This window comes from Burkholderia sp. ABCPW 111 (genome assembly GCF_000773065.1).
In the GTDB taxonomy this organism is placed as follows: Bacteria; Pseudomonadota; Gammaproteobacteria; order Burkholderiales; family Burkholderiaceae; genus Burkholderia; species Burkholderia savannae.
In genome coordinates, this window is the sequence record NZ_JPWT01000055.1 from 57,672 (window position 1) to 115,342 (window position 57,671).

Genomic DNA, 57,671 nt, shown 5'->3' on the forward strand with positions numbered 1-57,671 from the left:
GCGGCGTGCGCGTTCGAAGTGGCGTGCGATGTCGACAATCCGCTCGTCGGGCCGAACGGCGCATCCGCGGTGTTCGGCCCGCAAAAGGGCGCGACGCCCGAGATGATCGCGCATCTCGATCGCAACCTCGCGCATTTCGCGGCGATCGTCGCGCGCGACGTCGGCCCGGACGTCGCGCGGCTGCCGGGCGGCGGCGCGGCGGGCGGCCTCGGCGCGGCGATGTCCGCGTTCCTGAACGCGACGCTGCGCCCGGGCGTCGAGATCGTGTCCGACGCGCTGCGGCTGCGCGACGCGATTCGCGGCGCGAGCCTCGTCGTGACGGGCGAAGGCTGCATCGACGGCCAGACGCTGCGCGGCAAGGCGCCCATCGGCGTCGCGCGGATCGCGGCGGAATGCGGGGTGCCGGTCGTCGCGATCGGCGGCGCGGTGACGGGCCAGGCCGACGCGCTGTACCGGCACGGCTTCGACGCGCTCTTCGCGTCCGTCAGGCGCGCGTGTACGATCGACGAGGCCTTTCGCGACGCGGCGACGAACGTGCGCTTCGCCGCGCGCAACGTCGCGGCGGCGATTCGCGTCGGCTGGCAGCTCGGCCGGCGCGCGCCGGCGCGGCACGCCGCGTAGCGCACCCGCATCGGCCGCCCGTTCGCCGGCCGGCCGCATGCATCCGATCCACTTCTCAGCTCTGCACACGGATATGCGAAACGAAAGCCACACCGACCGCGAGCGCCACCGTTCGACGAAGATTGTCGCGACGCTCGGCCCGTCGAGCTCCACGGAGCCCACGATCGAAGCGCTCGCGCGCGCGGGCGCCGACGTCTTCCGCCTGAATTTCAGCCACGGCACGCATGCCGATCACGCGTCGCGCCACGCGGCCGTGCGCGCGATCGAGGCGCGCATCGGGCATCCGATCGGCATCCTGCTCGATCTGCAGGGCCCGAAGCTGCGCGTCGGGCAGTTCGCGGGCGCTCGCGCGCGGATCGCGAAGGGCCAGCCGTTCGTGTTCGACCTGAACCCCGCGCCCGGCGACGCGCAGCGCGTGTCGCTGCCGCACCCCGAGATTTTCGACGCGGCCCGGCCGGGCCATCTGCTTCTCGTCGACGACGGCAAGCTGCGGTTTCGCGTGGAGGCGGTGTCGGCGGGACGCATCGAGGCGGTCGCGCTGCTCGACGGGATCGTGTCCGATCGCAAGGGCGTCAGCGTGCCCGACGCGACACTCGCGATCCCGGCGCTGTCCGCGAAGGATCGCGACGATCTCGAATTCGGGCTGTCGCTCGGCGTCGACTGGGTCGCACTGTCGTTCGTGCAGACCGCGCAGGACGTGCACGACGCGCGCGCGCTGATCGGCTCGCGCGCCGCGATCGTCGCGAAGATCGAGAAGCCGCAGGCGGTGACGAACATCGTCGACATCGTCGAGGCCGCCGATGCGGTGATGGTCGCGCGCGGCGATCTCGGCGTGGAGATGTCGCTCGAGGACGTGCCGAGCGTGCAGAAGCGGATCATCCGGCTCGCGCGCGCGGCGGGCAAGCCGGTGATCGTCGCGACGCAGATGCTCGAATCGATGACGCTCGCGCCGACGCCGACGCGCGCGGAGGCGTCCGACGTCGCCGCGGCCGTCTACGACGGCGCGGACGCGGTGATGCTGTCGGCCGAATCGGCGTCGGGCGAGTATCCGGTCGAGGCGGTGGACTTCATGCGCAAGATCATCGCGACGACCGAGGCGGACCCGATCCAGCCGCAGTTGATGAAGGCGATCGTCACCGCGCACGCGCCGAACGCCACCGACGCGATCGGCGCGGCGATCGAGGTGGTATCGGATACACTGCGGCTCGGCGCCGCCGTCACGTACACGGCGTCGGGCGCCACCGCGATACGCCTGTCCCGCCTGCGGCCGAGCACCGCGATCCTGAGCCTCACGCCGCGCGCCGACGTCGCGCGGCGGCTCACGCTCGCGTGGGGCGTGCGCTCGCGCGTCGCGGTCGAGGCGACGGGCATCGAGAACATCGTCGAGATCGCGATCGAGGCCGCGCACGCGGAAGGATTCCCGACGGACGAATGCCCGATCGTCGTCGCCGCGGGCGTGCCGTTCGGGCATCCCGGCTCGACGAACCTGATGCGCATCGTCTGGCCGACCGAAATGACGCGACAATAGGCGTCGGGCCGGGCGCCGGCCCGCGGCCCGCCTGGCCGCCGGCTTTGCCGCCGTTCCCGCAACCCGACCTGACCGCCATGATGATCGATGCCCGGCTCGCGACTGAAATCGTCGCACGCACCGTCGAAGTGATGCCGTTCGACGTGAACGTGATGGACGCGCACGGCCTGATCCTGGCGAGCAGCGACGCGGCGCGCGTGGGCGAGATCCACGCGGGCGCGCAGCTCGCGCTGGCCCGCGCGCGCGCAGTCGAGATCGACGACGCGATGGCCGCGAACCTGAGCGGCGTGCGGCCCGGCATCAATCTGCCGCTCAGCGTGCGCGGCAAGGTGTGCGGCGTGATCGGCGTCACCGGCGAGCCGGACGCGGTGCGCGGCTTCGGCGAGCTGCTGCGCGTCACGGCGGAATTGATCCTCGAGCGCGAGCAGTTGACGGTCGAATTGCGCCGCAACGCGCGCCATCGGGAAGAGTTCGTTCTCCAGCTTCTGAGGCGCACGGCCGCGTCCGCCGAGCTCGAAGCATGGGCCGACCGGCTCGGCATCGACGTGCGCGTCGCGCATGCGGCGATCGTGTGCCGCCTGAGCGGCGTCGATGCGGACCCGGAGGCGGGCGTCGGCCAGATCGAGGCGATGCAGTCGCAGCTCGCGCACGAGTGGCCGCAGTTGCTGACCGCGAAGACGTCGTATCTGGAGCTCGTGATGTTCGATGCGATCGATGCGCGCGCGGCCCGCGACGGCGCGCTGGCGAAGCATGCCGGCAAGCGGCTCGCCGCGCTGGAGGGCACGCTGCGCAAGGTCGCGACGCAGCCGTTCTCGCTCGCGCTCGGCATCGCGCTCGACGGGATCGACGGCTTCGAGCGTTCGTATCAGTGCGCGCTCGCGACGCTGCGCGTCGGCGCGGCCCGCGCGCCGCGGGAGAACACGTACTCGTACTACGAATTCGTGCTGCCCGTCTTGCTGTCGGCGCTGTCGCAAGGCTGGCAGGCGCAGCAGTTGCGCTTGCCGCTCACGCGCCTGCTTGCGCGCGAGCGGCGCTCCGGCGCGCTGCTCGACACGCTGAAGGCCTGGTACGCGAACGACGGCCACCCGAGCGCCACGGCCGAGGCGCTCGGCATTCATCGCAACACGCTCGATTACCGGCTGCAGCAGATCCGCGACGCGACGGGCCTCGATCTCGGCGCGATGGACGATCGGCTCTGGCTGTACATCGCGCTGCAGACGACGGTGAGCCGCCGCGACGGCGATGAGGGCGGCGCAGGCGACGGACGTTCGGCGAGCTGATCGGCGGCAAGCCGCACGGCATCGATCGATCCGGGGCGCACGCGGCGCGCACGTGGCCGCACCTTCGCATGCGCGTTCCGTGCGCTCACCGCGCTTCCTGCACGCTGTCGAACGGCGCGCGCAACCCCGTTGTCGTCCCATTGTCACCTAATTTCCCGCCGCGTCCGCCTTGCCCGCGTTTCCGGGCGTCTCGCGCTTACCGAACCACCCGTTGCTCGATTTTCTGAAATATCCGTAAATGATACGGATATTTTTTTGAAATTTTCCGATTATAAATATCGTGCGCGCATGTCGTGTTTGGGAGATATATGTCGCCGAATTGAGCGGAATGATTTCGTGCAAATGAACGGATCGACCGATTGGTTTGGAGTCTTATGAATTTCGCGAGAAACTTCGATTTTTAACAAATACTTTCGTGCGAATCGCATTCAAACATCGCACGATTTATCGTAGACTTCGTTCCGTTCCAATCGTCAAGATTAATACGGGAACGTCGTCGCTGCAGCTCCCGGTGTTTCATCGAGACGACGAATGTTCCCTGTTTCGCTTCAATGTTGCTCGCTTGAACCGGCGCCGGCGCATCGACGGCGCCGGAGCACCGATGATCGGCCGATTGCCCGCAGCGTCTCGCCGGTCGTCGAGCTGTAAATCGTTCTCGCGCGGCCAATGAATGGCGTCGATCATTGGCGCGCGGAAAACAATCGATTCGTTCCGTATCTTTCATCAAAGCAATCCAGGGATTATTCCGGGAATCCGGTTCATTGGCGCGCCTGATTTGAAATGAGTCGAGCATTTCGGATCGCGGCGGCGGCCATTGTCGGAAATCGCCCGAACAATCCCGCCTTTGCCGGGAGATCGGCCGATTCGTCTCATGCAGTCGAGTGTCAATCGGCCGCCGATCCTTTCTTCGGAAAGCCGGCGGCCAGTCAGGTAGGGATTCACCCTGCAATCGTCAATCGACGCGTCCGCGCGGACACGCACGGGCGGTCGTTCATCAATTGCGCCACAAGCATGGAGTGCCTGCACCATGACGACATCCACCCTCGATTCGCCGCGCCTTTCCGAACACGAATCGCGCGTTCCTTCGCCGCAAAACGCCGCCGACCTGCTGTTGCGCGCCGCGCGGCTGCATCCGCACACGGGCGTTCGCTTCGTTGCCGCGGAGTCCGAAGAAAACGGCACGTTCCTGACGTATCCCGAGCTGCTGGACGAGGCGCGCCGCATTCTGGGCGGCCTGCGGGCGCGCGGCTATCGCTCCGGGATGAAGGTCGCGCTGCTGCTCGAGCACGCAAACGATTTCATCCCGGCGTTCTGGGCCTGCACGCTGGGCGGATTCGTGCCGTGCCCGCTCGTGCCGATCCGCAACGATCCCGAGCGCTGGGCGAAGCACCTCGCGCACGTCGACGCGCTGCTCGACCATCCGCTTCTCGTCACCACCGAGGCGCTGAAGAACGATTTGCCGAGCGGCGCGTTCGCGGTCAACCTGAACGCGCTGCGCGCGGGGACACCCGACGAGTCGGTTCATGTCGCGCAGCCTGCGGACCCCGCCGTCTTCGTGCTCACGTCCGGCTCCACGGGCAATTCGAAGGCGGTCGTGCTCACGCACGGCAACCTGCTCGCGTCGATGGCGGGCAAGAACGATCGCCAGCAGCTCACCCGCGCGGACGTCACGTTCAACTGGATTTCGTTCGATCACGTCGCCGCGCTGCTGGAAGCCCATCTGTTGCCGCTCTACGTCGGCGCGGTGCAGCTTCACGTCGAATCCGCGGCGATCCTGACCGATCCGCTCAGGTTCCTGCATCTCATCAGCCGCTATCGCGTCACGATGACGTTCTCGCCGAACTTTCTGTTCGGGCAACTGAACGCCGCGCTCGAATCGATGGGCGACGAAGCGTTCAACGCGTTGCGCCGCAAGCTGGATCTGTCGTCGCTGCGGCATGTCGTCTCGGGCGGCGAAGCGATCGTGGTCGCGACCGGGCAGCGCTTCCTCGATCTCCTCGCGCCGTGCGGGCTCGCTCGCGATGCGCTGTGGCCGGCCTTCGGCATGACCGAGACGTGCGCCGGCTCCGTGTATTCGCGTGAGTTTCCGCAAGGCGACGCCGGCCGCGAATTCGCGTCGCTCGGCCTGCCGGTTCTCGGGCTGCAGATGCGCATCGCGGACGACCGCAACAACGTGCTGCCGGACGGCGAGACGGGCGAGTTCCAGTTGCGCGGCCCGATGATCTTCCATCGCTATCACAACAACGCCGAAGCGACGCGCACGGCGTTCACCGACGACGGCTGGTTCCGCACCGGCGATCTCGGGCGCATCGAGCGCGGCCGGCTCTCGCTCGTCGGCCGCAGCAAGGACAGCATCATCGTCAACGGCGTCAACTACTTCAGCCACGAGCTGGAAACGACGCTCGAAGAGCTGGACGGCATCAAGCGCTCGTTCGTCGCGGCATTCCCGACGCGCGGCGCGGGCGACGAATCCGAGCAGCTCGTCGTGACGTTCACGCCGTCCTTTCCGCTCGACGACGAAGACGAGCTGTATCGGCTGATCATCGCGATCCGCAACAGCACGATCCTGCTGTGGGGCTTCCGGCCCGCACTGATCCTGCCGCTGCCGGAAGACGAATTTCCGAAGACGAGCCTCGGCAAGACCCAGCGCACCATCATGCGCAAGCGTCTCGAAGCGGGCGGCTACGACGGCTACAAGGCGTGCGCCGCGGATCTCGCGAACCGGCAGATGGGCGGCTACGTCGCGCCCGAGGGCGAGACCGAGGCGGCGGTCGCCGCGATCTTCGCGCAGATGTTCCAGGTCGAGCCCGACGCGATCAGCGCGACCGCGAGCTTCTTCGATCTCGGCGGCACCTCGCTCGACATCCTCAAGCTGAAGCGGCACGTGGAGCAGCGGCTCGCCGTTGTCGATCTGCCGATCGTGACGATTCTCCAGAATCCGACCGTGCGCGCGCTGGCCGCGCGTCTCGCGCCGGGCAAGCGCGTGACGGCGGGCGAATACGACCCGGTCGTGCCGCTCCAGCTCACGGGCGCCAAGACGCCGCTCTTCTGCGTGCATCCCGGCGTCGGCGAGGTGCTCGTGTTCGTCAATCTCGCGAAATACTTCGTCAACGAGCGCCCGTTCTACGCGCTGCGCGCGCGCGGCTTCAACGAAGGCGAGACGTACTTCTCCCGCTTCGACGAGATGGTGAACGTGTACGTCGATGCGATCCGCCGGCGGCAGCCGCACGGGCCATACGCGGTGGCCGGCTATTCGTACGGCGGCGCGGTCGCGTTCGAAATCGCGAAGGTGCTCGAATCGCAGGGCGAGCGCGTGGATTTCGTCGGCAGCTTCAACCTGCCGCCGCACATCAAGTACCGGATGGACGAGCTCGACGAAGTGGAGGGCGCGGTCAACCTCGCGTTCTTCCTGTCGCTGATCGACAAGCAGCAGTCGCTCACGTTGCCGTCGCAATTGCGCGCCGCGATGCCCGAGCAGGACCCGCTCGCGTACCTGATCGACAACGCGCCGCCCGGCCGGCTCGCCGAGCTCGACCTGGATCTGCCGAAGTTCCGCGCCTGGGCGGGGCTCGCGCAATCGCTGCTGACGCTGGGGCGTTCGTACGCGCCGTCCGGCGACGTGGCGTCGATGTCGATCTTCTATGCGATTCCGCTGCGCGGCACCAAGGAAGACTGGCTGAACAAGGAGCTGCGCCGGTGGGACGAGTTCACGCGTGCGCCGAATCGCTACATCGACGTGGCGGGCGAGCACTACACGCTGATGGGGCCGGCGCACGTCGCGACGTTCCAGGCGGTGCTGCGGGCCGAGCTCGACCGCGCGCTCGGCGGCAAATGACCGGCGTCTCATGTCACGGATGACCAAGGGGAGAGGCTCATGACTGTGTCAGGCAACGACAAGCGTGGCGACGCGAAGCAGACGCGAGCGAAGCGGAAGATCTTGATCACGGGCGCGACTGGCCAGGTCGCGCGGCCCGTCGCCGAAGCGCTGGCGGCGGAGGACGAAGTATGGGCGATCGGCCGCTTCGGCGACGCGAGCGTCGAGGACGCGTTGCGCGCGAAGGGCGTCAACACGCGGCGGTGGGACATGGAGCGCGACACGCTCGACGGCCTGCCCGACGACTTCACGCACGTGCTGCACGCCGCGGTCAGGCGCGGCGAGGACGGCGATTTCGAGAAGGCGATCGAAATCAACACGGTCGCCACCGGCCGCCTGATGACGCATTGCCGCCACGCCGAATCGTTCATCTACGTGTCGAGCGGCAGCCTGTACGCGCGGCAGGCGCTCGACCATCCGTATGCGGAGACGGACCCGCTGAACGGCGTCGCGCACTGGCTGCCCGCGTACCCGATCGTCAAGATCTCGTGCGAAGGCGTCGTACGCGCGTTCTCGGCCGTGCTCGGCCTGCCGGCCGTGATCGCGCGTCTGAACGTCGCGTACGGCCCGTACGGGCACGGCGGCGTGCCGGTGCTGCTGTACCGGCAACTGCTCGCCGGCAAGCCGATTCCGGTTCCGCGCGAAGGCCAGAACTGGGCGTCGCTGATCCACACCGACGATCTCGTCCGGCAGGTGCCGCTGCTGTGGGATGCGGCGAGCTCGCCCGCACTCGTGCTGAACTGGGGCGGCGACGATGCCGTCGGCATTCAGGACTGCATGCAGTACGTCGCGGACATCACGGGCGTCGACGCGCGTTTCGAGCGCGGCGACGTGACGCGCGAAACCTATGCGTTCGACAACACGAAGCGGCGCGCGCTGATCGGCGACTGCGGCGTGCACTGGAAGGAGGGCGTGCGCCGGACGATCGAAACGCACTTCCCCGGAGCGGTGAAGACGCACCCGGCCGTGCAGCCCTGACGCGCGACACAGGAGAAATAACCGATGTCGACCAACATGCAGACCGTGCGGGCCTCGTACGAGGCTTTCCATCGCCGCGACCTGCCCGGCGTGCTCGCGGCGCTCGCGCCGGACGTGCTGTGGACCCACCCGGACGGCATGGGCCCGTACGGGCTCGGCGGAACGAAGCGGGGCCACGACGAAGTGATCGCCTTCATCAGGCACGTGCCGACGCACATCGCCGAGATGCGGCTTGCGCCGGAGGAGTTCATCGAATCCGGCGACCGGATCGTCGTGCTCGGCACGCGCGGCGTCACCGCCGTCAACGGGCGCAGCGCGACGCTGAAGTTCGTGCACGTGTGGAAGTTCGTGAACGGCAAGGCGGTCACGTTCGAAGATCATTTCGACACGGCGGAAATGATCAAGCTGATCACGGCTTGATCGTCCCGGCTCGCGCGGGCGGCGGCGCGTGCCGTCGGCCCGCGTCGGTTCGCCGCGCGGCCGCGCGAGACCAGGGCGACGAGCACATTCCCATTTCGAAACAAGGAGAAGCTTCATGGCGAAAGTGGATGCGAGCCCGGCGCCGCACACCGCGATATTGCAGATGATCATCGGCAAATGGCACGCGCAGGCGCTGTACGTCGCGGCCGAGCTGGGCATTGCCGATCTGCTGGCGGAGAAGGAACGGACGGCGGCCGAGCTGGCCGCCGCGACGGACACTCATCCGGAAGCGCTATATCGCGTGCTGCGCGCACTCGGCGATCTGGGCGTTTTCGTCGAAGGGGACGGGCGGCGTTTCAGCAACAGCCCGCTCGGCGAAACGCTGCGGTGCGACGTGCCGGGCTCGATGCGCGGGTTCGCGCGCATGGCGGGCATGGACGTGGGCTGGAAGGCGTGGGGCGGGCTGCTCTACAGCGTGAAGACCGGCCGAAGCGCGTTCGAGCACGTCGTGGGCGGGCCGGGCTTCGAATACATCGATTCGCACCCGGAGGTCGCGCAGATCGTCAACGACGCGATGACGAGCGTCAGCGAACTCGAATCGCCGCCGGTGGCGCGCGCGTACGATTTCTCCGGAGCCCGAACGATCGTCGACGTCGGCGGCGGTCACGGCCTGCTGCTGGCGACGCTGCTCGCCGCGAATCCGCAGGCAAGAGGCGTGCTCTTCGAGCTGCCGCATGCTTGCGACGGCGCGCGGCGGCTGTTCGCGAAGCACGGGCTGACCGACAGGGTCGAGGTGGTCGCGGGCGACGCGAGCAAGTCGGTCGACGCGCAGGGCGACGTCTACGTGATGAAGCACGTCATCTGCGATTGGGACGACGAACAGGCGATCCGGATCATGACGAACTGCGCGGAAGCGATGCCGTCGGGAGGCAAGCTTCTGCTCGTGGAGGCCGTGCTCACGCCGCCCGGCGAGCCGCATTTCGCGAAGCTCCACGATCTGGAAATGCTCATCATGAGCTCGGGCGGGCATGCGCGCACGGCCGGCGACTACCGGCGGCTCTATGAGGCGGCCGGATTGTCGATGACGGCCGTTCATCCGACCGAAGGCATGCATAGCGTCATCGAGGGCGTCAAACGGTGACGTGGGCGGCAGGGCACGCCGATCGGCGGCGCGCCCTGCCTTGCCGCGCCGCGCCTTGCCTCGTCGCCGTGACGTCCGCCGACGAGGATTCGCGCCCGACGGCCGATGGCATGTTCACGCGCGCGCATCCGGCGCGCGGCGATCGACCGGATCGGGGCGGCGCCGCGCGCAGGCTCGGCGGCGAACGGCGATCGCCGGGCCCGACGCCGCGGACACAGCGTTCATGTCGCGCCGATTGGCCGCCGCGCGCACGGAAAGGAACGGGCGGCAACGATCGATGCGCGCGCGGCGCACGTTCGCCTTCGCGCGCGGCGCGTCGCGCGATGCATCGAAGCCGCCCGCCGCGCCGCGCGAGTTGCGCGAGTCGCGCCAATCCCGTCAAGTCACCTTGCCGCGCAGATAAGCCGACAGGTGTTCGGCTCCCGTCACGAGAAAGAACGTGATGATCAGCAGCAGCGACACGGTCTGATACTGGAACAGATTCATCGCGGTCAGCAGATGAAAGCCGATGCCGCCCGCGCCGACGAAGCCGAGCACGAGCGACGAACGCAGGTTCTCGTCGAAGCGGTACAGCGCGATGCCGAGCAGCGACGGCAGCACGCCCGGCACGACGGCATGCGTGAAGACCTGCAGGCGGCTCGCGCCCGTGAGCGTCAGCGCTTCGACAGGGCCCATGTCCATGTCCTCGATGACTTCCGAGAAAAGCCGCCCGAGCATGCCGACCGAATGCACGGCCAGCGCGAGCGCGCCCGGGAACGGGCCGAGGCCGACCGCCGTCACGAACAGCAACGCCCACACGAGATCCGGCACGACCCGCGTGACGCCGATCAGCGAGCGCGCGGCAAGGTACAGCGGCCGCGCCGGCGTGACGTTGGCGGCGGCGAGAATCGCGAGCGGAAACGCGAAGACGACGCCGCAGACGGTGCCGAACATCGCGACGTCCACCGTCTCGATCACCGCCCACAGGCTCGATTCGAGCTTGCCGAAGTCGGGCGGCATCGATCGCGACAGGATGTCGAGCATGCCGTGCACGCCGGTGACGAGATCCTGGGGGCGCGCCTCGACGACATAACAGGCCTGCGCGAACAGCGCGACGCCGAGCAGCGCCGCGACGAACAGGGCGGCGGGCCGCGCCTCGCGCGCGCCCGGCCGCGGCGCGCAGCGCACGCTGTGGTTCATCGTATGGCTCATTGCGGCTCCGATGCGTAGAGGCGGGCCACCCTCGCGGGATCGACGGACGCGGCGGCATCGTCGAACACGACCTCGCCCTGGCGCAGGCCGATCAATCGGTCCGCATAGCGTTGCGCGAGCGCCGGCTGATGCAGCACGCAGACGATAGCGATGCCGTCTTCGGACGTGAGCCGGCGCAGCAGCCGCATGACTTCCTCGGCCGCCTCGGGGTCGAGGCTCGCGAGCGGCTCGTCGGCGAGCAGCACCTGCGGCCGCTGCGCGAGCGCGCGGGCCACGGCGACGCGCTGCGCCTGACCGCCCGACAGCGTGCTCGCGCGCTGCCGGGCGAGATGCAGCAGGCCGACTTCGTCGAGGAAAGCGCGCGACGGCTCGACCTCGGCGCGCGGTACACGGCCGAACGCGGTTTCCCACGTGCGGTAGCGGCCGAGCGCGCCGGTGCACACGTTGGCGAGCACGCTGCGGCGCTTCACGAGGTTCGCATGCTGCGAGATCAGCGCGATCGGCAGTCTCGCCACGCGCAGCGTCTCGCCGGACAGGCCGGCGAGATTGCGGCCGGCGATTTCGATCGTGCCGCTCGTCGGCCGGTTGAGGCCCGCGACGCATTTCAGGAACGTCGACTTGCCGCAGCCGTTGCTGCCGAGGATCACGGCGAACTCGCCCGCGCGGACGGATAGATCCAGCTCGCGCAGCGCGAGATGCCCGTTCGGATAGCGCATCGACAAGCCGCGCACCGCGAGCTTCGTCTCTGCGCCGGACACGGCGCGCGGCGGCATCGCGGAAATGGGAGCGAACGACATGGGCGCGTGTCCGAGCGCATCGATGGAGGGCGTTCCGACAGGCAGGTTCATAGCTTGCTCAAGTCGATGTTCAGCATCGAAACGAGGCTGCGAATCACGTCATACGCAGCGTCCGTCTGCGGCGCGGTACGCAGCGCCGGCCCCAGCGCCGCGGCGATGAACTTCTGCGTGCCCGGCGACAGCTCGTGGAAATCCAGATTGCTCAGTACCTCGGTCAGTCTGGCCTTGACGTTCGCCGGCAGATCGCCGCGGATCGCGATCGGATCGATCGGAATCGGTTCGGACTGCCACAGTGTCACGAACGCTGCCGGGTCGTACTGATTGCTGAGCTTCGCGCTCGCGATTTGCGAGCTGTTCAGCTCGCCTGCCTTCACCTTGCGATTGCGCAGCGCCTCGTACGACGCGGTGTGACTGCCGGCGTAGAGCGCGCGCACGTCGGCGTGCGGATCGATGCCGGCTTTCTTCAGGCCGAATGCCGGGAACAGGTGCCCGGACGTGGACGCCGGGTCCGAATACGCGAACGATTGCCCCTTGACGTCCGCGAGCGTCTTGATGCCGGAGCCGGGCCACGTGACGATCGACGCGGTGTAGGTCGCGGCCCGGCCGTCCTTGCCGGCGAACGTCGCAACCGCTTCGGCGCGCGCGATCTTGTTGGCGAGCACGTAGCCGAGCGGACCGAATTCGGCGATGTCGAGCTTGCCCGCGCGCATCGCCTCGATCTCGGCGTTGTAGTTCGTCGCGATCGACAACTGCACCGGGCAACCGGTTTTCCTGGCGATCAGGTCCGCGATCTCCTTGTACGCGGGCTGCAGCAGCGCGGTGGCTTCGTAGGGAACGACGCCGAAGCGGATCGTGCCGCCGCTCGGGCACACGGGTTCGGCATGTGTCGCGCCGACCGAGACGCAGAGCGATGCGGCGGCCGCCGCGAGGATTGTCGAGAGTTTCAATTTGCGCTCCAAAGGATGCGGTGATCAGGGGCGAGCAATCGATGAAAGTTAGGGTGACTATCGATCCGGATTGGTTTGCCGTTCAGGATGACGAACCGACGAACCGACGAACCGACGAACCGACGAACCGACAAACCGACAAACCGACAAACCGACAAACCGACAAACCGACCGACGGCCGCGTTACTGCGCCGTAGTCGCTTCGCCGGACCGCAGCGCGCTCGTCAATCCGCCTGCGGCGGCGCGCTGCGGATACCGCGTGGAAAATACATGGCGGCCTGCGCTCCAGGTGTTCGTCACCACCGGCCAGCGCTCTTCGAACGACACCGACACGAGATCCGCCCGCGCGCCGAGCGCGATGCGGCCGCGATCGGCGAGGCCGCAGGCGTCTGCGGGATTGCGCGTGACGAGCGCGATCGCCGACGGCAGGTCGAGCTGCGCTTGATCGGCGGCGATGAACGCGGCCACGACGAGCGCCGACGGCTGATAGTCCGAACACAGACAGACGGATTTGCACGCGCGGATCGCGTCGATCGCGCGCATCGAGCCGCTCTGGCTCTTGCCCCGCAGCACGTTCGGCGCGCCGAAGAGCGCCGGCAGCCCGAGCTCGGCGGCCGCGCGGGCGGTTGCTTCGTTGGTCGGGAATTCGGTCATCCGCACGCCCAGGCGCTTCATCGCGGCGACGCGCGCGGCCGAATCGTCGTCGTGGCTCGCCGTCGGCACGCCGGTGCGCTGCGCGTGCGCGAGCAACGCCGACATCCGTTCGTTCGCGCCTGCCTGCGACGCGAGCTTCTCGGCCGCGATCGCATGCGCCGCGCCGCGCTCGATCCGGTGATTGCCCGTCAGATAATCGATGTACGCATCGAGCGTGCGGAACTGGCCCTGGCCCGGAGAGTGGTCCATCACCGACAGCAGGTCCACGACGCCTTCGTCGAGCAGCCGATGCAGCAACGGCGCGGCGGCCGCGTCGGTCACTTCGTAGCGGCAATGAATGCGGTTGTCGACGAGCCCGCTGCGTCGGAACGCGGCGACCGCGTGCACCAGCGCCTGCGCGGTGTCGTTGTCCCGCACGCCGGCGTCGGCGCTCGCGAACGAGATCGCGTGAAAAGGCGTGGTGATGCCCGCCGCCGCGTTGCGGCGATCGATTTGCGAGGCCGCGAAGTCGAGCGGGAACAGCACGCGCGCACGCGGCTCGGCTTCCTTTTCGATTGCGTCGCAGTGCAGATCGACGAGCCCCGGGATCAGCGTGTGCCCCGTTAGGTCCGCGTGCGCGGCGCCGCTTGCGCCGTCCGGCTCGATCGCGACAATGCGGCCATGCTCGACGAGGATCGCGCTGTCGTCGAGCACCGCGTCGGGCAGCACGACGCGCGCGCCCGTCAGATAAGTCCTGTTCGTCATGATCGGCTCCGGTGATCAGCCAGGTTGCGCGGCGTCGGCCGCGTTGCGTTGCGGCGGCTGCGACGGGGCTCGCGCGCCGGGCGAATGCGGTTGCGTTGCGGTGTCCGGCGCGTTCATGGCGAGCGTTCGCGTGCCGACTGCTTCGCGCACCGCGCGATCGTGAAAGATGCCGATCAGGCAGCGGCCGGCCGCGCACGCGTCGCGCATCAGCTCGATCACGATCGCGGCGTTCTCGACGTCGAGCGATGCGGTCGGTTCGTCGAGCAGCAGGATCGGCTGCTCGCCGATGAAGCCTCGCGCGATGTTCACGCGTTGCTGCTCGCCGCCTGAGAACGTCGCGGGCGGCAGATGCCACAGTCGGCCGGGTAGCCGCAACCGCTCGAGCAGCGCTGCGGCGCGCGCCTCGGCCTCCGGGCGGCTCGCGCCGCGCTGAAGCAGCGGCTCGGCGACGACGTGCAGCGCGCCGATGCGCGGAATCGCGCGCAGGAACTGGCTGACGTAGCCGATCGCGATTTGCCGCGCGTGCAGTACCGCCTGCTCCGACGCGCCGACGAGCTCGAGCCACGGCGCGTTCGCCGGGGCCGTCGCGCTCGCGGGCATGCGGATGCGGATGCTGCCTTCGGTCGGCAGATAGTTGCCGTACAGGCAGCGCAGCAGCGTGCTCTTGCCGGCCCCCGAGGGCCCGGACAGGATCAGGCAGTCGCCCGCGGCCGCGTCGAGATCGACGGAATCGAGCACGGGCAGGCGCACGCCGCCCTGGTTGTGCAGCGTGAACGTCTTGCCGAGCCCGCGCACGCTGATCATCGTGGTGGTGTCTGTCATGGTCAGTTTTGCAGCATCGAGGAGACGAGCAATTGCGTGTACGGGTGTTGCGGATCGTCGAGCACCTGATCGGTGAGCCCGCTCTCGACCACCTCGCCGCCCTGCATCACGAGCGTGCGGTGCGCGAGCAGCCGCGCGACCGCCAGATCGTGCGTGACGACGATCGCGGCGAGCCCCATTTCGTTGACGAGCTGGCGCAGCAGATCGAGCAGGCGGGCCTGCACGGAGACGTCGAGCGACGCCGTCGGCTCGTCCATGAAAACGAGGCGCGGGCGCGTGACCAGATTGCGCGCGATCTGCAGCCGCTGTTGCATGCCGCCCGAGAAGGTCGTCGGCGCGTCGTCGAGGCGGCCGACGTCGATCTCCATCTTGTCGAGCCATTGCGTGGCCGTCGCGCGCAGCTCGCCGTAATGGCGCTGCCCGATCGACATCAGGCGCTCCGCGATGTTGCCGCCCGCGCTGACCTGCATGCGCAGGCCGTCCCGCGCGTGCTGCCGGACGAAGCCCCAGTCGGTGCGCGCGAGCAGCCGCATGCGCGCGCCGGCGAGCGCCGCGAGATCGACGAGCCCCTGGCCCGGCAGATCGTAGTGAACGGAGCCGGACTGCGGCGCGATTTGCGCGGACAGCGCGTCGAGCAGCGTGGTCTTGCCCGAGCCGGATTCGCCGACGATGCAGAGCACTTCGCCCGGATGGAGCTCGAAGCTCACGTCGCGAAAGCCGTGAACGCCGTCCCAGGTCTTGGTCAGGCCGCGCACGGACAACAACGGGCGGGCGTTCATGCGGCGTCCTCCTTGGCTTGCTTCGCTTGCTGCGACGCGGTTCGCTCCGCGCAATATTCGCTGTCCGAACAAACGAACTCGCGCGTGCCCTGATCGTCGACGATGATCTCGTCGAGGTAGCTCTTGTCCGAGCCGCAGATCGCGCAGCGCTGTTCCCATTTCTCGACCGTGAACGGATGGTCATCGAAGTCGAGGCTCTTGACCGGCGTGTACGGCGGCACCGCGTACACGCGCTTCTCGCGCCCGGCGCCGAACAGCATCAGCGCCGGATTGCGGTCGAGTTTCGGGTTGTCGAACTTCGGGATCGGCGACGGACGCATCATGTAGCGTCCGTTGACGACCACCGGGTAGTCGTATGTCGTCGCGATGTGGCCGTATCGCGCGATGTCCTCGTAGAGCTGAACGTGCATCGCGCCGTATTCGGCGAGCGCGTGCATCGTCCGGGTTTCCTTCTCGCTCGATTCGAGCCAGCGCAGCGGCTCCGGAATCGGCACCTGGAACACGAGGATCTGGCCTTCGGCGAGCGGCGTTTCCGGCACGCGGTGGCGCGTCTGGACGATGGTGGCGTCGCGCGTGCGCTCGGTCGTCGCGACGCCGGCGACCCGGCCGAAGAAGCGGCGGATGTTGACCGCGTTGGTCGTGTCGTCGGAGCCCTGGTCGATCACCTTGAGCACGTCGTCTTCGCCGATGATCGATGCGCTCACCTGAATGCCGCCCGTGCCCCAGCCGTAGGGCAACGGCATCTCCCGGCTGCCGAACGGCACCTGATAGCCGGGGATCGCGACCGCCTTCAGCAGCGCGCGGCGCAGCATGCGCTTCGTCGCTTCGTCGAGGTAGCCGAAGTTGTAGTGCGGATCGCGTTCGACTTGCGTGTCTGTCGTCATGCCGATACTCCGTGAGGCGTCATCGCATCGGCGTCGGCGTTCGCGCTTGCGTTCGCGTCTTGCGCCTCGCGTGTTTTGCTCACGTCGCTCACGTCGCGCACTTCGCGTATCTCGTCGGCGCGCGGCGCGCACTCGGCCGAGCCGCCCGCGGCCGCGGCCGCGGCGTCTTCGTGCGCGCGTTGCGCGTTCAGCCGCCGCAGCAATTCGAGCTGCGCCTGGAAGTCGACGTGATGCGGCAGCTTCAGATGCTGCACGAAGCCCGACGCTTCGACGTTGTCGCTGTGGTAAAGAACGAATTCCTCGTCGTTAGCGGGCGACTCCGCGCTTTCGCCGAGCTCGACGGCGCGCATCGCGCGATCGACGAGCGCCATCGCCATCGCCTTGCGCTCGCTGTAGCCGAACGCGAGCCCGTATCCGCGCGTGAAGCATGGCGCGTGCGCAGCGTTGCCGCCGAAGTCGTTCACCATCTGGCACTCGGTGATGTCGATCTCGCCGACGGTGATCGTGAAGCCGAGCTCCGGCAGCTCTATTTCGACTTCGACGCTGCCGAAGCGGATCTCCGCGACGAACGGGTGCGTATTGCCGTAGCCGCGCTGGGTCGAATAGCCCATCGACAGCAGGAAGCCTTCGTCGGCGCGCGCGAGGTTCTGCAGGCGGGCCGCGCGATCGGCCGGGAGCTGCATCGCCTCGCGCGTCAGATCGACGGGAGCGGGGTCGCCCGGCGCGGGCGCGTCGCGTTCGATCAGGCCGTCGCGTTCGAGCAGCGCCGCGATGCCGGGCATGTTTCCGCACATCTGCGCGGGCATCGACGCGCGCTCCGCGCATGCTTCGCCATCCGAAGCGATGCAGCCGGGATGCGTGGCGGCCGGATCGCGCGCGGCTTCGAGCGAGAAGTCCAGAAGCCGCTGCGTGTAGTCGTAGGTCGGCCCGAGCAGTTGGCCGCCCGGCACGTCCTTGAACGTCGACGAGATCCGACGCGAAACCGCCATGCGGCCCGTGTCGATGGGCTCCGCGTACGCGAAGCGCGGCAGCGTGGTCCGGTACGCGCGCAGCAGGAAGATCGCCTCGATCAGATCGCCCGCCGCCTGCTTGATCGCGAGCGCGGCGAGACGGCGATCGTAGAGCGACCCTTCCGCCATCACGCGCGACACCGCGAGCGGCATCTGCGCGACGATCTGCCCGATCGTCAGCTCCGGAATCGACGGATCGCCGCGCCGGTATTCTTCGAGCATCCGGTACGACTGCAAGATGGCTTTTTCGCCGCCCTTGACCGCTACGTACATGTCAGTTCTCCACGACGATGGTGCGCGGCAGGCCGCAAAGCGCGTTGCCGCAGACGAGGAAGACGTCGACGCCGAGCGGAAACCGCTCGTGGTTGACGCGCCATTGCGCCCAGAAGCCGTCGGGCAGCCCCGCGACGGCCAGCGCCTGCTCGTCGAGGATGCCGGGGCCGCGCAGCGTCACCGCGTCGCCTTCGCCGAGCGCGGTCACTTCGATCAACAGCGTCGTCGAGCGGTCCGGGTAGGCCGGGTCGCCTTGCGCGCAATCCGCGAGCTTCGGCATCGCGCATGCGGCCGGCACCGCGGCGAACGTCGCGTGCGCGGGCGCCTTTGCAAACGTGCATGCGTTGTGAAAGCGCAGGAAGCGGCGAATCTCGTCGTCGGCCTCGGCGGGCAGCCACAGCGGCGCGTCCGCGTCGGCGAGCGTGAGCAACAGCGCCGTCATCGCGGGCGAGAGCCCTTCGGGGACGCCGCATGCGTGCTCGGCGCCGAGTGAACGGATGCGCCCCGGATGGGCGAGCGCGGCGAGCGCGGCGCGGAACGTCGATTGCGCGCCGCGCACCGGATCGGCGAATGCGGGCAGCAGGCCCGGCGATGCGGGGCGCGGCATCACGGCGGCGACGGCGGCGGTGTCGGTATCGAGCGTCATGTCATTCGTCTCCGCGCGACAGCGTGAAGAAATCGACGCGCGTGCGGCTCACGTCCGCCGCATGCCGGGCGCGCCGCGCGGCGCGCGATGCGGCGAGCGGCGCGACCACGCTTTCCCGGACGCGCGCATGCCACGCCGGCGACTGCATCAGCGCGTCGACGAGCGCCGCCTGCTCGGCGTGCCGCGCGCTGCGCCCTTGCACGTAGGCGATGCCGACCACGCCCTCCGGGAGAGACAGCGCGCACCGCGTGACCGTCATTTCGCCGAGATTGAAGCGCGCGCCGGTGCCGCCGGCGCGCCCCTGAACCATCGTCATGCCGATTTCCGGCGACCGAACCCAGCGATAGGCCGGCAGCTCGGCGCTGTCCGCGAGCGCGCGCATCGCGCGATCCAGCTCGTCCGATTCGGCGAGCGCGAGCACGCGCAGCCAGTCGGCGCGCAGCTGCTCGTCGGGTTTCGGGGCGGGGCGAATGTCGGGAGCGTTTCGCATTGCTTTCGGATTCTCCATGGTGCGTCGAGGTGTTCCCATGTTTGCCCGCAGCGCGCGGCCGCCGCCGTGACGGCTCGCCGGCGGATCGCCGCGCATCGGCATGCGACACCCGGCCGAAATCGTAGAAAATGTCTATACCAACTGGTTTAGACAAGTTGATTGGCGACCATTGCAGCAAAGTGCGGTGAAGGTTTCGTGACGGCCGCCGATGTGATCGAAAATGTTCGCCGTGTCGGGGAGGCGAGGCTTGCTCGCGTGGAATTGCATAGAATCGTCCGATCCGATATCGTCCCGAAGAACTTCCGACTCAAGAGTGCTCATGGAACGCCGTTCAGGTATCGCAGTATGGCGACAGATAGGTGAATCGCTGGCAGAGGAAATCCGGACCAATCGCTACATGCCGGGCACGTTACTGCCGTCCGTGTCGGATCTGGCCGCGCGTTACGACGTGAACCGCCACACGATCATGCGCGCGATCGCGGAACTCCAGCAGCACGGGCTCGTGCGCGTGGAGCGCGGCCGCGGCACTTTCGTCGAGTCGAGCATGCTTCAGTATCCGATCGGCAAACGCACGCGCTTCACCGAAACGCTGCGCCGGCAGGGCGTGCTGGGGTACGTGACGCTCGTCCAGTCCGACGTGATCAAGGACGCGGACATCGCGCGCCATCTGAAGCTGCCCCGCACGGCGAAGCTTTTGCACATTCGCGTGCTCGGCAAGGCCGAGAAAACGACGATCAGCCTTTCCGACAACTACTTCGAACAGAAGCGCTTCCCGGATTTCGCGGATATCCTGCGCGAGACGCATTCGATCTCCGCGGCGTACGCGCGCTACGGGATTGACGACTACGTCCGGCAATGGTCGAAGGTCACGGCGCATCTGCCGGAGCCGGACGTCGCGCGGCTGCTGGAGCAGTCGCGGCTGCGGCCGATTCTGCAAGTCGAGGCGCTGAATACGGACCTGAAGGGCGCGCCGCTGCAGTACACGCTGGGAAGCTTCGTCGGCGACGGCGTGGAGCTGCTGATCGGCGAGGAATGAGCGGCGAGCGCGCGAACGGATATGGCGTGCTCGTGCGTGGCGGATGGGTATCGAGTTCGGTGATTCGATAGGTTGTCTAGACTGGCCTATCTAGACATCGTGGTGTCATCGTCGCCCGCTAAACTGCCCCGCATGAGTCATTTGCTCAGCGAGGTGCCGCAGATGAAGGACGATTCGTTGACCACTGCAATCGCGCGCGGCGCCGACCGCACGGCATCCCGGCTGGCAGGCATCGTCGGCCGCCGGGTGCTGACGCGCTCCGGCATCGAGGCGGCGCGCATCGCCTTCGCGGGCGAACGCATCGCCGACGTGCATGCGGCGAGCCGCGACGATGCGCCGCCGTCCGCTGCCGATTTCCTGGACGCCGGCAATCTTCTGGTGCTGCCGGGCATCGTCGATCTGCACGGCGACGCGTTCGAGCGGGTCGTCATGCCGCGGCCGAACGTCAGCTTCGATTATCGCCACGCACTCTACGATACCGACAGGCAACTGCTCGCCAACGGCATCACGACCGAGTTCCATGGCGTGACGCTGTCGTGGGAGGGCGGATTGCGCGGCGCGGCGTACGCGGAGCGCATGTTCGACGCGCTGGCGCGCCACCGCGGCGTGCTCGGCGCGCATCACTACGTGCACCTGCGCTTCGAAGCGCACAACGTCGCCGACGTTGCGCTCGCCTGCGAATGGATTCGCGCCGGCCGCGTGCAGTTCGTCGCGCTCAACGATCACTTGCCCGAGATGGTCAAGCGCTTGGGCAATGCGCGCAAGCTCCAGCACTATGCGGACCGCGCGCAGTGCGACGTCGACGCATTCTGCGAGCGCGTTCGCGCCGCACAAGCGGCGGCGGATGCCGTGCCCGCGTCGGCGGCGCGGCTCGTTCGGGCCGCGCTCGACGCGGGATTGCGCGTGGCTTCGCATGACGATCCGAATCCGGAGGTGCGCCGCCGTCATCATGCGATGGGGTGCAGCATCGGCGAATTCCCGTTGACGGTGGAGACCGCGATGACCGCGCGCGAGCTCGGCGACGCGGTGGTGTTCGGCGCGCCGAACGTGGTGCGCGGCGGCAGCCACATGAATGCGCCGAGCGCCTCGGAGATGGTGAAGGCCGGGCTGTGCGACGTGCTGGCTTCGGACTACTACTATCCCGCGCCGATCGCGGCCGCGTTCGAGCTCGCGGCGCGCGGGGCGCTGCCGCTCGCGCACGCGTGGCGTCTGATCTCGTCGAATCCGGCGCGCGCGGCCGGCCTCGACGATCGCGGCGAACTCGACAGACATCTGCGCGCCGACGCGATTCTCGTCGACGACAGCGTGCCCGGCCTGCCGCGCGTGTGCGCGACGATCGTCGGCGGGCGCGTCGCGTACTCGACCGGCCAGTGGGCGATGCGCCCGGCGCGCGACGCCGTGCAGCTCGACGCGGCGTGACGGCGAGGCGAAGAATGCCCGTGAACGATGCCCGCTATGCCGTTTATCTGACGCCGGCCGAGCCGTGGAACGCGCTCGGCAGCCGCTGGCTCGGCCGCGATGCGTTGACCGGCGAACGAATCGAACGGAGCGCGGAGCTCGACGACGCACGTGTCGATGCGTGGACGAGCGGTCCGCGCACCTATGGTTTGCACGCGACGCTCAAGCCGCCGTTCCGGCTCGCCGCCGGCCGCTCGGCAGCCGAGCTCGACGTGGCTGTGCGCGCGCTCGCCGCGCGCATGCGGCCCTTCGCGCTTTCGTTGGAATGGCGGCCGTTGCGCGGCTTTCTCGCATGGCGCCCCGCCGATGAGTCCGTCGAGCGCGGGCCGCTGCAGGCGCTCGCGGACGCGTGCGTGCGCGAACTCGACGGCTTTCGCGCGCCGCAGCCCGCGACGGATGTCGAGCGCCGGCGCGCCGCGGGCCTCACGCCGCGCGAGGAAGCGCACCTCGTTCGCTGGGGATATCCGTACGTGTTCGACACGTTCGCGTTCCACATCACACTGACGAATCAACTGGATACGGCGTCGGCGGACGCCGCGACGAACGCGTTCGCGCGGCTCGCCGCGCGTCACGGGTGCGCCGCCGCGCTCGATGCCGTATCGATGAACGTGCGCGACGTGTCGATTTTCGTGCAGCCCGCGCCCGACCGGCCGTTCGTCGTCGCGCGCCATTACGGCTTCGACGGTTCGACGCGCGACGGCGCGGGCGCGGCGGCTCTGAAGGATCATCGATGAATGCGACGCAAGTGTCGCGACCGGGCGCGCTCGTCTATCTGACGGGCGCGTCGGGCAGCGGCAAGGACAGCGTGCTCGCGTGGATCGCCGCGCGGCTGACGGCGCGCGACCGGGTCCGCATCGCGCGCCGCTACATCACGCGCGACAGCGGTGCGACCGAGGCGTCGATCGCGCTGTCCGACGCGGAATTCGCGCGCCGCGCCGAGGACGGCCGCTTCGCGATGCACTGGCGCGGCCACGGCCTGTCGTATGGCGTCGGAATCGAGATCGACGCATGGATCGCATCGGGCGACGCCGTGATCGTCAACGGCTCGAGAGCCTATCTGCCGCACGCGAGCGCGCGCTATGCGCAACTGATCGCGGTCGAGCTCGTCGTGTCGACGGATATCCTCGCCGCGCGCCTGTTGCGGCGCGGCCGGGAGGACGCGGCGCGGATCGCCGCGCGCATCGAGCGCGCCCAGCAGGCATTCGCGGTGCCTGACGGCTGCACGATGATCCGGATTCCAAACGACACGACGATCGATGCCGCGGCGTCGGCGCTATTCGCGCTCGCACGCGCGGGCCATGCGCCCGACACGGCCCCGCGAAATGCGGCCCGGACGGCCGGCTCGACGCTTTTACCCGTTCGCGTATGAACGATTCACTTCGCCCGCCGCCGAAGATCGCGGAAACCGTCGTCAGCCCGAGTGCGCGGGTGCGCGACGCGTGCATCGGGCGGCGTTGCGAAATCCTGCACGACAGCGTCGTCGAATATGCGGCGCTCGGCGACTATTCGTACATCGGCGAACGATGCATGATCGCCGACGCCGAGATCGGCCGCTTCTGCGCGATTGCGGCGAACGTGCGCATCGGCGCGCCGAATCATCCGATGGAACGCGCGTCCCAACATCGCTTCACCTATTGCCCTGAGTATTACTTCGACGACACCGCGCGCGACGCCGCATTCTTCGGCGAGCGGCGCACCGATCGCGTCCTGATCGGCAACGACGTGTGGATCGGCCATGGCGTGATCGTGCTGCCGGGCGTGACGGTGGGCGACGGCGCGGTGCTGGCCGCGGGCGCGGTGGTGAGCCGCGACGTCGTGCCGTACGCCGTCGTCGGCGGCGTTCCGGCGCGGAAGATCCGCGATCGTTTCGCGCGCGACGTCGCGCGCAGGCTGCAAGCCATCGCGTGGTGGAACTGGCCGGACGAGGTGATACGCGAGCGGCTGGCGGATTTTCAGCACGGCGACGTCGACGCGTTCTGCGCTGCGTGGGGTTGAGCGGCGCGTTCTGCGACGATCGGCGCGCATTCGCCGAACGATTCGACGAGGCCGGTTCCGACGGCGCGACCGGCAACGGCGCGAGAGCCCCGGCAGGGCGCGCCGCGACGCCCGTTCAATCCCCCGATGAATGGGCGTCGAGCTGCGACGGAGTGATCCGGCCCGGTCGGCGGGGGGCGCCGATTGCTCGCGATCATCGGTCGCCTCGATGCGCGGGAGGCAATATGCGGTGCGACCCGCGCGCATCGCGGCGCCGTCCGGCAGTGCGCATCGCATGCCGCTACGATCGACGTCGATGCGCGCGACGGCGAGAGAAAATTCGCACGCTAGCGATTTGTGACCTCGGCCGCCGTCGCGGCGAGATGGGCGGGCGCGACGACGTTCCGGCCGAGCGTCTTCGCGCGATAAAGCGCGGCATCGGCGGCGGCGACGAGCGCTTGCGGCGTTTCGAACGGATTGCCGCTGCTTGCCGCATAGCCCGCGCTGACCGTCACGCAGCCGGGCTCCGTATCGGCGGCGAGGCGCAGGCGTTCGACGGCCTGCCGCGCTTGCTCCGCGATCGTCTGCGCGCCGTGTTCGTCCGTTCCGGGCAGCACGACGGCGAACTCCTCGCCTCCGTAGCGCGCGACGAAATCGGTCGGACGGTTCGCGACGCCGGACAGCGCGGCCGCGACGGCGGCGAGGCACGTGTCGCCTTGCAGATGACCGAACGTGTCGTTGTAGCGCTTGAAATGATCGACGTCGACCATCACGAGCGCGATCGGCAGATTGTGCCGATTCGCGTGGCGAAAGGTTTTTTCGAACTGCTCGTTGAAATAGCTGCGGTTGTACACCATCGTCAGCGCATCGTGCGACGCGGTTCGCACGAGCGATGCGTGCGCGTCGAAGAGCCGACGGTACAGCACGGTCACTTCCCATATGAGCACGCAAACCAGCACGCCCGGCGTGAACATGCTGAAGAGCCGCGCGACGTACCACCCGACGCTGAAGCGCGTGGTGCTCAACAGATTCAGGCTGGTGTCGGTGAAGCAAGCGAGCAGCACGACGACGAGCCAGACGTCGAGCGTCGTTCTCATGCGGCCGATGAACAGCGCGGCCGCGATCGAGCCGAGATTGATCGCCCAGACGACGCTCGCGGCGAGATTGGCGGCGAACAACGCGTTGTCGAGCGACGGATCGAACGGCCCGGGCAGATCGGCGTACAACGCGACGACGCCGAGCGCGATGCCGGATGCGGCCGGCACGCCGATCAACGCCGCCAGCCAGCGGCCGACGTGGCGCGTGCGGTCGAGCCGGTTCGCGAGCCGGTAGCGCGTCAGCAGCGCGATCACGACGAGCAGCGGGAAGCCCGCGTGCCAGAACATCCATATCCATGCCGCGCCGTAACGTCGCGCGCCGAGCAGGCCGGCCGGCGAGAAGACGCCCGGATACGCGAGCAGCTGGAGCGCCACCGTCGTCGCCGCGAACGCGTACGCGCCGGCGAGCGCACCGAGGACGGGGCGACGCATGACGGTGAACTGCGCGCCGAGAAGGAACGCGGCAATGATCGAAGTGGTGAACACCGTCAATGCGCACATCGGCAAGAACGGCGCGATCGCCGGCAGCCGCAGATTCGCGCTCGGCGCGGTGGCCGTGAGCGCGCCCAGCGTCATCAGCCCCATTGCTCCGGCCCCAAGCGTCTGCAAGCGAGACGGGCGTTGTATGAGAAAACCATCCATTGGATCTCCCGAACGCGAAAGCCGGCGCGTCCATCTGGTGGACGGCGAAACGAAGTGCGAAAAGCGGAACTGGAAGGCACCCCGTACGAATGAATTGAATGTTGACGACGCGGTCCGCCGCGACGTTGATTTACTTTAGTCCATTCGGGGTGCATCGTCATTCACGGTGGAGCCGCGCTGAAGCGGCGGGAGGGCAAGGGCATGCGATGGCTGTGCAGACACGCGCCGGTATCGCCGCCGTCGGTTCGCCGCATCGAATTTCGCGAACCGCCAGGGCCGAAAGCCGGCTTATCGCACGCGGTCGCTCGCGATGGGCCTGGTGTGATGAATCGCGTCGGGCATGCTCGTTTGAAAGTTTCGCGGCGCGCCGCGTGTCCGGCGCACGCTCGAATCCCGGCCCGGGGCGACCGATCGACGGGAATCCAAAACAATCCGGCGCGCCGACCGAGACGCTTGCCGACGGCGCTCGCCGATATGGCTCGCCGACGCGGCGATGGCTCGACGCGCGGGTTCCGCCCCGCTGCCGGCGTCAAGGGCAGGACCCCAAAACGGCGGATGAGCGAAATCGTCTTATCATTCGTGGATTGGGCGACGTTCGATCGAGATTGAAGAGAGACGTGCGCGACGTCTCAAACGTTCATTCGGTTTTTCTAGCGATGAGATTCGCCGTTTGCAAGCGCGGCCTCGAAGGCATGCGGAGCGCTCGCGACGGCACGTATCCGACGCAACGGCAACGAAGGAGAACGCCATGACTCGACGCTTCGATGCAATCATCATCGGCACCGGTCAATCCGGCCCGCCGCTCGCCGCCCGGTTGTCCGGCGCGGGCATGAAGGTGGCGGTCGTCGAGCGGGCGCGCTTCGGCGGCACCTGCGTGAACACCGGCTGCATTCCCACGAAGACGCTGATCGCGAGCGCATACGCGGCGCATCTCGCGCGGCGCGCGGACGAATACGGCGTCGCGATAGGCGGGCCGGTCACGGTCGACATGAAGAAAGTGAAGGCGCGCAAGGATCGGATCTCCGGGCGCTCGAACCACGGTGTCGAACAATGGGTGCGCGGCCTCGAGAACGGCACGGTCTATCAGGGGCATGCCCGTTTCGAGAGCGCGCGTTCGGTGCGCGTCGGCGACGAGCTGCTGGAAGCCGGCCGGATCTTCATCAACGTCGGCGGGCGGGCGCTGATTCCGCCGATGCCCGGACTCGAGCAGGTGCCCTATTTCACCAACTCGACGATGATGGACGTGGACTTCTTGCCCGAGCATCTGATCATCGTCGGCGGCAGCTACGTGGGGCTCGAGTTCGGTCAGATGTACCGCCGCTTCGGATCGCGCGTGACGATCGTCGAGAAAGGCGCGCGGCTGATCAGGCGCGAGGACGAGGACGTGTCGCAGGCGGTGCGGGACATTCTGGAGAGCGAAGGGATCGACGTACAGCTCGGTGCCGATTGCCTGAGCGTGCGGCGCGACGCGGGCAACGTGGTGATCGGGCTCGATTGCGCGGCCGGCGCGCGAGAAGCGACGGGCTCGCATCTGCTGCTCGCCGTCGGGCGCGTGCCGAATACCGACGATCTCGGGCTGGAGAAGGCCGGCGTCGAAACCGACGCGCACGGCTACGTCAACGTGGACGAGCAGTTGCGCACCAACGTGGAAGGCATCTGGGCGCTGGGCGACTGCAACGGTCGAGGCGGATTCACGCATACGTCTTACAACGACTACGAGATCGTCGCGGCCAATCTGCTCGACGACGATCCGCGCAAGGTGTCGGATCGCATCCCTGCCTATGCGATGTTCATCGATCCGCCGCTCGCCCGCGTGGGAATGACGCAGGACGAGGCGGCGCGTTCGGGGCGCCGGTTGCTGGTCGGCACGCGGCCGATGACGCGCGTCGGACGCGCGGTGGAAAAAGGCGAGAGCCTCGGTTTCATGAAAGTGATCGTCGACGCGGAGAGCCGCGCGATTCTCGGCGCGTCGATTCTCGGCGTGACGGGCGATGAAGTCGTGCATTCGCTGCTCGACGTGATGTATGCGAAAGCGCCGTACACGACGATCAGCCGCGCGATGCACATTCATCCGACCGTGTCGGAGCTGGTGCCGACGCTGCTACAGGATTTGCGTCCGCTGGCGTAGAGAAGGGGAGGGGACGCGCGTGCGGGCGCGGCGCCGCACGCGATCGCGTAATCGGATGATCGCGCGATCTCGAGTGATCAAGCGTTCGACTGCCGTTCAACGCCGATCGCTTCGCCATTTCCGGGTGCTGAAGCGAGATGTCGCGCACGGCGCGTGCGAACGCCGCCGTTCGGAAGTCGGAACCGGATTCGGCCGGGGCGCGCATGTCCGCTGCCGCGATCGAACGACGGACGAACCGGCGCGCGGCACGACGCGCCGCGCGAGCACGCGCCGGCGGCACGCCGGCCTCATTCAGGCATCCGTCGTACTGTCGCGCGCACCGCCGCCGCTCGCTCGGCCCGGAAGAATCAATGCGAGCTCCAGCCCTTGTAGCGCTTCGCGTTGTCGCGCGTGACGAGCGTCGGTTCGAGCAGGATCATCGCATTCGCGGGCTTGTGTCCGTTCATCACCCCATAGCCGACCGACACCGCCTTCTTCGCCATCGCGAACGGGTCCTGGCTCGACGACGCCTGCACCTGCGTGTCGCTCTGGAGCGCGGTTTCGATATCGGGTGCGCCGTCCACCGACGTGATCACGATGCCGGTGCGATGCAGTTGCTTCGCGGCGAGGTCGCTGCCGATCGCCTGCGGATCGTTGATCGCGAATACGCCGTCGACTTTCGGAAAGCGCGTCAGGTAGCCCTGCATTGCGTTCATTCCGCCTTCGCGCGAGCCCTTGCCGTCCTGGTCGCTCGACAGCAGCTTGAGGCCCGGATTCTTCGCGAGCACCGCCTTGCAGCCGTTCACGCGATCGATGACGGCCGACACTTGCGGGCCGTTCTCGATGATCACGTTGCCCTTGCCGTCGAGCTTCTTCGCGAGGTAGTCGCATGCGAGCTCGCCAGCCTTCACGTTGTTCGTCTGCACGGTCGCATCCGCGCCGGACGCCGCGACGTCGACCGCGATCACCGCGATGCCGGCCGCCTGCGCCCGGCGCACGGCGGGCTCGATCGCTTTCGGATCGGCGGCGTTCAGCAGGATCATGTCGACGTGGGCCGAGATGAAGTTGTCGATCTGCGTGAACTGCTTGTTCAGGTCGTAGTCGGCGGAGACCGCGGTGACTTTCGCGTTCGGATTGAGCTCCTTCGCCTGCGCCTGCGCGCCTTTCACGACGGTGACGAAGTACGGATTGCCGAGCGAGCCGACGGTGATGCCGATCGACTTGAGCGGCTTGTCGCCCGCGTGCGCGGCGCACGCCGCGAACGCGAGCGCGCACGCGGCGCCGGTCTGAACGAGCTTGTGTTTGATCTCCGACATGTCGTTGTCTCCGTATGGTCCGTGATGGAGGGCGCGCGCGAGGACCTGCGCGCGCGCCGCATGGCGTCTCGATGCGTCAGGTGCGGGCCGATTCGTGCTGGCGGTAGCGGTCGAGCGCGACCGCGCCGATGATCACGAGCCCCTTGATGATGTATTGCCAGATGTCGGACACGCCGAGCAGCACGAGGCCGTTCGACAGCACCGCGATGATCAGCGCGCCGATCAGCGTGCCGACGATCGAGCCGACGCCGCCGACGAAGCTCGTGCCGCCGAGGATCACCGCGGCGATCGCGTCGAGTTCGTACGACTGGCCCAGCTGCAAGCCGTTCGCCGCATAGAGCCGTGCGGCCGACATCAGCGCGCCCAGGCCGGCGAGCAGGCCCGAGCTCGCATAGACGAACAGCTCGATGCCGCGCACGTTGATGCCCGACAGCCGCGCGGCTTCCGGATTGCCGCCGACCGAGTAGATCCGCATGCCGAGCACCGTGCGGCGCAGGATGAACCACGAGATCGCGACGACGGCGAGCGCGATCACGATGAGCCACGGCACGCCGAGAATCGAGCCGTTGCCGATGAACGCGAACGGCAGTTGCGGATTGAAGATCGTCGTATCGTTGCCCATCAGGCGCGCGACGCCGCGCACGGCCGTCAGCGCACCGAGCGTGACGATGAAGGGCGGCAGGCGCAGGAACGAGATCAGCACGCCGTTGACGATGCCGAACGCGAGCCCCACGAGAAGCGCGGCGGGAATCCCGAGCCAGCCCCAGCCGGGAAGGTTCGACGCGATCAGCGACGCGACGGCGGCGGCCGCGAGCACCGAGCCGACCGACAGATCGATGCCGCCCGTTAGGATCACGAACGTCATGCCGGCGGCGAGCACGATGTTGATCGACGCCTGCTGCGTGACGATCGACAGGTTCTGCAGCGTGAAGAAGCCGTCGGTCATGAAGCCGAAGCCGACGCACAGGAGCACGAGAACGGGCAGCATGCCGGCCGTGCGCATCAGCGCCTGCATCCGCGCGCGGTGGTCGGCGGCGCGCCGCGGCGCGCGGTCCGGCGCCGCGCCGGCCGGCGCGGAGGCGATCTCGCTATGCTTCATCTGATGGGTCATGGCGATAACCTGAGGGTGAGAGGACAAGGCGACGGCGGCCGCTCAATGCGCGGCCGCCGTTTCGGTGCGTGAGCCGGTGGCGAGCGCGATGATCGCCTCCTGCGTGATCGGCGCGCCCGTGTGTCCGCCGAGCTCGCCGGCAATCGTGCCTTCACGCATCACGAGCACGCGGTCGGCCACGCCGATGATCTCCGGCAGCTCGCTCGAGATCACGATCACGCCGACGCCTGCGCGCGCGAGATCGTTGATGATCCGGTAGATCTCCGATTTCGCGCCGATGTCGACGCCGCGCGTCGGTTCGTCGAGGATCAGCACGCGCGGCTTCGTCTCGAGCAACCGCGACAGCAGCACTTTTTGCTGGTTGCCGCCCGACAGCGCGCCGACGTTGACGTTCGCGTGCGGCACGCGAATCGACAGCGCGGCGATCGCGTCGCGCGCGCGCTGCGCGCCGCGCGCGAGATCGAGCGCGCCGAGGCGCGCGTCTCGCCCGCAGACCGAGATGTTGATGTTGTCGCGCACGCTCATGTCGAGGAAGAGGCCCTGGCGCTTGCGATCCTCGGTCAGATAGACGAGCCCGGCGTCGATCGCGTCGCGCGGCGAATGCGCGCCGAAGCGCTGGCCGTCGAGCTTCACTTCGCCGCGCACGCGCGGCTCGGCACCGAACACGAGGCGCGCGAGCTCGGTGCGGCCCGCGCCGACAAGGCCCGCGATGCCGAGCACCTCGCCCGCGTGCAGATCGAGGCTGCAGCCGCGCACGCGGCCGCCGTCCGCGACGTCGCGCACCGACAGCAGCAGATTGCCGGGATCGTACGGCGCATGCGTTTTTTTGTAGAACCCCGAAATATCGCGGCCGACCATCATGCCGACGAGCCGCTCGGCCGACAGCGAATCGCGCTCGAGCGTGCCGACGTACGCGCCGTCGCGCAGCACCGACACGCGGTCGGAAAGCTCGTAGATCTCCGCCATCCGATGGCTGATGTAGATGATCGCGAGCCCTTCGGCGCGCAGTTGCCGAATCAGCCGGAACAGGTTCTCGGTCTCGCGCGACGACAGCGGCGTCGTCGGCTCGTCCATCACGAGAATGCGCGCCTTCGTGTGAACGGCGCGCGCGATCTCGACGAGCTGCTGCTCGGCGATCGACAGCGTGCCGACGAGCGTGTCCGGCCCGAAGTTCGCGCCGAGCCGTTCGAGCACGTCCCGGCAGCCGCGCGCCATCGCGGCGCGATCGATCGTGCCCCAGCGGTGGTTGCCGCGGCGCAGCTCGCGCCCGACGTAGATGTTCTCCGCGACGGTCAGATTCGGTGCGAGGCACAGCTCCTGGTAGATCACGGCGACGCCCGCATCGCGCGCGGCGAGCGGCCCGTCGACGGCGACGCGCGCGCCGTCGATCAGGATTTCGCCGCCGGGATCGGCCTGATACGCGCCCGACAGAATCTTGATGAGCGTCGATTTGCCGGCGCCGTTTTCGCCCATCAGCGAATGAATCTCGCCCGCATGCACGGCGAGGCTCACGTCGGCAAGCGCACGCACGGCGGGGAACGTCTTGCTGATGCCGCGCATCTCGAGCAGCGGGCGCGACGGTTCAGAACGCCGCATATCTGGCCTCCTGCGATTCCACGCCGGCGCCTCGGAGGATGCCGGCGCGCGGGGAGAAGTTGAAGAACATCGGTAGCGTCGCGGCACCGATCGCGCCGGCGTCCGGGCCGAACGAGCCGCGCACCAGCGCGGGTGTGCCGCGCGCTTCCGGCGCGAGCGCCGCTAGCGCGGCGTGCAGGCGCGCGATCAGTGTGCCGATCAAACCCGCGTCGATGTCGGCGTCGAGCACGACGACGGGTGATTCGAGCACGGCGAGCGCCGCGCGCAGCGCGGGCGCGAGCGCGTCGACGCAATCGTCGATCCATTCGTCGACGGCCTTCGCCCCGCGCGCGATGCAAGCTTCGAGATCCGCGCGGCTCTCGACTTTTTCGCCGCAGTAGCGCAGATGCCGGACGAGCCCGTTGAGCGACGCGCGCGTGATCAGGATGTCCCATGCGCCGCGCGGCTTCGGCACCGAAGGCAGGCGGCTCGGCGGCACCGGCATCATCGCGAAGTCGCCCGCGTTGCCGGTGACGCCGCGCAGGCAGTCGCCGTCGATCGCGATGCCGCCGCCGATCGCGGGGCCGAGGAACAGGTAGACGAAATCGTCGCGTTGCCGTCCGCAGCCGTAGAACAGCTCGGCGATCGCGGCGGCGTTGCCGTCGTTTTCGCTGAAGACGGGCAGCGCGATCGCGCGATCGAGCTCGCGCGCGAAATCGACTTCGGCCCACGCGCCGAACGCATCGGCGGGCAGGTCGATCTCGCGCAGCCAACTGCCGAGGTTGTACGGCTGCGCGACGCCGACGCCCGCGAGCCGCTCGCGCTCGTGCGGAGCAAGTAGCCGCTGCATCGCGGCGACGTCCTGCTTGACGATCTCGAGCACCGTGGCGGGCGGCGGGAGCAGCGTGTCGTGCGAGCGGCGGCCGATCACGTCGCCGGCGAAGTTGACGAGCGCCGTCTCGATGCGCATCCGGTCGAGGCGCACGCCGATCCCGAATGCGCCGCGCGGGTCGAGCCGGATCAGCGACGCGGGCTGGCCGCGCTGGCCTTCGGCGCGGCGGCCGGCGAACTCGATGAGCTTTGCTTCGGCAAGCGAAGCGATGATGCTGCCGACCGCGGTGCCCGTCAGATTGGCGAGCCGCGCGAGATCGGCCTTCGACGCGCTGCCCGCGCGCCGGAGCGCCCTCAGCAGAAGGCGCTCGTTGTAGCGGCGCACGTTGGCCGAGTTGCTGCCCTGGCCGATATGCGGACTCCTCATGATTTCTCCTCCGGGTTGGCACGGTTCGCCCGAGGTTAAATAAATCAGCTTGATTTATTTAACCTCGGGATGTCGGGCGTGTCTGCCTAGGGAAATCCCGAGGGTTGATGCGGGGAGGTCAGGAAATGGCGGCGAGCGATGATGGTTCGCCTTCAGTCGTGCGTTCGGGCGTGGTCGAGCGATGCGCGCGAGCGCGCGTGACCGCCGAGCGAATCGGCGATGCCTTGCTCGCATGCGCGGATGGCGTGTCGCCGGTGGTGCTGCGTTTGATTGGGTATCCGAAACGAATGAGCGAGCGAGCGCGTCGAATGAAGCCGTGCATGAGACCGCGAACGCGGCGGTATAGCCCGGCCTTTCGATTCGCGCGCCGAAAGGCGCTCGGCGCGCCGGCGCGAATGCGATCGTGCGGACTGCTGCGTGCGTTGCGTGCGTTGCGGCGCGCGATCGTTCGGCTGCCCGCCGATCCGGCGTGCAAGCCGGATCGGCGGGCAGCCCGTGCGCCGTCATGCGGCGTTCAGGCCGATCGCGTCGCCATCACGGCGAAGCCGACGCCGGCGGCCGCAGTGGCTGTGCGCCCGGCACGTCGGGCGCGCCGCGCTGCGCTTCGACGGGCGCCTGTGTCGCCGCCGGGTCCGGATTCCAGCTCGTTCCGCCCGGCTTGACCTTCGGCGGCGGCAGCGCCTTCGCGAGCGGGCGGCTCGGCGGCGCGGGCGGAGGCGGCGGCGCGGGCTGCGCCCGATCGGGCGCGGCCGCCGCCGAAGCGGGCATCGCGGCGGCCGCGGCCGCCGAATTCCGATTCGACAGCAGTCCGTAACGCCAGCCCGCCGCGGCCAAGCCCAGCAGCGCCGCCGCGGCGAGCGCCAGCCAGCTTGCGCGCGACATCACCAGTTCACCTGATCGTTCAGCGTCAGCGTGCCGCTCGCGGGCGTCTGCAGCTGGCGATTGCCGGACCAGTTCTCCCACGTCACGCTGCCGTCGGCGTTCTTGCGGTAGTACTTGTACTGGATCGCCTGAGCGGCCGGCATGTTGACGGTGTTGCTCCACACGGGGTAATTGGCCGGGTCGACGGGAATGCCGAGATCGGTATTCCAGTTGCCGAGCGCGGCGGCGTTGCCCGTCACGTACATTTGCTGGCCGGGCTGCGTGCCGGCGTTGACGTTGACCGACACCGACACCTGCCCGCTCTGCAGCGGCGCGACGCAGTTGTTGTAGCGCGCGCAGACGACCGACGGAATGTCGACGATGCGGCCCGCCTGGATGGACGCGAGCAGGCTGATGTACTCGCCCATCGCCCAGTTCAGCGGCGCCATCGACTTGGTCGGCTGGCCCGGCGCGTAGCCCGCGGGCGTCGTCACCGCCCAGCCGTCGGGCAGCGTCGTCGAATTCGACCACACCTGTTCCGGCAGGAAGCCTTCGGGCGTCGTCAGCTGCTTGAGCGTCGAGAAGTACGCGCTGCCCGCGTTGCCGCTGCCTTGGCGCGCGATCTCGTACATGCCGCGCTCGGCGGTGAAGATCGGCCACAGGCGGCCGGCGCCGGTGCCGTCGAAGTCGCTGCCGTCGTTGTGCTCGCCATAGCCGTCGAAGTTGTAGCGGAACCACGCGTTGGGCGACAGCGCCGGTGCGTTCGGCAGGCTCAGCGACTGGCCGAGCACGCTGTCGTAGACCGAGATCGTGTTCACGACGGTCGGATCGGTCGCGCGCTTGACGCCCATCCGGACAAGCTCGAAGAAGCCGCCGTCGACGACGCGCCGCGCGTCGTGGCTGCCGCCGCCGTTCTTGATCGTCAGCGTTTGCGTCGCGTCCGGGCCCGCGGTGGGCGCGAAGCTCGCGCGATCGGTGCCGGTGCCCGAGCGGCCCGCCGGGTTGATGCGGATGTAGTAGCTGCCGCTGCCGAACGAGCCCGTCGACGTGTACGTCCACGCCGCGACGTTCTCCTGCCAGTAGTCGGCCGCCGCGAGATAGCGCGCGGCGCTCGTCGTGTCGCCGTTCTGCGTCGCGATGTCGGCCGCCGTGACGAGGCCGGCGATCTCGGCCGCGATCGTCGACGGCGAGTAGCCGGAGTTCTCCTCCCAGCGCTCCTGATACGTCCACGGGCCGGTGTTGACGATGTAATCGGCGGTGAGCTTGATCTTCGACCACAACGGATTGAACACGCTCGGGCCGAGGCGCCACGCGAGGATGATCGGCATCGCCTGCTCGTCCATCTGCGTGCCTTGCCAGTACGGCCAGCCGCTCACCCACGCGTTCTGCGGGAAGCGCCCGGCGCGGCTGTAGCCCTGCGAGCAGCCGGACGCGTTGTATTCGGCGGTGCCGCAGTCGCTCGTCTGTTGCAGCGTGTTGAACAGATAGTTGACGACGCTCGTCGCGGTGGACGTGTCGCCCGCCGTCGTCAGCGCGTTCGCGAACTTGAACAGATCGCGCGGCCACACGAGGTGATAGCCGCCCGCGTTCGCATCGCCCTGCGTTTCGCCCCACGGCGTGCCGATGCCGGCGATCATCGCGCCGTTGCTCTTGTCATGCATCGTCTTGAGCGTCATCGCGGCGAGGTAGTACGCGTCGTCCGCGGCGCCGTTCTGCGACGACAGGCCCGCCGCGTAGTTGTGCCACGCGGTGTCGTACTGCTGCTGCTCGCCGGCGAGATCGCTGCCGAGCACGGTGTTCGCGTCGCCGAGCGCCTGGTCCTGCGTGCTGCCGAAGCCGAGCACGACGTCGAACGACACGCTCGTCGCGCTCGGATCGCCGAGATCGATCCAGCCCATCTGCGCGACGTTGCCGTTGGTGGCGGACGTGAACGTCCAGTCCATCGTCTTGTCGGCGGTGCCGCCGAGCAGGTCGGTCCAGCCGTCGCTTTGCCCGACGAAGCCGTTCGACGTCATGCCCACGCCGTTGACGACCTTCCACGGACGGCTCGTCACGAGCGCCGAGTACCGGCTGTCGTGATTCGCGACGAGCGCGTTGCCGCCGGTGCCGGACACTGTCTGGGCGGTGTTGTTGCTGCCCGCGTTGTCGAGGTACGGTTTGGACAGCATGTAGAGATTGAAGTCGCCGACCTTGTGGCCGTTGAGCGCGGTGAACGTGACGCGCTGCACGATCGCGTTGTAGTTCGGATCGGCGAAGATGATCTTGCTGATCCGCCAGTTGTGCGAACTATTGCTGGTCGTCACTTGCCAGCTCATCGTGCGCGTGTCGGTTTGCGCGGCCGAGTAGGCCTGCAGCTTTTCTTCGTCGACGAAGGTCTTGCCGCTGTCGCCGACGAGGAACTGCAAGTCGACGGACTCGGGCGTGTCGAGTACCGGGTAGTAGACCTCCGAGAGGATGCCGCGATAGCCGGTGAAGTAGACCCGCGATGCGCCGCTGACCGCCGTGCCGAGGAACGATTTGGCCGACGGGCCTCGCACGGGCGTCGCGCCGGGCGAGCCGAATGCTTCGGTGGCCGAAACGGACGCGGGTAAAGCGGCCGCGCCCGTCAGCGCGGCCAGACTGCCAACCAGCACTGCCTGTTTGAATCCGAAGTGCTTTGCCGACATTTTTTTCGTCTCCGTTATGGATATTTGTGGTGTCGTTCTTTGTAGCAAAACAACACGCGCTGTATCTCACGCGGAGGAGAAAGAGTCAATATTGTCAATGTCTTGTAGTCGACTATGTACTGATACTACATCCGCTGAACTGTGCGGTAGCGCACACTGGTGGTGGCGCGACGCGCGGACGACGATCCGCGCCGGAGCATGTCGGTACTTTAGGAGGGCGGCGACGAAACGCAGGCCGACGGCAGTCCGGATTCGCCGCGCGCGCCGCGCGCTCGACGTCAATCGAGCGGCTTGCCCGCCTTGTCGTCCATCGAGCGTAGCGCGATCAACGTCAGCACGCCGCAGCCGATCGCGTACCACGCGGGCGCGTTCGCGTTGCCCGTCGCGGCGATCAGCCACGTGACGAAGAATTGCGCGAAGCCGCCGAAGATCGCGACGCCGACGCTGTAGACGAGCGCGCCGCCCGTCGCGCGAACCGCGCGCGGGAACAGTTCGCCGAGCATCGCGCTCATCGCGCCGACGTTGATCGCGTGCACGGCCGCGAGCGCCGCGATGATCGTCAGCAGCGAGACCGCGCCGGGCCAGCGGTTCAGCGCGACGAACGCCGGATAGATCGCGAGCATCAAGGCGATGCGCGTCCACCAGACGATCCGGTTGCGTCCGTAGCGATCCGACAGATGGCCGCCGATCGGCGTCACGATCGCGAGAATCGCGCCGGCGACGCAGCCTGCCGTCATCGACAGCCAGCCCGGCAGATGCAGCACCTGCACGCCGTAGATCGCCATGTAGAACACGATGATGTAGTGGATCGACGTGCCGCCGATCGTGATGCCGAGGCCGGCGAGCACGGCTTTGCCGTGGTGGCGCAGCACGTCGGCGAGCGGCAGCGACGCGGCGCTTCCGTGCGCTGCGGATGCGGCGGCATGCGCCGCGGCCGGCGCTTCGTCGACTGTGCGCCGCAGCCAGTAGCCGAGCGGCACGAACAGCGTGCCGATGACGAACGGGACGCGCCAGCCCCAGCTTTCGAGTTGCGCGGCGCTCAACGTCGACGTCAGCAGGACGCCCGTCAGCGCGCCGGCGAGCGCCGCGAGCCCCTGGCTCGAGAACTGGAACGATGCGTAGAAGCCGCGTTGCCCGGGCGGCGCCTGCTCGAGCAGCAGCGTGGTCGACGCGCCGACTTCGCCGCCCGACGCGAATCCTTGCAGCAGTCGCGCGGCGACGAGCAGCAGCGGCGCGGCGACGCCGATCTGCGCAAAGGTCGGCGCGACGGCGATCGTCGCGGTGCCGAGCGCCATGATGAGAAGCGTGGCGATCATCGCGCGCTTGCGGCCGACGCGGTCCGCGTAGATGCCGATCACGAGGCCGCCGAGCGGGCGCGTGAAGAACCCGACGCCGAAGCTCGCGACCGCGAGCATCAGTTGTCCGAACGACGAGTGAACCGGGAAGAACAGCTTGCCGATCAGGATCGCGAAGAAACTGTAGACGGTGAAGTCGTAGAATTCGAGCGCGTTGCCGACCGCGGCCGCGGCGATCAGGCGCCGCCTCTTCGCGGCGAGGCGTGCGTCGGCCGGCATGCCGGCGAAGTCGAGAGCGGTTGTTTCCATGTGATCCCCGAGGAGCGCGAGACGGCGTGGCGAGAAGGCGTCAGGCGGCGAGCCAGGCTTCGGTCAATCGAACCCAGTAGCTCGCGCCGATCGCGAGAATGTCGTCGTTGAAGTCGTAGCCGGGGTTGTGCACCATGCAGCCGCCCTTGCTGCCGACGCCGTTGCCGATGAACGCATAGCAGCCGGGGCGCGCTTCGAGCATGTACGCGAAATCCTCGCTGCCCATCAGCGGCGCGGCGTCCGCCTCGATCCGCTCCGCGCCGAGCATCCTGCGCGCGACGTCGACGGCGAACGCGGTGGGCTCGGGATGATTGACGAGCACCGGATAACCATAGTCGTACTGAACGTCTGCTGCGATGCCGAAGCTTTCCGCCTGGCCCTTCACGAGCGCCTCGATGCGATGCGCGAGCCGTTCGCGGACGTCGGCGTTCAGCGCGCGCACCGACAGCTTCATCACGACCGTCTCGGGGATGACGTTGAACGTCTCGCCCGCCTGTACGCTGCCCACGGTGATCACCGCTGCCTGCTGCGCATCGATTTCGCGTGCGACGATCGTCTGCAGCGCGACCATGATGCTGCCCGCCGCCGACATCGGGTCGCGCGCGAAATGCGGCATTGCGCCGTGGCCGCCCACGCCGCGCAGCGTGATCGTCACGCGGTCGGACGACGCCATCGCGGCACCCGCGCGGAACGCCATGTCGCCCGCCGCGCGGCCGGGCATGTTGTGGATCGCGAAGATCGCGTCGCACGGAAAGCGCTCGAAGAGGCCCTCGTCCATCATCGCCTTCGCGCCGCCGAAGTTCTCTTCGGCGGGCTGGAAGATGAGGTTCAGCGTGCCGGAGAACCGGCGCGTCGCGGCGAGGTGGCGCGCCGCGCACAGCAGCATCGCGGTATGGCCGTCGTGCCCGCACGCATGCATTTTGTTCGCGTGGCGGCTCGCGTACGGCAGGCCCGTCGCTTCGGCGATCGGCAGCGCGTCCATGTCGGCGCGCAGGCCGAGCGTGCGCGCACCTTGTTTTTCGCGCAGCACGCCGACGACGCCCGTCTTGCCGAGCCCACGATGCACATCGTAGCCCCAGCCGGCGAGCAGCTCGGCGACCAGGTCGCTCGTCAGCGCTTCTTCGAACGCGAGCTCGGGGTGTGCGTGGATTCGGCGGCGCACGTCGATCAGATCGGGCGCGATCGCGGCGATGCCGGGGATGACGGGATTCTTGGGTGTGTCGGAATGCATGCTGTTTCCTCGTGGGGCGTGAGTGCGCGCTTGTGCGGACATGTTGACGAAGCATATGAATTTTTTTTGCGCACCATAAGCTGATAAATTGCGTCGGTGCTCACCGCCGGTTGCCTCTAGGGAACACCCTGATTCGCCGCGGCGCAGCCGATGAACGGCCTCTTCGAACCGCGCGTTTCATATGAAATATCACCAGTTGAAAGCGTTCGTCGCCGTCGCCGACGAGGGCAGCATTCGCGCGGCCGCGCGCCGGCTGAACGTGTCGCCGGCCGCGTTGACGAAAGCGGTCAAGGAACTGGAGCTCGCGCTCGGCGTGTCGCTCGTCGTGCGTACGGCGCGCGGCGTGCAGCTCACCGGGTTCGGTCAGCAGCTTCAGGTGCGCGCGCGCCTCATCGTCGCCGAGATGCAGCGGGCGCGCGACGATATCGAACAGGCGCAAGGCGCGACGACAGGCGCGGTCGCGGCCGCCATCACGCCGGCCGCCGCGGTGACGATCCTGCCCGACGCGTTTCGCGCGTTTCGTCGGCGCTTCCCGGTTGCGCGCGTGAGCATTGTCGAAGGGTTTCCCGGCGTCGCGCTGCCGAAGCTGCACGACGGGTCGCTCGATTTCGCGGTGGCAGTGGTGGTGCCGGAACTGCTCGCGGCGGAATTCGATCACTCGGAGCTGTATGCGAGCCGGCACGTGATCGTCGCGCGCAAAGGGCATCCGCTTGCATCGGCGACGTCGCTCGCCGATCTCGTCGATGCGGACTGGCTGATGAATCCGTCGCCCGAGAGCTCGACGCAGTTGATGTTCAATTGCTTTACCGAGCACGGCTTGCCGGCGCCGATGCGCGTCGTCGAGTGCCCGAGCTATGCGATCGCGCACTGCCTTATTCAGGGCTCCGATCTGATTGCGTCGATGCCCGAGCAACTGCTCGACGTCGAATGGTCGCGCGGCCACGTCGCGGTGCTGCCGATACGCGAGGTGCTTCCGGCCGCGTCCGTGCAGTTGGTGACGCGCCGCGACAGCCCGCTGACGCCGGCGGCGGCGATGCTCGTCGATTGCATGCGCGACGCGGCGCGGCGGCATGGGTTGCGTTGACGTTTGAGACGCGCGGCGAGGTTCGCCTTGGGTGTCGTGTCGATCGATGGGCGCCGTTTTACGTCGTGCCGCTTGTTTTGCGGGCTGCGCGAACGATGCGTTCGTGGCTGATCGATCGACGTACCCGACCTATCCGCCCAGATCCATCCAGGCCTGTCACGTTTCATCGAGAACCGTCCGGACGCAACGGATGGGCGTGCCGCGTTTCTTGTCGATCGGGGCCGCTTCCGGGATCGCGGCCGCGTGCTTCGCGGCACGTGCCGCGCGTTACGCGAGCGTCGGATAACCGAGCGCGATCGCGTCGCGCGCGAATCGCTCGATTTCCGCGTATGCGTCGGGCGCGAGCCGCTCGAAGCCGCGCAGCCGTAACGCGCGCGCGCGCTCGGGGTCGAGCGCCGCCGCCGCATCGAGCGCGTCGCGCAGCGCGGCGACGCGTTCCCCGGCAAGCGTGCGCGACGCGATGAACGGCAGGCCCGGCGCGGACGCCGTCGCGCCGATGATTCGTACGCGACGCAGCAACGCCGGCAGCGCGTCGCGCACGTATGCGAGCGTCACGCAATCGATCGCGGCGAGATCCGCGTCGCCCGCATCGAGCGCGCGCAGCGCATCCAGATGCGAGCCGGTGCGAGCGAGCGTCGAGAAGAAGCGCGCGTCGCGCGCGTGCGGCGCGACGGCGTGACGTAGCGCATTCATTCCGCTGTGCGAATCGTCTCCGTTGTACGCGGCGCGCAGGCCGCGGCATGCGGCGAGCGTCGTCGCGCCGCGCGCGTGCGCATCGGCCGATACGACGAGCATGCTTCGATAGCGTGCGCCGTCGCATCCGTCGGCGTCGAAGACGGGGGTCGCGATCAGATGAACCGCATCGGCGACGCCGAGCATCCGATACGGATAGCCGCACGTTTGCGACAGCAGCAGATCGCCGCGGCGCCACATCGGCAGCAATTCGCCGAAGGGTTCGCCGGAAGGCTCGCCGAGCAGCGCGACGCCGGCCGGGCCGCCCGCGCGCGCGAACGCGCGCAGCGCATCGCGCAGCAGCGCGCGCCACAGCGCGGCGTGCCGCGGCGTCACGTTGTACATCGGCAGTCCGGCGATCCATCGGGTCATGCGGATATTCTACGGATTTCCGGGCCTCCGGCGGGCATGCGTGCGTTTGCCCGAGCCGCGAATCGCGCGCCGCCTGGCGCACGCCGGCGGCGGAACCGTTTCGCCGCTTCTTTCTCGATTTCGCCACATCGATCGCGAGCCGCGCCGCATAAGCAAATGCGAATCCATTGGTTGGTCCGGCGGCCGCGATTGGTTACGGTGCACGTTCCGCCGCGCGTCGCGCGCGACGACGTCGCCGTCTGCGCGCCTGTCGACGTTCGGCCTTAGTCACCACCAAGAACATGGCCGAATATTTCGATGTAGATCATGCGCGCGAGATCCGGGCGCTCGGCGAACGTTTCGCCGCACGCACCGAATGGCCGACCTGGCTGTTGATCTTCGTCGTCTACGGCGGCTGGCTCGGCGTGCTGCTTTGCGTGCGCGCCGGATCGCTGCCGCTCGCGGCGGCGACGCCGCTGCTGATCGCGCTGTGCGCATGGCACATGTCGTTGCAGCACGAACTGCTGCACGGCCATCCGACGCGCTCCGCGCGCGTGAACAAGCTGCTCGGCTATCCGCCGCTGGCGGTCTGGTATCCGTACACGCTGTATCGCGACACGCATCTCGAGCATCATCGCGACGAAGATCTGACGGTGCCGGGCGTCGATCCCGAAAGCAACTACGTGCCGCGTGCGCAGTGGGCGCGGCTGCCGCGATGGCGGCGTGCGCTCTTGCGCGCGCGCAAGAGCTTCGTCGGGCGGCTTGTCGTCGGGCCGCCCGCGAGCGTCGCCGCGATGGGCGCGCACACGCTGCGCGCATGGCGCGGCGGCGACTGGCGCCATGCGCCGATGTGGGCCGCGCACGTCGCGTCGGTCGCGGCGCTGCTCGCCTGGCTGCAATCGTCGATCGGCGTGCCGTGGTGGTATTACCTGCTCGCGATCACGTGGCCCGCGCAGTCGCTCGCGATGATTCGTTCGTTGTACGAGCATCGCGCGGCCGCGCATCCGAAGGCGCGCATCGCGATCAACGAGGCGGGCCTCGCGATGCGCCTTCTGTTTCTGAACAACAACTACCATCTCGTTCATCACGATCTGCCGAAACTGCCGTGGTATCACCTGCCGCGCGCGTACCGGATGCGGCGCGAAGCGTATGCGCGCAAATGCGGCGGCTTCGTGATTCGCGGCGGCTATTGGGAACTGTTGAAGCGCCACGCGTGGCGCGAAACCGATTCGCCCGTGCATCCGTTCGCGCAAGACGGCGAGCCGGTGTCGGCGAAACGCGGCTCGCGCGTCGCGGTGATCGACGATTGCGTTCAGATCGGCGGTTGACGGGGGCTTGAAGAACGGCCGCGCGATGCGCCGATGCGCCGGCCGGCGAGCGGCGATGTCGGGCATGCTGTCGCGAGGGCGCTGACGCCGATCCGCGGCGACATCGGCCGAGGTCGACAGGTATCGGCCATATCGGCCGTCTCGCCTTGCCGGACGCGGCCGATGCGTCGACGTGGGTGGCGCACACGCACGTTGTCCCCGTTTGCGCGGACGCGCGGCTCAATGAAGGGCGGCGGCGCGATTCGCGTGTGCGCCGGCCGGCAGCCGATGATTCGTCCCCCCAAATTTCCTGCTTTCGCCTTTTACGCCCGCACCCGTGCGTGCCGAAAAACCGCCGCCCCGCCGCCGCCGCCCCGTCGGATCACTTTGTTACATCTCTTACCGCGGCCGCCCCGAAAGACAACAGTTGCCTTTCACCGTCCCGGTATACTCGGCGCTGCTTCAAACCCAAAACGAATCAAGACCTGTCAACTATGTCGAAGAAACTCATCCAGATCGTGGCTGTCGCGGCGCTGACCGCCGCGGCGTCGCTGCCGGCCTTCGCCGGCGACATGAACAACGCGCTCGGCGGCGCGCTCGGCGGCGTGGCCGGCGCGGCAGTCGGCGGCGCCGTGGGCGGCAGCACGGGGGCGGTGATCGGCGGCGCGGTCGGCGGCGGCGCCGGCGGCGCGGTCACGTCGAACCGCCGTGAGCGCACGGGCGCGATCATCGGCGGCGCGCTTGGCGGCGGCGCGGGCACCGCGGCCGGCAACGCGATGGGCGGCCGCTCCGGCGGCCTGGTCGGCGCGGCCGTCGGCGGCGGCGCGGGGGCCGCGCTCGGCGGCAACATCTCGCGCTCGAACTCGTACAACGACGACTACGATCGCGGCTATCGCCGCGGCGGCAAACATCACGGCAAGCATCATCACCGTCACTGATCGTCGAAGCGGGCCCGATCGGCGTGACGCGATCCGGGCTTGCTCGCCGCGCGTCGGCGGCCCGCTTCGGCGTGCATCGGTCGATCTTCGGCGGCGGCGCGCGCGAAGGCGGTGCCGGGCGGTCGGCCGCGCGATGCGGTTCGCAGCGGCGGCGCGCGCCGGCCATCACGCGTTGTGAGCGCGTTGACGCCGCATGCATCGAAGCCGACGGCGACAACCGGCCGTCGCATCCCGATCCGGATCGGCGCGCCGCGCGCTGCGAGCGCCGTCGCGATTGGCGGCGTCGCATCGGCGCTGTGTGATTCGCCGACACGGGATCATTGACGGGCCGACGACCGTCCGCGCGGCGATTCCGGCGCGTCGCGGTCCCCATTTCGCTGCGATGTGAATCGGAAGGCGCGGCCAGCGTTCTTTCCGGTCATCACGAAATTCCGTCAAACAATTCCGTCAAACGAAAAAGGACGATGCCGGGCTTCTTCCGCCGCCGCTTCGTCCGCGTTCGTCGATGCGCACGTCTGCCCGCTCAATCGAGCGCCTTGTCGTTCGGATTCGCGAACAGTTGCTTCATGTCCGCCGACAGCGGATAGTCGAGGTTCACGCCCTTCGGCGGAATCGGCCGATTGAACCATTTCACGTACAGCGCCTCGGCTTCTCCCGAGCGTTGCATCCGCGCGATCACGCGATCCGCGAGCTGCTTGAAGCCGGCATCGTCCTTGCGCAGCATGCAGCCATACGCTTCGGACACCGGAGAATTTCCGGTGATCACGTAGTCGCCCGGATTCGCTTCCTTCGCCTTCGCCCCATACAGAAGCGGCTCGTCCATGAAGAACGCGACGGCACGGCCGCTCTTGACGTTCAGGAACGCATCCGCGTGATCCTTCGCGCTGATGATCTGCATCGACATGCCTTTCTCCGCGTTCCATTGCCGCAACAGCCGCTCCTCGGTCGTGCCGGCGGTCGTCGCGACGGTCTTGCCGGCGAGGTCGGGGAAGTCCTTCACGCCGGACGTCTTCTTCGCGATCAATCGCATTCCGTATTGAAAGATGCTGTTCGAGAACGACACCTGGTTGGCCCGTTCCTTCGTGTGCGTGGTCGAGCCGCATTCCAGATCGACGGTGCCGTTCTGCACGAGAGGAATGCGGTTCTGCGACGTGATCGGAATCTCGCGCACCGTCAGGGTCGGCCGGTTCAGTTCCTTCTTGATTTCGTCGACGATCTTCAGCGCGATTTCCTGCGAGTAGCCGATCGTGTGTTGCTGCTGGTCATAGTACGAGAACGGAACGGACGATTCGCGCACGCCGAGCGTGACGACGCCCGTATCGCGAATCTTCTTCAACGTGGGGCTGGCGTCGTCCGCGTGAGCGGCGGCGGCAAGCGCGCAGCCGATGGCGATTGAGAGCAGCGGGCGGAGGGTGTTCATCATCGAGGGCTCCTGACGGAACGGGTAGCGGGTGACAAGCCGGGTCGGGAAAGGCGAGCTCGGGAACGCGCTCGCGCGAATCGCGCGCGCCCGCGAGCCGCTTCTGCGTTACCCCGGATTGCGCACGTCGGCTGTCGGCGTCGTGCCGAAATCGTCGCTCAGCGCGTAATCGATCAGCTTGCGCGCGGCGTCCTCCGGCGTCGTGAGCGCGCCGCTCGATTTGAGCTGCTCGAACCGCTCGCGCGACGGAAACCGGTCGCTGCTGCTCGCGCGGATCGTCGCCTGCATGCCGGTGTCCACCACGCCCGGCGCGACGCTGCAGATCCGCAGCGCGCGATTCGCATCCAGCGCCACCGCTCGAGCGTGATGATCGAGCGCGGCCTTGGTCGCGCAGTAGACGCTCCAGCCCGCATATGCGTTGCGCGCCGCGCCGCTCGAGATGTGCACGATGCGGCGCTCGACCGCGTGCGGCGCGATTTTCGCGATCGCGCTCGCGAGCATCAGCGGCGTCGCGACGTTCAGGGCGACTGCACGCGCGATCGCCGCGGCGTCCTGCGTGTCGAGCGGGCCGATCGGCTCGACGGTGCCCGCGTTGTTGAACAGCAGCACGCGGCTCGCGCCGGCGACGAACTCGTCGAGCGCGCCGCCGCCGAGCCACGCCTCGATGCGCGCGGGGTCCGACAGATCGAGCTCGGCCTCGACGAACCGCGCGCCCGCGTGTTCGCCGAGCGACGGATGGCGGCTGCGCGACAGGCCGAGCACTGCGAAGTCCCGCTCGAGCAGTTGCGCGGCGAGGGCGGCGCCGAGCCCGCGCGTGTGGCCGGTGACGATGGCGCGAACGGCCGGCAAAGGAGAAGAGCGAGTGACCATGTCGATTCGGAAAATGACGAGAACAGGATGGGTGACGTGCGTATCGCGGCACGCAGCGGTGTGCGATCCGCGCGACCGGCGCGCGGTTGCCGATCGGAGCGCGTCGAGCGGCCGACCATTGCGGCCATCCCGACGAAAACCGGACGAAAACCGGACGGAAGCGGGACGAAAACCGGACGACAACGCGACGGCGGCCGGACGAGCGACGCGCAGCGCGGCGATCGAATGAGCCGGTATCGTAACGTCGGCACCAATTTGGCGCAAACGCCGCCTCGTCGATCCGGTTTACCGCGAGACCGCCCGCATTCGATCAAAGCGCGAGCATTGTCCAATGAATTTCGTCACGACATGATTGCATGCTAGCCTTGGTCCGGATTCGGCAATGAAATGCCGAATGCGAAACGAAAACGATTCGACGAACCGGACGATGCCGCGATGCAAGCCGTCGAATGACGGCCGGCAGTTGCCGGATTTTCCCGAGCCATCTTCGATACCTACGCCCGATGGAAACGATCACGCAAGAGTTCGTCCGGCAATTCAGCCGAGAATGGATCGACGCATGGAATTCGCATGACCTCGACCGAATCCTGTCGCACTACGCCGACGATTTCGACATGTCGTCGCCGATGATCGCGCAGATCGCCGGCGAGCCCAGCGGGCGCCTGCGCGGAAAGGCAGCGGTGCGCGCGTACTGGTCGAAGGCGCTGCAGATGATTCCGGATCTGCATTTCGAATGGATAGCGACGCTCGCCGGCGTCGACAGCATTGCGATTCATTACCGCGGCGCGAAAGGGCGGCTCGCGCTCGAGGTTTTTCACTTCGGGGCGGATCGGCGAGTCGTGAAAGCGTTCGCTCACTATGCCGGCTGAGCGGGCAGCGCAATATCGGCGCGGCTGCATTTTCTACCGCTGCCGATTCGATATTGACGACACTTTTACCGAATGGAGCGACAGCGCATCGCTCTAGACTCCTTAACAAATTCAATTGAATGCCGGATTCGTCGGCGGGCGACGCATCGAACGAATGGCGTCGATGCGAAATCATTCGCCGTCCGGCGGCTGACCGTCGAAACGACGACAAGCAAGCGGTGGGGCGCGATGCGCGCGCCGACACGGCTGCCCGTGCCGCGCGGCGGCGCGAAGCCGATCGCGATGCGGCGGAAGTTGCGTGGTGACCAATCAACCGAGGGCTGCGACGGTTCGTTCGTCGTACTCACCTATGTCATACCCGGCGACCTATATTTTGTTTGTCGATGGGGCAGATCAGGGAGAGCATCACTCATGGTCAAGAAACGACTCCGCGCCGCATGCGTCGGCACCGTCATCGGGCTCGCGGCGCACGCAACGCACGCGCAATACACGACGGACTGGCTGGCGAACACCTACGGAACCATCGCGTCGCACGTCGGCAACAACGCGCGGTCGATGTGGGTGTCGCCCGAAGGCGTCGTCTATACGGCTTCCTTCTGGGACGAGAACGAGGGCGGCGTCGCGATCTACCAGAACGGCAAGAGTCTCGGCTCGATCGGCTCGCACGCCGAGTTCCAGGGCGGCGCGATCACGGGCAACGCGACGTCGATCTTCGCGGCGCTGCAGTACGGCACCCCGCAGGGCAGCGGATCGGTCGGGCGCTACAACCGGACGACGCTTGCGCGCGATCTCGTGATTAACGTCAGCGTGTGGAACGCCGTGAGCCGCGCCGACGTGATCACCGGTCTCGCAACGGCGGGCACGCTGCTCTACGCAAGCGACTTCTTCGGCAATCGCGTGCGCGTCTTCACCACGGACGGCGTCTGGCAGCGCGACATCAGCATCGCGAATCCCGGCGCGCTCGCGCTCGACGATGCCGGAAACCTGTGGGTCGCGCAGAAGAACGCGGCGAAGATCGTCGAGTACGGCCCGGCCGGCGCGTTGATGAACACGATCCAGATGCCGACGGCGTCGCGGCCGTCGTCGCTGTATTACGACGCGTCGAAGCGGCAGTTGATGGTCGGCGATCAGGGCCCGGACATGAACGTCAAGCTGTACGCGATCAACGGGACGCCGAGGCAAACCGGCACGTTCGGCGTGCAGGGCGGCTACCTCGATACGACGACCGGCATCAAGGGGCAGGTCGGCGACAAGCGCTTCACGCGCGTGGTCGGCATCGGCAAGGACGCCTCCGGCACGCTGTACGTGCTCAACAATCCGTGGGGCGGCGGCTGGGATCTCGGGCGCAACGGCGCCACCGACATTCATGCCTACGATACCTTCGGCAACGTGCGGTGGAAGCTGCAGGCATTGAACTTCGAGGCGATCGGCGCGCCGGACCCGACGACGGACGGCGCATTGTTCTACAGCGGAATGAACGTCTACGCCGGCACGGCGGGCGGCACTTTCGTCGCGAACACGGTCGATCCGTTCACGTATCCGTCCGATCCGCGCCTCGACATGAACGATTACCAGCGCGGCCAGCACTTCGGCCAGCTCGTCGGCGTCGGCGGCAGCAAGATCCTCGTCGCGTCGGGGCAGAATCCGGGGAACTTCAACTTCTATCACTTCAACGCGGCGAGCGGCTACATCGCGATTCCCGACGCGTCGCTGCCGGGCAAGGCGTTCAACACGACGCTGCAGGTGACGGCCGGATTCTCGATCGACAACAAGGGCGACGTGTGGGCCGGCCTCAACGGAACGAACGCGATCTCGCACTATCCGCTGACGGGCTTCGACTCGAGCGGCAAGCCGACGTGGGGCGCGCCGGCGTCGATTCCGGCGCCGGCAAGCATCCAGCCGACGGCGCGCATCCTCTACATGTCCGACAGCGATACGATGATCCTCGCGCAGGGCATCGCGGGGAGCTGGGACTGGACCGCGATGAACGGGCGGATCGAGGTGTATCACGGCTGGAATGCGGGCAACGTCGCACAGCCGAATCCGGTCATCACGCTCACGAGCCCGAATCCGAAGTCGATCGCGGCGGCCGGCAAGTACCTGTTCGTCGGCTACGTGCACACCGTGCCGAACGTAGACGTGTTCGATCTCAACACGGGCCAGCTCGTCACCACGCTGATCAACTCGAACACGGGCGTGATGGACGTCGGCAACGACGTCGATTCGATGTACGGCATCAGGGCGTATCTGCGGTCGACGGGCGAATACGTGATCACGAAGGACAACTACAACGGATCGAGCATCGTCGTCTATCGCTGGCGGCCGTGACGGCGAGCGGCCCGCCGGATCGAAACGGACGGAAGCCGGGCGGCGTGCGATGCCGGCACGTCGCCGTCCGGCTTGCGGGCGCGGCGTCGCGCGAGCGTGCGAAGTAAAAGCGCCGTGTTGCACGATGTTTCGCATCGTTTAGTAAATCTGATAAAAACATTACATCACCCTTCATTTCATTGACGAAGAAACTTCCCGTGTCCTAGTCTTCCAGCACAGTCGAGATTCACGATTGGCCGTCGACGCGTCGTCGATCGTGCCGCTCGAAAACGAAGCACAAGAACTGGAGACAATCATGAATCGATTCGTCAGGCTGGGCGTCGCGATGGCCGTTGCTTGCGCGCTCGCGGCTTGTGGAGGGGATGACGGCGGCCCCGCCGCGACGGCGTCCTCGCTGGCCGCGACGGGCGCGAACGGCGCTGCGGCAAACGCGGTGCAAACGAATGACGCCGTTCGCGCCGTCTCGCTGACCCAATACGTCGACCCGCTGATCGGCACGCTCGCGAGCAATTCGCCGAACCCGGTGCCGGCCGGGCAGGCGGGCAGCGTGGTGCCGGCGGCGGGCCTGCCGTCGGGCATGGTTCAGTGGGCGCCCGATACGAACACGACGCCCGCGCCAGCCGGCAGCAAGGAGCCGGGTTCGCCCGCCGGCTACTACTACGACCTGAACTCGATTCAGGGCTTCAGCGTCACGCACATGAGCGGCGCGGGCTGCGCGGGCAACAACGGCGAATTCCCGGTGATGCCGACCACCGACGCGACGAAGCTCGCGCCGACATTCAGCCATGCGAACGAAACCGCGAAGCCCGGCTATTACTCGGTGCTGCTCGATTCGCAGATCAAGGTCGAGCTGACGGCGACGCTGCGCACCGGCTTCGGCCGCTTCGCGTATCCCGCCGGCAAGCCCGCGATCCTCGTGTTCGACGCGACGCGCACGAACACGAAGGCGTCGACGAGCGGCGCGATCACGCGCGTGTCGTCGAGCGCGATCTCCGGCAGCACGGTGGGCGGCGGCTTCTGCGGCAACTCGGTGCCGGTGCCCGTGTACTTCTATGCGACGTTCGACCGGCCGTTCGCGTCGACGTCGTCGATCTCGCGCGGCGTGGCGAAGCTCGCGTTCGATTCGGGCGCGACCGTGCAGATGAAGATCGGGATCTCGTACGTGAGCGTCGACAACGCGAAGGCGAATCTCGACGCCGAGAACAAGACGTGGGATTTCGACGGCGTGCGCGCGCTCGCCGATGCGGCGTGGAACGAGCGGCTAGGCGCGATCCGCGTGTCGAGCACCGATGCCGACGCGCTGAAGAAGTTCTACACCGCGTTCTATCATGCGCTGTGGGCGCCGAGCGTGTTCAGCGACGTCAACGGCCAGTACGTCGGTTTCGACAAGCAGGTGCACGCGGTTGCGAATGGCCAGGCCGCTCAGTACTCGAGCTTCTCCGGCTGGGACATCTATCGCTCGCTGATCCAGCTGAAGGCCGTGCTGTTCCCGCGCGAGACGAGCGACATGATCCAGTCGCTCGTCAACGATGCGGACCAGTGCGGCGCGATTCCGCACTGGGTGAACGACAACGTCGAGGACGGCGTGATGCCGGGCGACGCGGGCTCGCTGATGGTGTCGAGCGCGTATGCATTCGGCGCGCGCAACTTCGACGCGCGCGGCGCGCTCGCGCACATGATCAGGATGGCGAACATTCCCGGCACCGCATGCGCGGGCGTGACGACCAACGGCGGGCGCGCGAGCTATCTGCAGACGGGCTACATCACGAGCGGCGAGTGGGGCATCGCATCGTCGACGCTCGAATACACGAGCAGCGATTTCGCGATCTCGCGCTTCGCGGGCGCGCTCGGCGACACGGCGACGCAGAAGATGCTGCTCGGGCGCTCGGCGTATTGGCAGAACCTGCTGAACGCGTCGTCGAATCCGCCGCTCGTCGCCGCGCGTCAGGCGAACGGCGCGTGGATCGCCGAAACGCCGGGCAGCACCGACAATTACGTCGAGGGCAACGCGGAGCAATACACGTGGATGGTGCCGTACGATCCCGCGGGCCTTTTCGCGCAGCTCGGCGGCAATCAGGCGGTCGTGCCGCGGCTCGACAAGTTCTTCACGGTGCTCAATGCCGGGATGAGCCTGCCGAACTTCTACATGGGCAACGAGCCGACGTTCGAAGTGCCGTGGCTGTACAACTGGGCGGGCGCGCCGTCCGGCACGCAGCGCATCGTTCAGCAGATCATGCAGACGGCGTTCAGCACGCAGCCCGACGGCCTGCCCGGCAACGACGATCTTGGCGCGGTGTCCGGCTGGTACGTGTGGGCCGCGCTCGGTCTGTATCCGCAGATTCCGGGCGTCGCGGGCTTTGCGATCGGCAGTCCGCAATTCCACGCGATCGACGTGCAGCTCGGCAGCGGCAAGACACTGAAGATTCGCGCGCCGGGCGCGCCGTCTTCGAATTACGTACAGAGCGTCAGCGTGAACGGCCGCGCGCAAGCGAGCCCGTGGATCGCGCTCGACGCGCTCGAAGGCGGCGCGGTCATGCACTTCAAGATGGGCGACGGGCCGTCGCAATGGGGCGCGGGCGAGGCGCCGCCGTCGTTCGGCGTGCCGGTTGCGCGCGACGTGGCGGACAGCTTCAACAACCGCGGCATCAGCACGGACGGCGCGGCGAACGCCGACGGCCAGGGCGCCGATTTCGACGGCAGCCTGTTCAGTTACTCGGCGGCCGCGCTCGCCCAAGCGGGCGTGCGGCCCGGCGCGCCGTTCACGTACGGCGGGGCGAGCTTCGTGTTCGGCGGCGGCGCGTCTTCGCTCGACAACGCGGTGACGGTGGGGCAGACCGTGATGCTGCCGCCGGGCTCCGCAGGCACGAGCGTCGTCGTGCTGGGTGCGTCGAACAACGGCCCGAGCACGGGCGTCGCGCAGTTGCACTTCGCGGACGGGACGAGCGCGCAGGTCACGCTGTCGTTCGACGACTGGACGCTGAACGGCGGCAGCACGAGCGCGAGGTCGGCGATCGCCGTGACGTCCGCTTATCGCAACGCCGGCAACGGGCAGAAAGATAACGTGAAGGCTTACGTTTTCGCGCAGAAAATTCCGCTGCCGGCCGGCAAGGTCGTGACGAGCGTCACGCTGCCGCGGCAGGTGAGCGCGGGCAAGATGCACGTGTTCGGCATCGGCGTGGCGGCTTGACATAGGCGCGCGCCATGCCGATGCGTGGCACGCGCTCGATGCATTCTAGGCGGGCCGGTCGCGGCCCGTGACGTGCGGCGGCGCGTCTTCGCGGACTGCGCCGCCGCATGCCGCTTCGATGAGCGGTGAATTGTCTATTGCGCTTGGCGAAGAATCGCCACGATCAACGCGCGTTATCTCCTCATTGTTCCCTCCTGGTTTCACGATCGAATATGTCGGGCGGCAATCCGGTGCGTTGCACCGACTGAATTTCAATGAAAGTCTCGGCGTTTTAGTTTTCAGATCGACTGATCAAATAATCTACAAAAGATAATCCAATCGGGTCCGTCATAAAAACAAAACACTCGATTGGATTGCGATCCGCGAACACTTCCTCGGCGCTCGCGGAATCGTTTCATGTGACTTTCTGTTGGAAATTTCATTCCTTTGATCAATCGGCTTATCGGCGCGGATATATCGAATTATTCGCGTACTGTCCGGCTGCATTTTCAATTTAATAGTAAGAAAATTCTCCGAACAGTCATTTCGATTAATGCGTATTTATCGGGTTTAATGCGAAAAATAGAATCTGCCTCGCCATCAACTCATTTGATCAGCGAGGTCGAAATTCATGAGAAACGACCGGAACCACGAGATCGCTCTGGCGATCCTGGGCGAAATTCTCGAGATTCACCGGCGGTATCCGGAATACACGACGGATTCGGACATCCGTCATGAAATCGAACAGATCCACGCGGTTCAGCTTCCCAGAATCCGGACGTTCGTCGACGCGGCGCGGCCGGTTCGCTTCGTCCTGCCGGCGTTTCCGTCGAAATCGCCGAATCCGAACAAGGTGCTGGGGCGGCTGCCGGACATGGCGGAGAAGCTCTCGCTGTCGTTCCTGAACGATCTGTGCGAGCGGATTCGTCGCTTCTACGCACCCGGCGCGACATTGACGATCTGCTCGGACGGCCGCGTGTTCGGCGATCTGATTCGCGTCGACGATCGCGACATCACCGCGTACCAGGGCGCGCTGACGCGGATCATCGCGGATCTGCGCGCGGATCATCTGTCGACGTACAACCTCGAGAACTTCGAGGCGTTTGCGGATCGCACGTCGAATTTCGACGACATGCGGCGGCTGCTCGTCGACGAATTCGCCGACCCGATCGATGCGATCAAGCGAAAGCTGACGGGCGAAGAGGAGGGCACGCTGCTGTATCGAGCGATCACGCGCTTCATGTTCGAGGACGGCTTCACGCCCGACTATCGCGGCTCGAAAGCCGCGCTGCAGAAAGACTCGAAGACGCGCGCGCTCGGCGTGATCCAGCGTAGCTGGGCGTGGGGCGCGCTCCTCGCCACGCAGTTTCCGGATGCGATTCGGCTGTCGATCCATCCGCAGCCGGCCGCGAGCCCGAAGATCGGCGTCCACATGATGCCGACGCGCGACAACTGGCTGACGCCGTGGCACGGCGTTGCCGTCGACGCCGGCGATCAGTTCGTGCTGATGAAGCGCAGCGACGTCGAGCGGCTCGGCGGCCGCGTCGTGATGCGCGACGCTCGACCGAGTCACTACGAAATCGAACGTTCGCGGATTGCCTGCGGCGACCTGCTTGCGCTTGCCGTCGCGCGCGGCGAACACGCGTCGGCCGATGCCGGCGACAACCTGATCATTTCGGAGGCCGTATGAGCGACTTTTTCATGCAGCGGTCGGTATCGCTCGAACCGCTCACGGGCGATGCCGGCGCGCCCTGTTCGTTCGGCGTGCTGGTGAAGCCGCGCCATGCGCACGTTCACGTCGGCGAGCTGTCGATCGAGTGGCTGCGCGCGCTGGTGCGCGGCCAGCAGCTCGTCGTGCTGCGCGGCTTCGACAGTTTCGTCGACGCGGCAAGCATGACGCGCTATTGCGCGACGTTCGGCGAAATCATGATGTGGCCGTTCGGCGCCGTGCTCGAGCTGATCGAACAGGCGAATCCCGCCGATCACGTGTTCGCGAGCAGCTACGTGCCGCTGCATTGGGACGGCATGTATCTGGAGACCGTGCCGGAATTCCAGGTGTTCCAGTGCGTGCAGGCGATCGGCGAAGCGGACGGCGGGCGCACGACGTTTTCGAGCACGACGCAGGCGCTGCGCGTCGCGACGCCCGAGATGCGCGCGCTCTGGCAGCGCGCGCACGGCCGCTATCGGCGCACGGTGGAGCTCTACAGCAACACGGTCGAGGCGCCGATCGTCGAGAAGCATCCGCGCCGCGAGTTTCCGGTCTTGCGCTTCTGCGAGCCGCCGATCGAAGGCGACAGCACGTTCATCAACCCATCGAGCTACGCGTTCGGCGGCATCGCCGAAGACGAGAAGGAGGCGCTGCTCGGCAGCCTGAAGCGCGCGCTCTACGATCCGCGCGCGCATTACGCGCATCGCTGGCAAACGGGCGACGTCGTGCTCACCGACAACTTCACGCTGCTGCACGGCCGCGAGAGCTTCACGAGCCGCACCGGCCGCCATTTGCGCCGCGTGCACATCCACGGCGATCCGCCGCTGCGCAATCCGCATCTGTCGAAGCAGCCGCAGCGCGCGGCGGCCGCCGATGCGGCAGCCTGACCAACTCGTCGACGGAGAGACGACCATGACGTTGATGACCGGAAACGATTATCTCGACAGCCTGCGCGACGGGCGCAACGTGTATCTCGGCGGCGAACGGATCGCCGACGTCACGTCGCACCGCGCGTTTCGCAACGCGGCGCGCAGCATCGCTTCGCTGTACGACGCGCTGCACGGCGAGCATCGCGAGCGGCTGACCGCGCCCGATCGGCACGGGCAGATCACGCACCGCTTCTTCAAGCCGAGCTATTCGGTCGACGATCTGCTGTCGGCGCAGGACGCGATCGAGCTGTGGTCGAAGATGACCTACGGCTTCATGGGCCGCACGCCCGATTACAAGGCGGCGTTCATGTCGGGGCTCGAGGCGGGCGCCGGCTATTACGGCAATTTTCGCCAGAACGCGGCCGACTGGTACAAGCGCTTCTCGGGCAGCGGCCTGTATCTGAATCACGCGATCATCAATCCGCCGCTCGATCGCAGCAAGGCGATCCACGACATGCGCGACGTGTTCGTGCACGTCGTCGACGAGACCGATCGAGGCATCGTGGTGAGCGGCGTGAAGATGCTCGCGACAGCCGGCGCGCTGACCAACGCGACGTTCGTCGCGCCCGTCGCGTCGGCGCTGCTCGAGCCCGGCAAGGCGGACGACTTCGCCGTCGTGTTCTTCACGCGAATGGACAACCCGGGCCTGAGCCTGATGTGCCGGCCGTCGTACGAGGCCGCCGCGACGAGCCCGTTCGACGCGCCGCTGTCGAGCCGCTTCGACGAGAACGACGCCGTGCTGATCTTCGATCGCGCGTTGATCCCGTGGGAAGACGTGCTCGTCTATCGCGACGTGAAGCGCGCGACCGGCTTCTACGCGGCGTCGGGCTTCGCGAATCTCTACAACTTCCAATCCGGCATCCGGCTCGCGGTGAAGCTGGAGCTGATGATCGGGCTGTTGTCGCTCGGCACGCAGGCGAACGGCACGCAGCAGTTCCGCGGGATTCAGGCGGCGCTCGGCGAGCTGATTTCGCTCCGGCATCTGCTGAAGGCGATCACGTCCGCGATGGCGCACGATCCGGATCGCACGCAGGCGGGCGTCGTCGTGCCGAAGCTCCAGTACGCGTCGGCGCTGCGCATCCAGGTGCCGCAGATCTGGAAGCGCGTGCGCGAGCTGATGGAAACCGCGCTCGGCGGCTCGCCGCTCGTCACCGTGTCAGGCGCGGCGGACTTGCTCGATCCGCAGGTGAAGGGGCTGATCGATGCGTACTACCGCGGCGCGGCGCTCGAGCCGGAGCAGCGGATCAAGCTCTTCAAGCTGATCTGGGACGCGACGGGCAGCGAGTTCGGCTCGCGTCATTCGGTCTACGAAACGCATTACTCCGGCAATTTCGACCAGATACGCCTCGACTCGCTGACGTGGGCGACCCGGTTCGGCCAGCTCGCCGATTGCGAAGCGTTCGCGCAGCGCTGCATGGACGACTACGACGCGTCGGGCTGGTCGCGCGGCCCGTGGCTGCACGACTGAATCGCCCCGTCGATCCCTATCGTTTCAACTCAAAGGAGCAGCTATGTGCGGTATCACTGGATGGGTCGACTTCGGCCGCGATCTGCGCAACGAAGCGCGGATCGTCGACGAGATGACCGATACGCTCGCGCGCCGCGGGCCGGACGCGCGCGGCGTGTGGCTCGACAAGCACGTTGCGCTGGGGCACCGGCGCTTGTCGATCATCGATCTCGAGCGCGGCACGCAGCCGATGCTCAGCCCCGAGCGTGGCCCGCGCGATCTGCCGCGTGCGGCGATCTCGTATGCGGGCGAAACCTACAATTTTCGCGAGCTGCGCGCCGAGCTGGGCGCGCTCGGCCACCGGTTCGGCACGCATTGCGACACCGAGGTCGTGTTGCGCGCGTATCTCGAATGGGGCGCGGCGTTCGTCGATCGCCTCAACGGGATGTATTCGATCGCGATCTGGGACACCGCGCGCGACGAGCTGCTGCTCGTTCGCGACCGGCTCGGCGTGAAGCCGCTGTTCTACTACCCGACGGCGGACGGCGTGATCTTCGGTTCGGAGCCGAAGGCGATTCTCGCGCATCCCGACGTGCGTGCGCGCACGTCGTCCGAAGGGCTGTGCGATGCGCTGCTGTTCCTACGCACGCCGGGGCAGGTGCCGTTCTCCGGCATGCGCGAGCTGAAGCCCGGTCATCTGCTGCGCGTGCGGCGCGGCGGCATCGTCGAAGAGCGTTACTGGGCGCTCGAGGCGCGCCCGCACACCGACGACCTGCCGACGACGATCGCGACGATCCGCTCGCTGCTCGACGACATCGTGTCGCGCCAGATGATCTCCGACGTGCCGCTGTGCGCGCTGCTGTCGGGCGGCGTCGATTCGAGCACCGTCGCCGCGCTCGCGCAGAAGCAGCGGCGCGCGAACGGCGGCGGCGCGTTGTCGACGTTCTGCGTCGACTTCACGGGCCACACGCGGAACTTCCAAGCCGACCCGATTCGCCCGACCGCCGATGCGCCGTTTGCGCTCGAAGTGGCGCGACACATCGGCAGCGACCATCACACGATCGAGCTGAACCAGGATGGGCTGCTCGATCCCCAGGTGCGCGAAACGGTGCTGCGCGCGTGGGATCTGCCGTTCAACTTCGCCGATCTCGACGTGTCGCTGTATCGGCTGTTCGCGCAGGTGCGCAAGCACGCGAGCGTCGCGCTGTCGGGCGAGGCAGCCGACGAAATCTTCGGCGGCTACCTGTGGTTCTCCGATCCGGGCGCGCGTCGCGCCGAGACGTTCCCGTGGCTCAAGCTCGGCGCGCATCGCGGGCTCGATCCGCGCGCGCTGTTCCATCGATGGTTCATCGACGATCTGAAGCTCGGCGAATACGAAGCGGACCTGTACCGCGCGGCGCTCGCCGAAGTGCCGCGCCTCGACGGCGAAAACGCGGAGGACCGCCGCACGCGCGAGCTGCACTACCTGACGCTCACGCGCTGGCTGCCGGTGCTGCTCGACAAGAAG

47 protein-coding genes and 1 pseudogene (2 of these 48 cut by a window edge) are annotated in these 57,671 nt (G+C 67.6%); 24 read left to right on the plus strand and 24 right to left on the minus strand.

All coding sequences use genetic code 11. The annotated features are described in order from the left end of the window. The 3 genes from X946_RS08745 to X946_RS08755 form a co-directional block, all read left to right on the plus strand. On the plus strand, nt 1-621 hold the 3' portion of the coding sequence (locus tag X946_RS08745; protein ID WP_038745912.1) for a glycerate kinase. Its footprint begins 546 nt before the window's first position; only the last 621 of its 1,167 coding nucleotides appear in the window; its start codon lies off the left edge, out of view; its stop codon occupies nt 619-621. Between the two features lie 73 nt (nt 622-694). Then, nucleotides 695-2,149, plus strand: coding sequence for a pyruvate kinase (gene pyk, locus X946_RS08750; protein ID WP_038745914.1), 1,455 nt, complete (start codon nt 695-697; stop codon nt 2,147-2,149). Nucleotides 2,150-2,226: 77 nt separating this feature from the next. After that, nucleotides 2,227-3,429, plus strand: a complete 1,203-nt coding sequence (locus X946_RS08755; protein WP_038745916.1) for a sugar diacid recognition domain-containing protein — start codon at nt 2,227-2,229, stop codon at nt 3,427-3,429. A gap of 723 nt (nt 3,430-4,152) precedes the next feature. Here the strand turns inward: X946_RS08755 and X946_RS35045 are convergent. Then, nucleotides 4,153-4,458, minus strand: coding sequence for a hypothetical protein (locus tag X946_RS35045; RefSeq protein WP_156443868.1), 306 nt, complete (start codon nt 4,456-4,458; stop codon nt 4,153-4,155). Between X946_RS35045 and X946_RS08760 the strand changes: the two genes are divergently transcribed. The 4 genes from X946_RS08760 to X946_RS08775 all read left to right on the plus strand — a co-directional run bounded on the left by X946_RS08760 (nt 4,457) and on the right by X946_RS08775 (nt 9,842). After that, complete coding sequence (locus tag X946_RS08760) at nt 4,457-7,264, plus strand: non-ribosomal peptide synthetase (protein ID WP_038745918.1); 2,808 nt, start codon at nt 4,457-4,459, stop codon at nt 7,262-7,264. The two genes, X946_RS35045 and X946_RS08760, sit on opposite strands and share 2 nt — an antisense overlap. 39 nt (nt 7,265-7,303) lie before the next feature. After that, nucleotides 7,304-8,281: an NAD-dependent epimerase/dehydratase family protein gene (locus tag X946_RS08765; protein ID WP_038745920.1), complete on the plus strand. Its 978-nt coding sequence runs from the start codon at nt 7,304-7,306 to the stop codon at nt 8,279-8,281. Nucleotides 8,282-8,305: 24 nt separating this feature from the next. Continuing rightward, nucleotides 8,306-8,701 (plus strand): nuclear transport factor 2 family protein, encoded by a 396-nt coding sequence (locus tag X946_RS08770; protein WP_038745922.1) that lies wholly within the window; start codon nt 8,306-8,308, stop codon nt 8,699-8,701. Nucleotides 8,702-8,816: 115 nt separating this feature from the next. Further along, a complete protein-coding gene (locus tag X946_RS08775) occupies nt 8,817-9,842 on the plus strand; it encodes a methyltransferase (RefSeq protein ID WP_038745924.1) in 1,026 nt (341 codons plus the stop codon). Nucleotides 9,843-10,220: 378 nt separating this feature from the next. Here the strand turns inward: X946_RS08775 and phnE are convergent, their stop codons facing one another. From phnE to phnG, 10 genes are all read right to left on the minus strand, one after another. After that, nucleotides 10,221-11,033, minus strand: a complete 813-nt coding sequence (gene phnE, locus X946_RS08785; RefSeq protein ID WP_038745928.1) for a phosphonate ABC transporter, permease protein PhnE — start codon at nt 11,031-11,033, stop codon at nt 10,221-10,223. After that, nucleotides 11,030-11,830: a phosphonate ABC transporter ATP-binding protein gene (phnC, locus tag X946_RS08790; RefSeq protein ID WP_226377268.1), complete on the minus strand. Its 801-nt coding sequence runs from the start codon at nt 11,828-11,830 to the stop codon at nt 11,030-11,032. Before phnC ends, phnE begins: the two co-directional genes overlap by 4 nt. Before the next feature lie 47 nt (nt 11,831-11,877). Then, nucleotides 11,878-12,777 (minus strand): phosphate/phosphite/phosphonate ABC transporter substrate-binding protein, encoded by a 900-nt coding sequence (locus X946_RS08795; RefSeq protein WP_038746276.1) that lies wholly within the window; start codon nt 12,775-12,777, stop codon nt 11,878-11,880. Nucleotides 12,778-12,960: 183 nt separating this feature from the next. Beyond that, nucleotides 12,961-14,175, minus strand: coding sequence for an alpha-D-ribose 1-methylphosphonate 5-triphosphate diphosphatase (locus X946_RS08800; RefSeq protein ID WP_038745930.1), 1,215 nt, complete (start codon nt 14,173-14,175; stop codon nt 12,961-12,963). A 15-nt stretch (nt 14,176-14,190) separates the two neighbouring features. Then, complete coding sequence (phnL, locus tag X946_RS08805; RefSeq protein ID WP_235364007.1) at nt 14,191-14,997, minus strand: phosphonate C-P lyase system protein PhnL; 807 nt, start codon at nt 14,995-14,997, stop codon at nt 14,191-14,193. A gap of 2 nt (nt 14,998-14,999) precedes the next feature. Next, nucleotides 15,000-15,776: a phosphonate C-P lyase system protein PhnK gene (phnK, locus tag X946_RS08810; RefSeq protein ID WP_038745932.1), complete on the minus strand. Its 777-nt coding sequence runs from the start codon at nt 15,774-15,776 to the stop codon at nt 15,000-15,002. Beyond that, nucleotides 15,773-16,660, minus strand: coding sequence for an alpha-D-ribose 1-methylphosphonate 5-phosphate C-P-lyase PhnJ (locus X946_RS08815; protein ID WP_038745934.1), 888 nt, complete (start codon nt 16,658-16,660; stop codon nt 15,773-15,775). The genes phnK and X946_RS08815 overlap by 4 nt, the downstream gene beginning before the upstream one ends. Further along, the gene (locus X946_RS08820; protein WP_038745936.1) at nt 16,657-17,943 is read right to left on the minus strand and encodes a carbon-phosphorus lyase complex subunit PhnI; all 1,287 of its coding nucleotides are present in this window, start codon (nt 17,941-17,943) and stop codon (nt 16,657-16,659) included. The genes X946_RS08815 and X946_RS08820 overlap by 4 nt, the downstream gene beginning before the upstream one ends. Nucleotide 17,944: 1 nt before the next feature. After that, entirely contained in the window at nt 17,945-18,589 is a 645-nt protein-coding gene (phnH, locus tag X946_RS08825; RefSeq protein ID WP_052145037.1) for a phosphonate C-P lyase system protein PhnH, read from the minus strand. Nucleotide 18,590: 1 nt separating this feature from the next. After that, on the minus strand, nt 18,591-19,079 hold the full coding sequence (phnG, locus tag X946_RS08830) for a phosphonate C-P lyase system protein PhnG (protein ID WP_052145042.1): 489 nt from the start codon (nt 19,077-19,079) through the stop codon (nt 18,591-18,593). Nucleotides 19,080-19,398: 319 nt separating this feature from the next. Here phnG and phnF point away from each other — a divergent pair, with 319 nt between their 5' ends. From phnF to X946_RS08855, 5 genes are all read left to right on the plus strand, one after another. After that, nucleotides 19,399-20,115, plus strand: a complete 717-nt coding sequence (phnF, locus tag X946_RS08835) for a phosphonate metabolism transcriptional regulator PhnF (protein WP_038745938.1) — start codon at nt 19,399-19,401, stop codon at nt 20,113-20,115. 162 nt (nt 20,116-20,277) lie between these two features. Further along, the gene (locus tag X946_RS08840) at nt 20,278-21,534 is read left to right on the plus strand and encodes an alpha-D-ribose 1-methylphosphonate 5-triphosphate diphosphatase (RefSeq protein ID WP_052145043.1); all 1,257 of its coding nucleotides are present in this window, start codon (nt 20,278-20,280) and stop codon (nt 21,532-21,534) included. A gap of 14 nt (nt 21,535-21,548) precedes the next feature. Beyond that, on the plus strand, nt 21,549-22,307 hold the full coding sequence (locus X946_RS08845; RefSeq protein ID WP_038745940.1) for a DUF1045 domain-containing protein: 759 nt from the start codon (nt 21,549-21,551) through the stop codon (nt 22,305-22,307). Beyond that, nucleotides 22,304-22,942, plus strand: a complete 639-nt coding sequence (gene phnN / locus X946_RS08850) for a phosphonate metabolism protein/1,5-bisphosphokinase (PRPP-forming) PhnN (RefSeq protein WP_038745942.1) — start codon at nt 22,304-22,306, stop codon at nt 22,940-22,942. Before X946_RS08845 ends, phnN begins: the two co-directional genes overlap by 4 nt. After that, the gene (locus X946_RS08855) at nt 22,939-23,568 is read left to right on the plus strand and encodes a DapH/DapD/GlmU-related protein (RefSeq protein WP_038745944.1); all 630 of its coding nucleotides are present in this window, start codon (nt 22,939-22,941) and stop codon (nt 23,566-23,568) included. Before phnN ends, X946_RS08855 begins: the two co-directional genes overlap by 4 nt. Nucleotides 23,569-23,894: 326 nt before the next feature. Here the strand turns inward: X946_RS08855 and X946_RS08860 are convergent, their stop codons facing one another. Beyond that, entirely contained in the window at nt 23,895-25,229 is a 1,335-nt protein-coding gene (locus tag X946_RS08860) for a sensor domain-containing diguanylate cyclase (protein ID WP_231752107.1), read from the minus strand. Here X946_RS08860 and X946_RS36115 point away from each other — a divergent pair. Together X946_RS36115 and X946_RS08865 are read left to right on the plus strand one after the other, a co-directional pair. Beyond that, nucleotides 25,111-25,425 carry a hypothetical protein gene (locus X946_RS36115; protein WP_226377338.1) on the plus strand — a complete coding sequence of 105 codons (315 nt, stop codon included), beginning with the start codon at nt 25,111-25,113 and terminating at the stop codon, nt 25,423-25,425. The two genes, X946_RS08860 and X946_RS36115, sit on opposite strands and share 119 nt — an antisense overlap. Before the next feature lie 609 nt (nt 25,426-26,034). Next, a complete protein-coding gene (locus tag X946_RS08865) occupies nt 26,035-27,414 on the plus strand; it encodes an FAD-containing oxidoreductase (RefSeq protein ID WP_038745948.1) in 1,380 nt (459 codons plus the stop codon). A gap of 347 nt (nt 27,415-27,761) precedes the next feature. Here the strand turns inward: X946_RS08865 and X946_RS08870 are convergent, their stop codons facing one another. The 9 genes from X946_RS08870 to X946_RS08910 form a co-directional block, all read right to left on the minus strand. Continuing rightward, entirely contained in the window at nt 27,762-28,709 is a 948-nt protein-coding gene (locus X946_RS08870; protein ID WP_038745950.1) for an ABC transporter substrate-binding protein, read from the minus strand. A 76-nt stretch (nt 28,710-28,785) separates the two neighbouring features. Then, a complete protein-coding gene (locus X946_RS08875) occupies nt 28,786-29,820 on the minus strand; it encodes an ABC transporter permease subunit (RefSeq protein ID WP_038745952.1) in 1,035 nt (344 codons plus the stop codon). A 42-nt stretch (nt 29,821-29,862) separates the two neighbouring features. Next, nucleotides 29,863-31,416 (minus strand): sugar ABC transporter ATP-binding protein, encoded by a 1,554-nt coding sequence (locus X946_RS08880; RefSeq protein WP_038745954.1) that lies wholly within the window; start codon nt 31,414-31,416, stop codon nt 29,863-29,865. Then, a complete protein-coding gene (locus X946_RS08885) occupies nt 31,403-32,653 on the minus strand; it encodes an ROK family protein (RefSeq protein ID WP_038745956.1) in 1,251 nt (416 codons plus the stop codon). Before X946_RS08885 ends, X946_RS08880 begins: the two co-directional genes overlap by 14 nt. 118 nt (nt 32,654-32,771) lie before the next feature. Further along, nucleotides 32,772-33,128, minus strand: coding sequence for a hypothetical protein (locus X946_RS08890; protein WP_038745958.1), 357 nt, complete (start codon nt 33,126-33,128; stop codon nt 32,772-32,774). Nucleotides 33,129-33,187: 59 nt separating this feature from the next. After that, the gene (locus tag X946_RS08895; protein WP_038745960.1) at nt 33,188-33,535 is read right to left on the minus strand and encodes a hypothetical protein; all 348 of its coding nucleotides are present in this window, start codon (nt 33,533-33,535) and stop codon (nt 33,188-33,190) included. Further along, nucleotides 33,535-36,180 carry a glycoside hydrolase family 15 protein gene (locus tag X946_RS08900; protein WP_038745962.1) on the minus strand — a complete coding sequence of 882 codons (2,646 nt, stop codon included), beginning with the start codon at nt 36,178-36,180 and terminating at the stop codon, nt 33,535-33,537. The genes X946_RS08895 and X946_RS08900 overlap by 1 nt, the downstream gene beginning before the upstream one ends. Nucleotides 36,181-36,458: 278 nt before the next feature. Continuing rightward, a complete protein-coding gene (locus tag X946_RS08905; protein WP_038745964.1) occupies nt 36,459-37,784 on the minus strand; it encodes an MFS transporter in 1,326 nt (441 codons plus the stop codon). 40 nt (nt 37,785-37,824) lie between these two features. Further along, complete coding sequence (locus X946_RS08910) at nt 37,825-39,015, minus strand: M20 aminoacylase family protein (RefSeq protein WP_038745966.1); 1,191 nt, start codon at nt 39,013-39,015, stop codon at nt 37,825-37,827. A gap of 181 nt (nt 39,016-39,196) precedes the next feature. Between X946_RS08910 and X946_RS08915 the strand changes: the two genes are divergently transcribed. Then, nucleotides 39,197-40,099 (plus strand): LysR substrate-binding domain-containing protein, encoded by a 903-nt coding sequence (locus X946_RS08915; protein WP_038745968.1) that lies wholly within the window; start codon nt 39,197-39,199, stop codon nt 40,097-40,099. A gap of 267 nt (nt 40,100-40,366) precedes the next feature. On the opposite strand, the gene X946_RS08920 is transcribed toward X946_RS08915, so the two are convergent. Beyond that, nucleotides 40,367-41,203, minus strand: coding sequence for a phosphate/phosphite/phosphonate ABC transporter substrate-binding protein (locus X946_RS08920; RefSeq protein ID WP_038745970.1), 837 nt, complete (start codon nt 41,201-41,203; stop codon nt 40,367-40,369). Between the two features lie 171 nt (nt 41,204-41,374). Here X946_RS08920 and X946_RS08925 point away from each other — a divergent pair. Together X946_RS08925 and X946_RS08930 are read left to right on the plus strand one after the other, a co-directional pair. Next, nucleotides 41,375-42,510: pseudogene (locus X946_RS08925) on the plus strand (fatty acid desaturase). A gap of 473 nt (nt 42,511-42,983) precedes the next feature. Then, entirely contained in the window at nt 42,984-43,427 is a 444-nt protein-coding gene (locus tag X946_RS08930) for a hypothetical protein (RefSeq protein ID WP_038745974.1), read from the plus strand. Between the two features lie 523 nt (nt 43,428-43,950). On the opposite strand, the gene X946_RS08940 is transcribed toward X946_RS08930, so the two are convergent. Both X946_RS08940 and X946_RS08945 read right to left on the minus strand, forming a co-directional pair. Beyond that, a complete protein-coding gene (locus X946_RS08940) occupies nt 43,951-44,850 on the minus strand; it encodes a glutamate/aspartate ABC transporter substrate-binding protein (RefSeq protein ID WP_081989451.1) in 900 nt (299 codons plus the stop codon). 105 nt (nt 44,851-44,955) lie between these two features. Beyond that, nucleotides 44,956-45,696 (minus strand): SDR family oxidoreductase, encoded by a 741-nt coding sequence (locus tag X946_RS08945; protein WP_038745978.1) that lies wholly within the window; start codon nt 45,694-45,696, stop codon nt 44,956-44,958. Between the two features lie 524 nt (nt 45,697-46,220). On the opposite strand from X946_RS08945, the gene X946_RS08950 reads away from it, so the two are divergent. The 7 genes from X946_RS08950 to asnB form a co-directional block, all read left to right on the plus strand. Beyond that, a complete protein-coding gene (locus X946_RS08950; protein WP_038745980.1) occupies nt 46,221-46,586 on the plus strand; it encodes a nuclear transport factor 2 family protein in 366 nt (121 codons plus the stop codon). A 411-nt stretch (nt 46,587-46,997) separates the two neighbouring features. After that, entirely contained in the window at nt 46,998-48,914 is a 1,917-nt protein-coding gene (locus X946_RS08960) for an SMP-30/gluconolactonase/LRE family protein (RefSeq protein WP_038745984.1), read from the plus strand. 232 nt (nt 48,915-49,146) lie between these two features. Next, nucleotides 49,147-52,101, plus strand: a complete 2,955-nt coding sequence (locus X946_RS08965; protein ID WP_038745986.1) for a GH92 family glycosyl hydrolase — start codon at nt 49,147-49,149, stop codon at nt 52,099-52,101. A 610-nt stretch (nt 52,102-52,711) separates the two neighbouring features. Next, complete coding sequence (locus X946_RS08970; protein ID WP_038745988.1) at nt 52,712-53,770, plus strand: L-tyrosine/L-tryptophan isonitrile synthase family protein; 1,059 nt, start codon at nt 52,712-52,714, stop codon at nt 53,768-53,770. Then, nucleotides 53,767-54,675, plus strand: a complete 909-nt coding sequence (locus tag X946_RS08975; protein ID WP_038745990.1) for a TauD/TfdA dioxygenase family protein — start codon at nt 53,767-53,769, stop codon at nt 54,673-54,675. The genes X946_RS08970 and X946_RS08975 overlap by 4 nt, the downstream gene beginning before the upstream one ends. Before the next feature lie 25 nt (nt 54,676-54,700). Then, nucleotides 54,701-56,185 (plus strand): 4-hydroxyphenylacetate 3-hydroxylase family protein, encoded by a 1,485-nt coding sequence (locus X946_RS08980; RefSeq protein ID WP_038746294.1) that lies wholly within the window; start codon nt 54,701-54,703, stop codon nt 56,183-56,185. Nucleotides 56,186-56,228: 43 nt separating this feature from the next. Then, nucleotides 56,229-57,671, plus strand: partial view of an asparagine synthase (glutamine-hydrolyzing) gene (gene asnB, locus X946_RS08985; protein WP_038745992.1) — the 5' portion only. It continues 426 nt past the right edge of the window; only the first 1,443 of its 1,869 coding nucleotides appear in the window; the start codon lies at nt 56,229-56,231; its stop codon lies off the right edge, out of view.

What these genes read in the sequence shown, in the direction of transcription:
- X946_RS08970 (WP_038745988.1), top strand. Translation starts at nt 52,712, where the DNA reads ATGAGAAACGACCGGAACCACGAGATCGCTCTGGCGATCCTGGGCGAA.
- X946_RS08910 (WP_038745966.1), bottom strand. Translation starts at nt 39,015, where the DNA reads ATGCATTCCGACACACCCAAGAATCCCGTCATCCCCGGCATCGCCGCG.
- X946_RS08845 (WP_038745940.1), top strand. Translation starts at nt 21,549, where the DNA reads ATGCCCGTGAACGATGCCCGCTATGCCGTTTATCTGACGCCGGCCGAG.
- X946_RS08815 (WP_038745934.1), bottom strand. Translation starts at nt 16,660, where the DNA reads ATGACGACAGACACGCAAGTCGAACGCGATCCGCACTACAACTTCGGC.
- X946_RS08755 (WP_038745916.1), top strand. Translation starts at nt 2,227, where the DNA reads ATGATGATCGATGCCCGGCTCGCGACTGAAATCGTCGCACGCACCGTC.
- X946_RS08870 (WP_038745950.1), bottom strand. Translation starts at nt 28,709, where the DNA reads ATGTCGGAGATCAAACACAAGCTCGTTCAGACCGGCGCCGCGTGCGCG.
- X946_RS08930 (WP_038745974.1), top strand. Translation starts at nt 42,984, where the DNA reads ATGTCGAAGAAACTCATCCAGATCGTGGCTGTCGCGGCGCTGACCGCC.
- X946_RS08950 (WP_038745980.1), top strand. Translation starts at nt 46,221, where the DNA reads ATGGAAACGATCACGCAAGAGTTCGTCCGGCAATTCAGCCGAGAATGG.
- X946_RS08940 (WP_081989451.1), bottom strand. Translation starts at nt 44,850, where the DNA reads ATGATGAACACCCTCCGCCCGCTGCTCTCAATCGCCATCGGCTGCGCG.
- X946_RS08865 (WP_038745948.1), top strand. Translation starts at nt 26,035, where the DNA reads ATGACTCGACGCTTCGATGCAATCATCATCGGCACCGGTCAATCCGGC.
- X946_RS08860 (WP_231752107.1), bottom strand. Translation starts at nt 25,229, where the DNA reads ATGGGGCTGATGACGCTGGGCGCGCTCACGGCCACCGCGCCGAGCGCG.
- X946_RS08840 (WP_052145043.1), top strand. Translation starts at nt 20,278, where the DNA reads ATGAAGGACGATTCGTTGACCACTGCAATCGCGCGCGGCGCCGACCGC.
- phnL (WP_235364007.1), bottom strand. Translation starts at nt 14,997, where the DNA reads ATGACAGACACCACCACGATGATCAGCGTGCGCGGGCTCGGCAAGACG.
- X946_RS08885 (WP_038745956.1), bottom strand. Translation starts at nt 32,653, where the DNA reads ATGAGGAGTCCGCATATCGGCCAGGGCAGCAACTCGGCCAACGTGCGC.
- X946_RS08800 (WP_038745930.1), bottom strand. Translation starts at nt 14,175, where the DNA reads ATGACGAACAGGACTTATCTGACGGGCGCGCGCGTCGTGCTGCCCGAC.
- X946_RS08980 (WP_038746294.1), top strand. Translation starts at nt 54,701, where the DNA reads ATGACGTTGATGACCGGAAACGATTATCTCGACAGCCTGCGCGACGGG.
- phnN (WP_038745942.1), top strand. Translation starts at nt 22,304, where the DNA reads ATGAATGCGACGCAAGTGTCGCGACCGGGCGCGCTCGTCTATCTGACG.
- phnG (WP_052145042.1), bottom strand. Translation starts at nt 19,079, where the DNA reads ATGCGAAACGCTCCCGACATTCGCCCCGCCCCGAAACCCGACGAGCAG.
- X946_RS08915 (WP_038745968.1), top strand. Translation starts at nt 39,197, where the DNA reads ATGAAATATCACCAGTTGAAAGCGTTCGTCGCCGTCGCCGACGAGGGC.
- X946_RS08900 (WP_038745962.1), bottom strand. Translation starts at nt 36,180, where the DNA reads ATGTCGGCAAAGCACTTCGGATTCAAACAGGCAGTGCTGGTTGGCAGT.
- X946_RS35045 (WP_156443868.1), bottom strand. Translation starts at nt 4,458, where the DNA reads ATGGTGCAGGCACTCCATGCTTGTGGCGCAATTGATGAACGACCGCCC.
- X946_RS08975 (WP_038745990.1), top strand. Translation starts at nt 53,767, where the DNA reads ATGAGCGACTTTTTCATGCAGCGGTCGGTATCGCTCGAACCGCTCACG.
- X946_RS36115 (WP_226377338.1), top strand. Translation starts at nt 25,111, where the DNA reads ATGATCGAAGTGGTGAACACCGTCAATGCGCACATCGGCAAGAACGGC.
- X946_RS08875 (WP_038745952.1), bottom strand. Translation starts at nt 29,820, where the DNA reads ATGACCCATCAGATGAAGCATAGCGAGATCGCCTCCGCGCCGGCCGGC.
- phnH (WP_052145037.1), bottom strand. Translation starts at nt 18,589, where the DNA reads ATGACGCTCGATACCGACACCGCCGCCGTCGCCGCCGTGATGCCGCGC.
- phnE (WP_038745928.1), bottom strand. Translation starts at nt 11,033, where the DNA reads ATGAGCCATACGATGAACCACAGCGTGCGCTGCGCGCCGCGGCCGGGC.
- pyk (WP_038745914.1), top strand. Translation starts at nt 695, where the DNA reads ATGCGAAACGAAAGCCACACCGACCGCGAGCGCCACCGTTCGACGAAG.
- X946_RS08855 (WP_038745944.1), top strand. Translation starts at nt 22,939, where the DNA reads ATGAACGATTCACTTCGCCCGCCGCCGAAGATCGCGGAAACCGTCGTC.
- X946_RS08920 (WP_038745970.1), bottom strand. Translation starts at nt 41,203, where the DNA reads ATGACCCGATGGATCGCCGGACTGCCGATGTACAACGTGACGCCGCGG.
- phnK (WP_038745932.1), bottom strand. Translation starts at nt 15,776, where the DNA reads ATGAACGCCCGCCCGTTGTTGTCCGTGCGCGGCCTGACCAAGACCTGG.
- phnF (WP_038745938.1), top strand. Translation starts at nt 19,399, where the DNA reads ATGGAACGCCGTTCAGGTATCGCAGTATGGCGACAGATAGGTGAATCG.
- X946_RS08775 (WP_038745924.1), top strand. Translation starts at nt 8,817, where the DNA reads ATGGCGAAAGTGGATGCGAGCCCGGCGCCGCACACCGCGATATTGCAG.
- X946_RS08770 (WP_038745922.1), top strand. Translation starts at nt 8,306, where the DNA reads ATGTCGACCAACATGCAGACCGTGCGGGCCTCGTACGAGGCTTTCCAT.
- X946_RS08820 (WP_038745936.1), bottom strand. Translation starts at nt 17,943, where the DNA reads ATGTACGTAGCGGTCAAGGGCGGCGAAAAAGCCATCTTGCAGTCGTAC.
- X946_RS08880 (WP_038745954.1), bottom strand. Translation starts at nt 31,416, where the DNA reads ATGCGGCGTTCTGAACCGTCGCGCCCGCTGCTCGAGATGCGCGGCATC.
- X946_RS08760 (WP_038745918.1), top strand. Translation starts at nt 4,457, where the DNA reads ATGACGACATCCACCCTCGATTCGCCGCGCCTTTCCGAACACGAATCG.
- X946_RS08960 (WP_038745984.1), top strand. Translation starts at nt 46,998, where the DNA reads ATGGTCAAGAAACGACTCCGCGCCGCATGCGTCGGCACCGTCATCGGG.
- X946_RS08765 (WP_038745920.1), top strand. Translation starts at nt 7,304, where the DNA reads ATGACTGTGTCAGGCAACGACAAGCGTGGCGACGCGAAGCAGACGCGA.
- X946_RS08905 (WP_038745964.1), bottom strand. Translation starts at nt 37,784, where the DNA reads ATGGAAACAACCGCTCTCGACTTCGCCGGCATGCCGGCCGACGCACGC.
- X946_RS08895 (WP_038745960.1), bottom strand. Translation starts at nt 33,535, where the DNA reads ATGTCGCGCGCAAGCTGGCTGGCGCTCGCCGCGGCGGCGCTGCTGGGC.
- phnC (WP_226377268.1), bottom strand. Translation starts at nt 11,830, where the DNA reads ATGTCGTTCGCTCCCATTTCCGCGATGCCGCCGCGCGCCGTGTCCGGC.